Origin of the sequence: Alistipes sp. An54 (assembly GCF_002159375.1) — a bacterium.
GTDB classification, from domain to species: Bacteria; Bacteroidota; Bacteroidia; order Bacteroidales; family Rikenellaceae; genus Alistipes; species Alistipes megaguti.
Window position 1 is genome coordinate 115,344 of record NZ_NFIA01000006.1, and the last position, 57,671, is coordinate 173,014.

The 57,671-nt window shown below is 60.4% G+C and carries 46 protein-coding genes and 1 tRNA gene (2 of these 47 cut by a window edge); 17 read left to right on the plus strand and 30 right to left on the minus strand.

What is annotated here, in order from left to right; translation table 11 throughout:
- From B5G09_RS07510 to B5G09_RS07550, 9 genes are all read right to left on the minus strand, one after another.
- Positions 1–1,516, minus strand: partial view of a S41 family peptidase gene (locus tag B5G09_RS07510; RefSeq protein WP_087404687.1) — the 5' portion only. 89 nt of this gene lie to the left of the window's left edge; the window shows 1,516 of its 1,605 coding nt (coding positions 1–1,516); the start codon lies at positions 1,514–1,516; the stop codon falls past the left edge of the window.
- 60 nt (positions 1,517–1,576) lie between these two features.
- On the minus strand, positions 1,577–2,923 hold the full coding sequence (gene hisS, locus B5G09_RS07515; protein ID WP_087404688.1) for a histidine--tRNA ligase: 1,347 nt from the start codon (positions 2,921–2,923) through the stop codon (positions 1,577–1,579).
- 2 nt (positions 2,924–2,925) lie between these two features.
- Positions 2,926–3,459: a hypothetical protein gene (locus B5G09_RS07520; protein WP_087404689.1), complete on the minus strand. Its 534-nt coding sequence runs from the start codon at positions 3,457–3,459 to the stop codon at positions 2,926–2,928.
- Positions 3,460–3,463: 4 nt separating this feature from the next.
- Entirely contained in the window at positions 3,464–5,137 is a 1,674-nt protein-coding gene (ettA, locus tag B5G09_RS07525; protein ID WP_087404690.1) for an energy-dependent translational throttle protein EttA, read from the minus strand.
- Between the two features lie 349 nt (positions 5,138–5,486).
- Complete coding sequence (gene rbr, locus B5G09_RS07530; protein WP_087404691.1) at positions 5,487–6,065, minus strand: rubrerythrin; 579 nt, start codon at positions 6,063–6,065, stop codon at positions 5,487–5,489.
- A gap of 108 nt (positions 6,066–6,173) precedes the next feature.
- Entirely contained in the window at positions 6,174–7,271 is a 1,098-nt protein-coding gene (locus tag B5G09_RS07535) for a CapA family protein (protein ID WP_206384426.1), read from the minus strand.
- 93 nt (positions 7,272–7,364) lie between these two features.
- Entirely contained in the window at positions 7,365–7,688 is a 324-nt protein-coding gene (locus B5G09_RS07540; RefSeq protein WP_087404692.1) for a DUF4491 family protein, read from the minus strand.
- 22 nt (positions 7,689–7,710) lie between these two features.
- Positions 7,711–8,922 carry a mechanosensitive ion channel domain-containing protein gene (locus B5G09_RS07545; protein ID WP_087404693.1) on the minus strand — a complete coding sequence of 404 codons (1,212 nt, stop codon included), beginning with the start codon at positions 8,920–8,922 and terminating at the stop codon, positions 7,711–7,713.
- Positions 8,923–9,131: 209 nt separating this feature from the next.
- Positions 9,132–10,484: a DcaP family trimeric outer membrane transporter gene (locus tag B5G09_RS07550; protein ID WP_087404694.1), complete on the minus strand. Its 1,353-nt coding sequence runs from the start codon at positions 10,482–10,484 to the stop codon at positions 9,132–9,134.
- A 332-nt stretch (positions 10,485–10,816) separates the two neighbouring features.
- Here B5G09_RS07550 and B5G09_RS07555 point away from each other — a divergent pair, with 332 nt between their 5' ends.
- From B5G09_RS07555 to B5G09_RS07580, 6 genes are all read left to right on the plus strand, one after another.
- Positions 10,817–11,974, plus strand: a complete 1,158-nt coding sequence (locus B5G09_RS07555; RefSeq protein ID WP_087404695.1) for a metallophosphoesterase — start codon at positions 10,817–10,819, stop codon at positions 11,972–11,974.
- Positions 11,965–13,050 carry a dihydrofolate reductase family protein gene (locus B5G09_RS07560; protein WP_087404696.1) on the plus strand — a complete coding sequence of 362 codons (1,086 nt, stop codon included), beginning with the start codon at positions 11,965–11,967 and terminating at the stop codon, positions 13,048–13,050. The genes B5G09_RS07555 and B5G09_RS07560 overlap by 10 nt, the downstream gene beginning before the upstream one ends.
- Before the next feature lie 187 nt (positions 13,051–13,237).
- On the plus strand, positions 13,238–14,614 hold the full coding sequence (locus B5G09_RS07565; RefSeq protein ID WP_241147610.1) for a TolC family protein: 1,377 nt from the start codon (positions 13,238–13,240) through the stop codon (positions 14,612–14,614).
- Positions 14,615–14,626: 12 nt separating this feature from the next.
- Positions 14,627–15,616 (plus strand): efflux RND transporter periplasmic adaptor subunit, encoded by a 990-nt coding sequence (locus tag B5G09_RS07570; RefSeq protein WP_087404698.1) that lies wholly within the window; start codon positions 14,627–14,629, stop codon positions 15,614–15,616.
- A gap of 3 nt (positions 15,617–15,619) precedes the next feature.
- Positions 15,620–16,798 (plus strand): ABC transporter permease, encoded by a 1,179-nt coding sequence (locus tag B5G09_RS07575; protein ID WP_087404699.1) that lies wholly within the window; start codon positions 15,620–15,622, stop codon positions 16,796–16,798.
- 1 nt (position 16,799) lies between these two features.
- Entirely contained in the window at positions 16,800–18,038 is a 1,239-nt protein-coding gene (locus B5G09_RS07580; RefSeq protein ID WP_087404700.1) for an ABC transporter permease, read from the plus strand.
- 252 nt (positions 18,039–18,290) lie between these two features.
- On the opposite strand, the gene B5G09_RS07585 is transcribed toward B5G09_RS07580, so the two are convergent.
- The 7 genes from B5G09_RS07585 to mazG all read right to left on the minus strand — a co-directional run bounded on the left by B5G09_RS07585 (position 18,291) and on the right by mazG (position 26,953).
- Complete coding sequence (locus tag B5G09_RS07585) at positions 18,291–19,349, minus strand: polysaccharide pyruvyl transferase family protein (protein WP_087404701.1); 1,059 nt, start codon at positions 19,347–19,349, stop codon at positions 18,291–18,293.
- A 235-nt stretch (positions 19,350–19,584) separates the two neighbouring features.
- A complete protein-coding gene (locus B5G09_RS07590) occupies positions 19,585–22,575 on the minus strand; it encodes an outer membrane beta-barrel protein (protein ID WP_087404702.1) in 2,991 nt (996 codons plus the stop codon).
- 236 nt (positions 22,576–22,811) lie between these two features.
- Positions 22,812–23,264, minus strand: a complete 453-nt coding sequence (locus B5G09_RS07595) for a DUF4890 domain-containing protein (protein WP_206384427.1) — start codon at positions 23,262–23,264, stop codon at positions 22,812–22,814.
- A gap of 159 nt (positions 23,265–23,423) precedes the next feature.
- Entirely contained in the window at positions 23,424–24,191 is a 768-nt protein-coding gene (locus B5G09_RS07600; RefSeq protein ID WP_087404761.1) for a LytTR family DNA-binding domain-containing protein, read from the minus strand.
- Positions 24,191–25,495 (minus strand): histidine kinase, encoded by a 1,305-nt coding sequence (locus B5G09_RS07605; RefSeq protein WP_087404703.1) that lies wholly within the window; start codon positions 25,493–25,495, stop codon positions 24,191–24,193. Before B5G09_RS07605 ends, B5G09_RS07600 begins: the two co-directional genes overlap by 1 nt.
- 97 nt (positions 25,496–25,592) lie before the next feature.
- Complete coding sequence (locus tag B5G09_RS07610; protein ID WP_087404704.1) at positions 25,593–26,123, minus strand: gamma carbonic anhydrase family protein; 531 nt, start codon at positions 26,121–26,123, stop codon at positions 25,593–25,595.
- A gap of 53 nt (positions 26,124–26,176) precedes the next feature.
- The gene (mazG, locus tag B5G09_RS07615) at positions 26,177–26,953 is read right to left on the minus strand and encodes a nucleoside triphosphate pyrophosphohydrolase (protein ID WP_087404705.1); all 777 of its coding nucleotides are present in this window, start codon (positions 26,951–26,953) and stop codon (positions 26,177–26,179) included.
- A gap of 91 nt (positions 26,954–27,044) precedes the next feature.
- Between mazG and B5G09_RS07620 the strand changes: the two genes are divergently transcribed.
- A complete protein-coding gene (locus B5G09_RS07620; protein ID WP_087404762.1) occupies positions 27,045–29,261 on the plus strand; it encodes a beta-N-acetylhexosaminidase in 2,217 nt (738 codons plus the stop codon).
- 152 nt (positions 29,262–29,413) lie between these two features.
- Here B5G09_RS07620 and dinB read toward each other — a convergent pair whose 3' ends face one another.
- The 4 genes from dinB to pheT all read right to left on the minus strand — a co-directional run bounded on the left by dinB (position 29,414) and on the right by pheT (position 34,639).
- Positions 29,414–30,469 (minus strand): DNA polymerase IV, encoded by a 1,056-nt coding sequence (gene dinB, locus B5G09_RS07625; protein ID WP_087310254.1) that lies wholly within the window; start codon positions 30,467–30,469, stop codon positions 29,414–29,416.
- 109 nt (positions 30,470–30,578) lie between these two features.
- Entirely contained in the window at positions 30,579–31,211 is a 633-nt protein-coding gene (locus tag B5G09_RS07630) for a DUF4186 domain-containing protein (protein WP_087404706.1), read from the minus strand.
- A complete protein-coding gene (locus B5G09_RS07635; RefSeq protein WP_087404707.1) occupies positions 31,211–31,849 on the minus strand; it encodes a nitroreductase in 639 nt (212 codons plus the stop codon). Before B5G09_RS07635 ends, B5G09_RS07630 begins: the two co-directional genes overlap by 1 nt.
- A 324-nt stretch (positions 31,850–32,173) precedes the next feature.
- Positions 32,174–34,639, minus strand: coding sequence for a phenylalanine--tRNA ligase subunit beta (pheT, locus tag B5G09_RS07640; protein ID WP_087404708.1), 2,466 nt, complete (start codon positions 34,637–34,639; stop codon positions 32,174–32,176).
- 376 nt (positions 34,640–35,015) lie between these two features.
- On the opposite strand from pheT, the gene B5G09_RS07650 reads away from it, so the two are divergent.
- Positions 35,016–36,377 carry a TrpB-like pyridoxal phosphate-dependent enzyme gene (locus B5G09_RS07650; RefSeq protein ID WP_087404710.1) on the plus strand — a complete coding sequence of 454 codons (1,362 nt, stop codon included), beginning with the start codon at positions 35,016–35,018 and terminating at the stop codon, positions 36,375–36,377.
- Between the two features lie 75 nt (positions 36,378–36,452).
- On the opposite strand, the gene B5G09_RS07655 is transcribed toward B5G09_RS07650, so the two are convergent.
- Together B5G09_RS07655 and lysA are read right to left on the minus strand one after the other, a co-directional pair.
- On the minus strand, positions 36,453–37,352 hold the full coding sequence (locus tag B5G09_RS07655) for a DMT family transporter (RefSeq protein ID WP_087310242.1): 900 nt from the start codon (positions 37,350–37,352) through the stop codon (positions 36,453–36,455).
- An 84-nt stretch (positions 37,353–37,436) separates the two neighbouring features.
- Positions 37,437–38,600 carry a diaminopimelate decarboxylase gene (gene lysA / locus B5G09_RS07660; protein WP_087404711.1) on the minus strand — a complete coding sequence of 388 codons (1,164 nt, stop codon included), beginning with the start codon at positions 38,598–38,600 and terminating at the stop codon, positions 37,437–37,439.
- A gap of 133 nt (positions 38,601–38,733) precedes the next feature.
- On the opposite strand from lysA, the gene lepA reads away from it, so the two are divergent.
- The 7 genes from lepA (at position 38,734) to B5G09_RS07695 (ending at position 47,168) form a co-directional block, all read left to right on the plus strand.
- Positions 38,734–40,524, plus strand: a complete 1,791-nt coding sequence (gene lepA / locus B5G09_RS07665) for a translation elongation factor 4 (protein ID WP_087404763.1) — start codon at positions 38,734–38,736, stop codon at positions 40,522–40,524.
- Positions 40,525–40,529: 5 nt separating this feature from the next.
- The gene (locus B5G09_RS07670) at positions 40,530–42,437 is read left to right on the plus strand and encodes an AMP-binding protein (protein ID WP_087404712.1); all 1,908 of its coding nucleotides are present in this window, start codon (positions 40,530–40,532) and stop codon (positions 42,435–42,437) included.
- 63 nt (positions 42,438–42,500) lie between these two features.
- Positions 42,501–42,573: transfer RNA gene (locus B5G09_RS07675), tRNA-Gly, on the plus strand.
- A 311-nt stretch (positions 42,574–42,884) separates the two neighbouring features.
- Entirely contained in the window at positions 42,885–44,174 is a 1,290-nt protein-coding gene (locus B5G09_RS07680) for an aldo/keto reductase (RefSeq protein WP_087404713.1), read from the plus strand.
- Between the two features lie 43 nt (positions 44,175–44,217).
- Positions 44,218–45,399, plus strand: coding sequence for an iron-containing alcohol dehydrogenase (locus B5G09_RS07685; RefSeq protein ID WP_206384428.1), 1,182 nt, complete (start codon positions 44,218–44,220; stop codon positions 45,397–45,399).
- A gap of 53 nt (positions 45,400–45,452) precedes the next feature.
- Positions 45,453–46,112, plus strand: coding sequence for a flavodoxin (locus B5G09_RS07690; protein ID WP_087404715.1), 660 nt, complete (start codon positions 45,453–45,455; stop codon positions 46,110–46,112).
- A 12-nt stretch (positions 46,113–46,124) separates the two neighbouring features.
- Positions 46,125–47,168, plus strand: a complete 1,044-nt coding sequence (locus B5G09_RS07695; RefSeq protein ID WP_241147606.1) for an amidohydrolase family protein — start codon at positions 46,125–46,127, stop codon at positions 47,166–47,168.
- Here B5G09_RS07695 and B5G09_RS07700 read toward each other — a convergent pair.
- Positions 47,131–48,030 carry a helix-turn-helix domain-containing protein gene (locus tag B5G09_RS07700; protein ID WP_087404717.1) on the minus strand — a complete coding sequence of 300 codons (900 nt, stop codon included), beginning with the start codon at positions 48,028–48,030 and terminating at the stop codon, positions 47,131–47,133. The genes B5G09_RS07695 and B5G09_RS07700 overlap by 38 nt on opposite strands.
- A 234-nt stretch (positions 48,031–48,264) precedes the next feature.
- Between B5G09_RS07700 and B5G09_RS07705 the strand changes: the two genes are divergently transcribed.
- Entirely contained in the window at positions 48,265–49,212 is a 948-nt protein-coding gene (locus tag B5G09_RS07705) for a flavin reductase (protein ID WP_241147611.1), read from the plus strand.
- Positions 49,213–49,276: 64 nt separating this feature from the next.
- Here the strand turns inward: B5G09_RS07705 and B5G09_RS07710 are convergent, their stop codons facing one another.
- A complete protein-coding gene (locus B5G09_RS07710) occupies positions 49,277–50,161 on the minus strand; it encodes a radical SAM mobile pair protein B (protein ID WP_087404719.1) in 885 nt (294 codons plus the stop codon).
- 128 nt (positions 50,162–50,289) lie between these two features.
- Between B5G09_RS07710 and B5G09_RS07715 the strand changes: the two genes are divergently transcribed.
- A complete protein-coding gene (locus B5G09_RS07715; protein ID WP_087404720.1) occupies positions 50,290–51,189 on the plus strand; it encodes an AraC family transcriptional regulator in 900 nt (299 codons plus the stop codon).
- Between the two features lie 621 nt (positions 51,190–51,810).
- Here B5G09_RS07715 and B5G09_RS07720 read toward each other — a convergent pair.
- The 6 genes from B5G09_RS07720 to glpC form a co-directional block, all read right to left on the minus strand.
- The gene (locus B5G09_RS07720; protein ID WP_087404721.1) at positions 51,811–52,497 is read right to left on the minus strand and encodes an MIP family channel protein; all 687 of its coding nucleotides are present in this window, start codon (positions 52,495–52,497) and stop codon (positions 51,811–51,813) included.
- Between the two features lie 384 nt (positions 52,498–52,881).
- Entirely contained in the window at positions 52,882–53,655 is a 774-nt protein-coding gene (locus B5G09_RS07725) for a DeoR/GlpR family DNA-binding transcription regulator (protein ID WP_087404722.1), read from the minus strand.
- Between the two features lie 38 nt (positions 53,656–53,693).
- Positions 53,694–54,443, minus strand: a complete 750-nt coding sequence (locus tag B5G09_RS07730; RefSeq protein ID WP_087404723.1) for a hypothetical protein — start codon at positions 54,441–54,443, stop codon at positions 53,694–53,696.
- 13 nt (positions 54,444–54,456) lie between these two features.
- On the minus strand, positions 54,457–55,194 hold the full coding sequence (locus B5G09_RS07735; protein WP_206384429.1) for an MIP/aquaporin family protein: 738 nt from the start codon (positions 55,192–55,194) through the stop codon (positions 54,457–54,459).
- Between the two features lie 196 nt (positions 55,195–55,390).
- Complete coding sequence (glpK, locus tag B5G09_RS07740; protein WP_122120814.1) at positions 55,391–56,884, minus strand: glycerol kinase GlpK; 1,494 nt, start codon at positions 56,882–56,884, stop codon at positions 55,391–55,393.
- 111 nt (positions 56,885–56,995) lie between these two features.
- A protein-coding gene (glpC, locus tag B5G09_RS07745; RefSeq protein ID WP_087404725.1) for an anaerobic glycerol-3-phosphate dehydrogenase subunit GlpC crosses the window boundary here: on the minus strand, positions 56,996–57,671 show its 3' portion. Its footprint extends 548 nt past the window's final position; 676 of the gene's 1,224 nt are visible here — the last part of the coding sequence; the start codon falls outside the window, past its right edge — the gene reads right to left on this strand; its stop codon occupies positions 56,996–56,998.

Below are 57,671 nucleotides of genomic sequence, written 5' to 3' on the forward strand. Positions count from 1 at the left end.
GATTGATCACGCGGAAATAGGCCTCCATGCCGAAAAGTCGCTGAGCGGCAAGCGCTTTCAACTGCACTCCCATCAACCGGCTGGAGATTTCGAATCCCTTCTTATCGAAATTTACGCCTCGTTTGGCGCCCAAATCAGCAAGTTTTCCGAGAAGCTCACCGGAGGGTTCAAACCCGGCATCCAGACTTTCGAACGTCGGGAAAGCACGCGAGAGCGAATCGCGCGAACGGTCGAGCCAGTCGTTAACGAATTCGGCCACAACACCCCGGCGAATCAATTCGGCATAATAGTCCGAATAGCCGGTCGTATCGGCCTCGGCGAGGATGTCGGGACGGATTCCGCCACCGCCGTAAACGATGCGGCCGGTGCGGAGCGTACGGAATTCCGGAGCCCGGGCGTCGAGCGAATCCCGCACCGCGTCGTCGTAACGGCGCAGATGGTCGAGGTAATATTCGCGGCGTTTTCCGTTTTCGTAGGGGCGCTGGATGACGCGACCCGAGGGGGTATGGTAACGGGCCACGGTGATGCGCACGGCCGAGCCGTCCGAGAGTCCGATCTGCCGCTGCACGAGCCCCTTTCCGAAGCTCGGGCGACCGATGATGACGCCGCGGTCCCAGTCCTGAATGGCTCCGGAGACAATCTCCGAGGCCGAGGCCGACGATTCGTCGATCAGCACCACCAGACCGCCCGTCAGGTCTTCGCCGTTTGCCTGTGCCCGGAACGACGAAGCGGGAATGGCCCGTCCCTCGGTGGAGACGATCGTGGCGCCGCGCGGCAGGAAGAATCCGGCCATTTCGATGGCCTGTTCGAGCAAACCGCCCCCGTTTCCGCGCAGATCGAGGATCATCTTCTGCGGACGGCCCATCTTCCGGTACCCCTCGCGGAATTCATCCATGGTGGTATGCCCGAAACGGTTGACTTTGATGTATCCGATGTCGTCGCCGACGCGGTAGGCGGCATCGACGGTATTGAGCGGAATCCTGTCGCGTACGATTACAAAGTGGAGCTGCCCGGGCGTACCGTGACGGACGACATCGATTTCGACCTTCGTACCGGTCTTGCCGCGCAGGTGTTTGGGGACCTCCGTGCGGGTCATGCCCACGGCCTGCAACGTGTCGATACGCACGATGCGGTCGTTGGCGCGCACGCCGACCCGCTCGGCCGGACCTCCGGCGATCGTATTGACGACGATGATCGTGTCACGCAGGACGTTGAACTCCACACCGATGCCGCTGAATTCGCCTTCGAAACTCTCCGTGACACCGCGCATCTCCTCCGCATCGAGATAGGCCGAGTGGGGATCCAGCTCCTCGAGCATGCCCCGAATGGCCCCCTCGACCACGGGCTTCATCTCCACGTCATCGACATAGAGCCCCATGAGGTAGCGGTAGACCTGTGCCAGTTTCTGAAACTGCTGCAGATTTTCCTGCCGCAGCTCCTGCTCCGAGAGTGTCTCCTGGGCCGACAGCGTCGACACACCGCAAAGACACAGCAGAATGATCCAAATTTTTCGCATGATTCCGTACTTGCTTATCTAAAAGGAGGGGCCCCGCAAGCGGAGCCCCGAATCAGCCTGTCAGGACAACGCTTGCGCGAGTTCCGCGAAGGACACCTGTCGCTGCTCGCCCGAACGCATATCCTTGACCGTAGCGGCTCCGGCCTCGATCTCCTGTGATCCGACGATCACCACATAGGGGATTGCGCGGCGGTTGGCATACTCCATCTGTTTCTTCATCTTTCCGGCTTCGGGATAGATCTCGGCCGAGATCCCCTCACCGCGCAGCGTGCGCAGCAGCGGCAGCACGGCGGCCTGTTCCGCCGTTCCGAGGTTCGTGAAAAGCACCCGGGTGGTGCAGTTCACCTCTTCGGGGAAGAGTCCGAGCCCGGTCATCACGTCGTAGATGCGGTCGGCGCCGAACGAGATGCCCACGCCCGAGAGATTGGGCAGACCGAAAATACCGGTCAGATCGTCGTAGCGGCCGCCTCCGCAGATCGAACCGATGGCAAAATCCAGCGCCTTGACCTCGAAGATGGCTCCCGTATAGTAGTTCAAACCGCGTGCCAGCGAGAGGTCGAGCTCCACCCGGAGGTCGATCCCCAGCCGCTCGACATGTCCGAAGATGGTCTCCATCTCCTCGATGCCCTTCAGACCGGTCTCCGACGCAGCCAGCACCTCACGCAGCTGACTGAGCTTCTGGTGATTGTCACCGCTCAGTTCGAGAATCGGCTGAAGTCGGTCGACCGCCGTCTGCTCCAGACCGCGTTCGAAGAGTTCGGCCTTGACGTTCTCCAGCCCGATCTTTTCGAGCTTGTCAATGGCTACCGTGATATCCATCATCTTGTCGGCATGGCCGATGGCCTCGGCAATGCCGTAGAGGATCTTGCGGTTGTTCATCTTCAGCGCCACGCGGATGCCCAGCGCCTTGAAGACCCGCTCAACGATCTCCACCAGTTCGACCTCGCACAACAGCGAACGCGTGCCGATCACATCGACGTCGCACTGGTAGAACTCGCGATAGCGGCCCTTCTGGGGACGATCGGCCCGCCATACGGGCTGAATCTGGTAACGCTTGAAGGGGAAGGTCAACTCGCCCTGATGCTGCACGACGTAGCGGGCAAAGGGGACCGTCAGGTCGTAGCGCAATCCCTTCTCGCAGATCTTCGAGGCCTGACGCACCTCGTCGTCCGTCAGTCCCGCGGCGTAGTCGCCCGAATTGAGGATCTTGAAGAGGAGCTTGTCGCCCTCGTCGCCGTATTTGCCCAGCAGCGTCGAGAGGTTCTCCATGGCCGGGGTCTCCAGCGGAGCGAATCCGTAGGTACGGAAGACCCGCTTCACGGTGTCGAAGATATACTGGCGGCGCATCATCTCCGCCGGGGAGAAGTCGCGCGTACCCTTGGGTATGGAAGGTTTCTGTTGTGACATAACTATATGAATTTTTGTTTCATTTTCAGGTATTTTTCCCAATCGGTGTTATCCCGGGCATCCATGTATTTGGGGAACTTCCCGAGCAGGCGCTTCAATGCCACCTCATCGCGTCGGAAGAACAGGACGACCATTTCGCGGATCGCCTCCATTTGTTCCACCTCATACATGCTCACGTAGCGCCGTGCCCGCGTTCTCTCCTCTCCGGGATAGACATATCCGACGAAATAGCCCAACCGGCCCTTGTCGTCAACGGCAGGCGAAATGAAAAACGAACGGTCGGACTTCAAATCCGTCACCGACAGGGTCGGGGAGTTTTTTCTGATCTTCAGCGCCTCGTCCGCCTGATCGTGCCAGGGGAACCGTTCCATTTCGGCGAGGAATCCGTCGACATCACACTTTCCGACCGGTTCCACCTGGTTCGGATCTTCGTGGGCAAGGAGTTGGTCCCAGACAAACACATCGACCGGACGATTGGCCGGCATCCCGCAGGAGAAAAGCCCCAGGCAGAGCAGGAAAAAGGCTGCGATGCGCATTTTATCAGGCCATGAGTTTCTTGTACTTCACGCGGTGGGGCTCCGTATCGCCGCCCTGGGCCCGTTTCCAGGCCTCGTATTCGGAGTAGGTGCCCTGGTAGAAGACCACCTTCGAGTCGCCCTCGAACGAGAGGATGTGCGTGGCGATGCGGTCCAGGAACCAGCGGTCGTGCGAGATGACGACGGCACACCCGGCGAAGTTTTCGAGACCCTCCTCCAGCGCCCGCAGCGTATTGACGTCGATGTCGTTCGTCGGCTCGTCGAGCAGCAGGACATTGCCCTCCTCCTTGAGCGCCAGGGCCAGGTGAAGGCGGTTGCGTTCGCCGCCCGAGAGCATGCCGCACTTCTTCTCCTGATCGGCGCCCGAGAAGTTGAACCGCGCGACATAGGCGCGGGCGTTGACCTGCCGGTTGCCCAGCGTGATGAGGTCCGCACCGCCCGAGATCACCTCGAAGACCGTCTTCTCCGGGTCGATCGACTTGTGCTGCTGGTCGACGTAGGCCAGTTTGACCGTGGGGCCCACGCGGAACGAACCGCTCGTCGGCTGTTCGAGCCCCATGATCATGCGGAAGAGCGTGGTCTTGCCCGTTCCGTTGGGGCCGATGACGCCGACGATGCCGGCGGGCGGCAGCGAGAACTCCAGATGCTCGTACAACACGCGGTCGCCGAAGGCCTTCGAGACGTCGTGCGCCTCGATCACCACGTCGCCCAGACGCGGGCCGTTCGGGATGAAGATCTCGAGCTTCTCCTCCTTCTGCTTCGTATCCTCGTTCATCAGTTTGTCGTAGGCCGACAGACGCGCCTTCGACTTGGCGTGGCGGCCCGACGGCGACATGCGCACCCACTCCAGCTCGCGTTCGAGCGTCTTGCGGCGCTTCGACTCCTGCTTCTCCTCCATGGCCATGCGCTTGGTCTTCTGCTCGAGCCATCCCGAGTAGTTGCCTTTCCAGGGAATGCCCTCGCCGCGGTCCAGTTCGAGGATCCAGCCGGCGACGTTGTCCAGGAAGTAACGGTCGTGCGTCACGGCGATCACCGTACCCTTGTACTGGCGCAGGTGTTGCTCCAGCCAGTCGATCGACTCGGCATCGAGGTGGTTCGTGGGCTCGTCCAGAAGCAGCACGTCGGGCTGCTGCAGCAGCAGGCGGCACAGCGCCACGCGGCGGCGCTCACCGCCCGAGAGCACCTTCACCGACTGATCCGGATCGGGGCAGCGCAGCGCATCCATCGCACGCTCCAGCACGCTGTCCAGCTCCCAGCCGTTGACATGGTCGATCTGCTCGTAGAGTTCGCCCTGACGTTCGATCAGACGGGCCATCGTATCGTCGTCCATCGGCTCGCAGAGCTTCATGTTGATCTCCTCGTACTCCTTCAGCAGGGCGACCGTCGAGGCGCATCCCTCTTCGACCACCTCGCGAACGGTTTTCGAGTCGTCGAGTTTGGGCTCCTGCTCGAGGTAGCCCACCGTGTATCCGGGCGAGAAGACCACTTCGCCCTCGTAGTTCTTGTCGATGCCGGCGATGATCTTCATGAGCGTGGACTTGCCCGCGCCGTTCAGACCGATGATGCCGATCTTGGCCCCGTAGAAGAACGAGAGGTAGATGTTGTTCAGGACTCGTTTCTGATTGGGGAAGGTCTTGCTCACGCCGACCATCGAGAAGATGATTTTTTCGTCTGCCATAGGGTTTTTCGGAAATTTTTCGGTTTTCTGCCAAAGATACGGAGAAATTCCGGATTTTCCCCTTCTGAAGGCTGAATATTTGTGCATGTATCCCGATTCACCCGACGGTGTCGCCTCAAGAAGGGATGCAGCCGAGGCTTCACCGTCGCCGGGCCCGGCGACGCCGCCTTCCGGAGCTCCGCATGCAGCCCTTGATCCGCCCATGCGGCCACAACGCTCCCCTCCGAGGCGACGGTCACCACACGGAGCCTCCAGCCGCCGACACCGTACGCCCCAACAAAAAGTCCCGCTCCTCGGCGAGGAACGGGACCCGATGCCGGAACCGATGCGGAACCGGCCGTGCGATGAATCAATAGTTCTCCTTCTTGGGTTCGAAGTACGACTGCGGGTGCTTGCACGCCGGGCAGAGTTTCGGAGCCTCCTCGGCCTCGATGATGAAACCGCAGTTGCGGCACTGCCACCAGATCTTGCCGTCGCGCTTGAAGAAGTTGCCGTCCGTGAGGCGGCTCAGCAGCTTCAGATAACGGCGCTCGTGCTCGGCCTCGACGATCGAAATCATGCGGAACGCTGCGGCAATCTCGGGGAAACCCTCCTCGTCGGCCACCTGGGCAAATTCGCGGTAGAGCACGTCCCACTCTTCATTCTCACCCTTCGCGGCAGCCAACAGGTTCTCGGCCGTGGTGCCGATCGGACCGGCGGGGTAGCTGGCCGTGATGGTCACTTCACCGCCCTCGAGGAACTTGAAGAAACGCTCGGCGTGCTCCTTCTCCTGCTCGGCCGTCTCGGCGAAGACGCCGGCAATCTGTTCGTAGCCCTCCTTTTTGGCCTTGCTCGAGAAGAAGACGTAACGGCTGCGGGCCTGGCTCTCGCCGGCAAATGCCTTCAACAGATTCTGTTCGGTTCGCGTACCTTTGATGCTCTTTTCCATAACTATAATGTTTAAGTGTGTTAATGTTCGTCTGTTTGGTTCCTTGTGCAAAGATAAGCGATTTTCCGACACTTCGCCAAAAAATTTCGATCGGTAGTTTTTATGCCTCTATTTGCTTCTCTTATATCCGCTTCCGGATGCGGTCAGAGCCTCGACGTCGGCCCGGAACAGTCCGTAGGCCGCCGGCAGCGACATCGTGTCGGCCGCTTCGGGCGGCAGGATGCGGTAGCGGGGCAGGGCCACCCAGACGGGCGTCGTCTCCAGACGGCACGTCATCCGGCCGTCGGGATGGCGCACGGCCTCGACTTCGGCCACCAGACCGCCGTCGGTGTAGCGGCGGCGCTGGTTCGAGACCAGATTTCCCAGCGAGTAGAGCACCACGTGCGAGGAGTCCGCCTCCCAGGGCTGCACCACGTGGGGATGGCTTCCGACCACCACGGCGACCCCCTGGCGGCGCAGGAAGGCGGCCAACTGCCGCTGCGAGGCGTTTGCCTGCCGTTCGTATTCCACGCCCCAGTGGAGGCAGGCGACGATCAGATCGACACCCCGACGCCGTGCCGCCGCCAGATCCCGCGCCATCTGCAGCGTGTCGATCCGGTTGACGATCATCCCCTGCGGAACGGGCATGCCGTTGGTGCCGTACGTGTAGTTGACCAGCGCAATCCGTATGCCGTGGCGCGTGAGGTAAAGCGGGTTGTTCTGCCGATAATCAACACTGTCCACAAAGACTCCCGTATGTCGGATTCCACAACGGTCCAACTCCTCGATGCCGGTTCGGATTCCGTCGGCTCCGCCGTCGCAGCAGTGGTTGTTGGCCATCACGGCCACATCGACCCCCGCCTCGCGCAGGGCGTCGGCCAGCGCTACGGGCGAACGGAAGAGCGGATAGCCCGTATAGCGGGCCGTGCGGGTAAGCGTCGTTTCGAGATTGACAACCGCCAGGTCGGCCGCCTGCATCCGGGGAGCCAGAGCTGCAAAAACGGGGCCATAGTCGAAACCCGTGCCGCTGCGGGCCGCCTCGACCTGCGGCAGATGCTGCATGACATCACCGCCGAACCACAAGCGCACCCGCTGGGGCGGCGGCACGCGTCCCGGTCCGGACCATCCGTCCGGTTGTGCGGCGTGTTCGACGGGACGTCCCGCAGGAGTGCAGCATGTTGCCAGAATCAGCAGGAAAGCGAGCGGTCGGATTCGGCGCAGGGTCATCTTCAGTACAGGGATTTCGAGGTTCGGGGTTCGGGGTTCGGGATTCGGGTTGCGGCAGGATCGAACCGGCAGGGTAGTTCCTGGCCGGGGCGGTTATTGGCGGGATGATTCCGGAGCGTTTCGCCGGGGATTCTTCGGAAACCACCCCTTGGCGACGCGCTGCCGCTGTTCGAAGAGTTCGCCGATCGACCAGAGCGACGAGGCGCCCCAGACGGCCAGCAGCGTCGACCACAGAATGTGCCTTACGGCAATCGAGCCGGCGATGGCCGCCAGCCCCATGACGAGGAAGATCCACCAGATCTTCACCCCGAAGTAGTATTCGCCCTTGATGACCAGCGGATGAAACAGCCCGATGATCAGGAACGTGGCAATGCCGATCACCAGTCCCGTCAGATTGTATTGCGCAAGAAAGTCCATGATTTCTGACTGACAGTTATTTTCAGTGGTTTATCTCCATCTTTTCGCGAAGTGCACGCAGGTCCTCGCCCGAGGGGCGTTGATAGAGTCGCAGCCCGAACTCCGGAAGCACGGCCAGCAGGTGATCGAAAATCTCCGACTGCAGCGCCTCGTAGGCGGTCCACTCCGTCGTACGCGTGAAGCAGTAGACCTCGAGCGGAAGTCCCTCGGACGTAGGCTGCAACATTCGGACCATCTGCATCAGATCGGGATGGATGCCCGGATTGCGCTTCATGCAGCGACGGATATAATTCCGGAAAACCGACAGATTGACAACCGGTTGCCCGTCCGTTGCGGGTTCGGTCTCCAGAAGCCCTTTCCGCCGCAATGACTCCAGTTCGTCGGCCGTGCAGAAGCGTACCGTCGAGGCATCGATGAACAGCGAACGCTTGATGCGCCGTCCTCCGGCCTCACGCATTCCGCGCCAGTTCTGAAACGAATCACTCACCAGCGCATAGGGCGGAATCGTCGTGATCGTCTTGTCGAAGTTCTGGATCTTGACCGTCGTGAGGGTCACCTCCGTAACGAAGCCGTCGGCGCCGTACTTCTGCATCGTGATCCAGTCGCCCGGACGCAGCATGTCGTTGGCCGACAGCTGCACGCCGGCCACCAGTCCCAGGATGCTGTCGCGGAAGATCAGCATCAGGACGGCGGCCGACGCCCCGAGTCCGGCCAGGATCGTCGTGGCGTCGCGGCCGATCAAAATGCTCACGATGAGAATCGCCCCGACACAGAAGGCCAGCAGCTTGATCATCTGATAGATTCCCTTCAGCGGGCGGTTGCGCAGCGACTCGTGCTGGGTCGAGATCTCATGCAGCGTGTCCAGAAAGGCGCTCAGCAGCATCAGCACCGCCACGATCAGATAGATCAGGCACACCTTGCGTGCGAGATCCAATGCCACGGGCATATCGTAGAGCACCGCTCCGAGCAGCATGTACCAGATGATCGGCGGGATCAGCCGGGCCATCGACCGCATCATCCGGTCGTTGAACAGATAGTTGTCCCACATGGCTTTGGTGCGTTGGCTGAGGCGCTGCAGCGCCGGGGCGATCAGGCATCGAAAGAGTTTGGCCGCCAGCCACGAAAGAAGCACCACACCGGCCAGCAGCAGCGTGCGGGTGGTCCATTCGATCTGTACCGGGCTCCAGCCCAGGCCGGAGAGCCAGTCGGCAATCGGCGTATTGAGTTCTTCCATCGTTCGGGTCGGGTTGGGCCGCGTCGGGCTCCCGGACAGGGGCCTTCGGCGGAGGTTCGGGAGCAAAGATACGAAAAGACCGGCGCCGAGACAAATGAAAACCCGTTTTTCGGGGTCGAACCCGTCGGGAAAACGCTCCGTCGGGTGCTGCCGACAAAAAACGGCCCCGCACAAGTGGGGGCCGTCTCCAAGAGAATCCGTTCGGGAGTTTAGAAATTATACTGCAGCATCACCTGAGCCCGGTTGGCATGACCTTCGTTGTCGTTCATGTCCGTGCGCGTACCGTAGAGATACTCGGCGGCAATGCGGCAACGCGAATTGAGCGCATAGAAGATGTTGCCGAACATGTATTGTCCCTGTTTGTATTCATCGGCGGCATAGTAGCCGTTCTTCTTCTCGACGTTCACCACCGAACTGCCGCACGAAAGGAAGAGACGCGGCGTGAGGTTGAACTGGGCCGAAAGCTGCCAGCCCCACATCGGCATGGTCTGAATCTGTTCAGCATTTTCGGGATTGGGCGTAAAGTCGAGTCCCGAGCCGGTGAGATCCTGGATATAGGGGGTGATACCCTCGCCGTAGACGCCGTTCATGAAGAGGCGCAGCCATCGGCAGGTCTTGATCGTACCGCTGAACTGAACGCCCCAGCCCAGCAGCGAGGTGTTGTTGCCCGTGCGCAGGTTGTGCAGATACATGTTGCGCAGGACGCCCGATGCCCGGATATGGCTGTCGCGGTCGGCTCCCCAGGCATACTGCAGGTAGAGCGGCACGTCGGGAACCCGCTGGCGCAGCGAGGCGAAATTGTCGTTGTAGGTACCGCTGACGTTGGGCATCTCGGCCGCAATACCGAAGGTCATGTGGTCGCGGGCGAACGTCTTCTCGTAACGGATCATCGTTGCGAAGTTGAAGTTGTAGGCGTTCGGACCCTGGAAATCAATGGTCATAGGGGCGGCCGTCAGATCGCAGAAGGTCGTTACGTCGCGGCCCAGCGTGAAGCCCAGCATCGAGACGTAGGCCGAACGCACTCGCGGCGTATAGCTGCCCGGAGCCCCGCCGCGGAAGTCGGCATCCATGAAGATCACCACACGTCCCAGCGTTGCGGTATTCGTCACGGCCTTCATGTAGAGCCGCGAAGTCGAGGCATCCATGATCAGTTTCTGGCGCGTATCATAGCTGCTCGTGGTCGAGATGTCGTAGGGAATGAAGTCGAGGTTGTTCGAGATACCCTCGAAGTCGTAGCCGGCGCGCAACTGCACGAAACCGCCCAATGCAAACGAGAAGTGGTTGTTCTTCGTGGCGAAGATGAACTGGGGCTTCTCAGCCTGCTGGAAACCGGGTCGATGCGTATCAAGATAATCCTGTGTGGCCTGGTTCATCGCCTGGTTGTTCATCGCCACGGCACGCTGAACCGCCGAGGGCGAATAGTAGATCGTATCGGTCTGATGCAGCGAGATGAGATAGACCGTCGGAGAATAGTCTCCGCGCATGGCCCGGCGTTCGTGACGCTGGGCCGAGGCCGTGCCCGCAAGCAGCAGGGCGACAAGAAGAAGTCGGAATGTTTTCATAAGCCTGTAAAAATGGTTTCGTTAATGTTCTTTCCCGTTCTCAAGGAGTTGATGTTCACCGGCAATTTCGCAAGTTATATGCCAAAGAAATTTCGGAGCTCTGCAAATTTTTCTATCTTTGTTTCCCGGGGCTCAGGATGAGGCGTTCCGATGCCACGTTTCGGAGGGGGCCGAGTCGGTTCACAAGGGGTCAAGAGACCGCTTCACGGCAAAAAGGCCGCTGAATCCCGGCCGACGGATACCCCTTTGCCGAAAGGCTCGGCAGCAATACGATTTTCCGGGCTACACCGTTATAGTTATATATAATACATACAAACAAACTGGATGGAAAGATGCTTCTGACACTGACTTTGATACTTACCCTGGCTGCTTTTGCGGCCGACTGGATCCATTTCCGCCGTCAGCGCCGCCGCGGAACCCCCGCACGTCGGGTTCTGATCGGCTGGGCTCTGGCAACCGATGCGCTGCCGCTGGTCTCGGCGCTTGTCGGAGCCGTGAGCCGCGATAACTCTCCGGCTCTGATGACCCTCTACATGTGGCTCATCTGGGCATGGATCGTCACGGTCATCCCGCGGCTGCTCTACTATGTGTTCCACTTCCTGAAACTGCGCCGCACGGGAGTGGCGCTGGCCGCCCTGCTGACACTCTTTCTGGTGTGGGGCACCACCCTTGGACGCACGCGAATCCGTGTGAACCGGGTCGAGATCTGCTCCGACCGCATCCCCGCAGTCTTCGACGGATTCCGTTTCGTGCAGTTCTCCGACGCCCACGTCGGGGCACTCGTGCGGCCCGAACGCGAACTCACCCGGCTCGCCGATACGATCAATGCGCTGCATCCCGATGCCGTCTTCTTCACGGGCGATCTGGTCAACATCCGTTCGGCGGAGCTCGACGCTCAGACAATGGCCCTGCTGCAGCGCATCGAGGGCCCGGTTTGGTCGGTGACGGGCAACCACGACGTCGGCACCTACATCCACGATTCGATCCGCTTCCCAGCCGATGTCGAAGCCCGTACGGTCGTCGAACGGCAGCGGGCGATGGGGTGGTGCGTGCTGGAGGATACGACCGTCTATCTGCGGCGCGGCGGCGACAGCATCTCGCTCACGGGCATCTCGTTCGACCCGGCCCTGCGCAAGCGCCGTCACGACCGCCATCTGCCGGCCGACAACCTGCCCGAAATCTATGCGGGCGTACCCGAATCGTCGTACAACATCACGCTGGTCCATCTGCCGCAGCTCTGGGAACTGGTCACGGCGGCCGGACGCGGCGACCTGACCCTCTCGGGACATGTTCATTCGATGCAGTTCAAGATCCGCCCCTGGGGGCGCGGCTGGTCGCCCGCCCGGTGGATCTACGACCGCTGGAGCGGCCGTTACGACGAGGGGCGGCACACCCTTTATATCAACGACGGCACGGGATACGTCGCCTATCCGATGCGTCTCGGCGCCTGGCCCGAAGTCACACTCTTTACCCTGAAGCGATGCGAATAACCCTCTCCTTTGCCACGACGGCCGACGGATACCTCGATGACCGGAGCGACCGGCGGCTGATGATCTCCACGCCCGAAGACTGGGCGGAGGTTCTGCGCCTGCGGGCCCGGCAGGACGCCATTCTGGTCGGCGCCGAAACGCTGCGCCGCGACAATCCGGCCCTGCTGCTGCACAATCCCGACGCACGGCTCCGGCGCATGACCGACGGCCTGCGCCCCGATCTGACCAAAGTGACCGTAACACGTTCGGGAAGACTCGATCCGGCGATGAAGTTCTTCACCGAGGGCGATGCCGACCGGTACGTATTCTCGGAGCGGGAACTCCCTGCGATCGAGCCTTTTGCAACGGTCATCTCAAGCCATGGTCCGCTGACGGCCGCCTTCGTGGTCACCGAACTCGAACGGCGCGGCATCGGAAGCCTGCTGGTCGAGGGCGGCGCCGAGGTCCTGCGCATGTTTCTCGACGCGGGGCTGGCCGATGTCGTGCGGCAGGCGGTCAATCCGGCCCTGTATCTCGGCGAAGCGCAGGGCGGCGCGCGATTCCTCTTCGAACCGCCCAAGGAGGCCTGGTGCACGACGGAGAACCTCGGAGGCATGGAGGTGCTGACGGCCGTTCTGCACCCCGACACCCGAAAGGAGGATCTGGTATGGCTGACGCGTGCCACGCAGGAGGCTTTCCGCTGCACGCCCTGCGATTCGTGCTACTGCGTGGGGGCGGTGATCGTCCTGCGCGACGGCCGTACCTTCACGGGCTACACCCACGAAACCTCACCCACGCATCACGCCGAACAGGAGGCCCTGGCCAAGGCCCTGGCAGCCGGTGCCGGAGCCGATCTGCACGGTGCGGCGATCTACTCCTCGATGGAGCCCTGCTCGAAGCGCAGCAGCGAACCCGAAAGCTGTACGCAGCTGATCCTCCGCTACGGATTCGCGCGCGTGGTCTTTGCGGCCTACGAACCCGACTGTTTCGTGCAATGTCAGGGCGCTCAGCAACTTCGAGAAGCCGGTGTCGACGTGAGGGTCTACCCCGAGCTGGCGCAGGCCGTACGCAAGGCCAATGCCCATCTGGAACGTTGATTCGGTACGATTTGTGTTCGTTATGGACTAAAAATGTTCTAAAGTGCCGGTCAGGCGCAATTCTTGCCGCCGGATTGCCTATATTTGCGGAATCAAAGATTTTCAACCTATGAAAAAAGCTTTTACGATCCTCCTTGCGGCTTCGGTGGCGGGCCCGGCGCCCCTCTTCGCCCAGTCCTCGGGACAGATGATCTCCCTCGAGGAGGCGATCACCGTGACCCTGACCGAGAATCCCGCTCTGAAGGCCGCCGCCTACGAGGAGCGGGCCGCACAGCAGGAACGTCGCGCCGCAATCGGTCTGCGCATGCCGCAGATCAACCTCACGGGCGCTTACGCCTACATGCAGAAGGACATCGGACTCGACTTCAACGACATGAAGGGGCCCGTCAAGGATTTTACGGGCAAGGTGCTCGGCAGCGGAATCATCACCGACCCGGCGCTGTTGCAGGGAATTCAGGGGCTGCTCAACCCGATGATGAATGCCGACTGGTTCCTCTCGCTGCAGGACCAGAGCCTCGGATTCGTCGGCGGCGAGGTGACCCTCCCGATCTGGATGGGCGGCAAGATCAACGCCGCCAACCGCGCCGCGAAGATCAATGAAAAGACGGCCGTCGAACAAGGCAACCAGACCCGCAACGCGCTGATCTCGGAGCTCGTCGAACGTTACTTCGGACTGGCGCTGGCACGTCAGGTCGTCCTCGTGCGGCAGCAGGTCGTCGACGGCGTGCGCCGCCACCTGGAGGATGCCCGGGCGCTGGCCCGAAACGGCATGATCGCCCAGAGCGAACTCCTCTACGTGGAGTTCAAGATGGCCGAGGCCGAACGCGAACTGGCCAATGCCCGCCTGCAGGCCGAGACCATCGCCAGCGCCCTGTCGAACACCCTCGGCAAGGAGAACGACTGGCAGCCCGTCACGGCCATGTTCATGCTCTCCGAAGTCGAGGAGCTGGCCTATTACCAGGATCTGGCACAGGCCCGCAACCCGCTACTCACGCAGGTCTCGCTCAAACGCCAGCTGGCCGAGGAGGGGATGCGCGCCCAGCGGGCCGGATTCCTGCCGCAGGTGGTGGCCATGGGCGGCGGATCGTTCTATAATTATCAGGTGGCAGGGTTCATCCCCCGGTGGGCCGTGGGAGTCGGCGTGAACATCAAGCTCTTCGACGGTCTGAACCGTGAATACAAGTACTCGGCCGCCCGGCAGACCGTGCGCCGCGTCGGCGAACTGCAGAACAAGGCCGGACAGGATGTCTCGGTACTGGTCGAGAAACTCTACAACCAGATGATGAACTACCGCAACCAGATGACCTCGATCGACGCTTCGCTGGCCTTCGCCGAGGAGTATCTGCGCATGAAGAATGCGGCGTTCCTCGAGGGGATGAGTTCGTCGTCGGATCTGATCGACGCCGAGCTGAATCTGGCCGCCGTTCGCACCGAACGCCTGCAGGCCGCCTACAACTACGACCTGCTGCTGGCCCAGCTGCTCGAGGCTTCGGGCATCAGCGAGGAGTTCGCCGCCTATGCCCGCCGCAGCGATGCCCGTCCCATTCTTTTCGACAAAAAATAATACAGACTCGATATGAAACGAAACAACGTTATCGGAATTCTCGTGACCGCACTGGTCATCATTCTGGCGGTCGTACTGGTCAGCTGGTATCTCGACAGGCGGACCCCGATGCTGATTCAGGGTACGGTCGAATGCACTACCTACAAGGCTTCGTCGAAGGTCCCCGGACGTATCGACGACATGAAGGTCGAAGAGGGCGAGCGGGTCGAAAAGGGACAGCTGCTCTACACGCTCTCGACCCCCGAACTGGATGCCAAACTCCAGCAGGCGCAGGCCGTGAAGAGCGCCGCGTCGGCCCTGGATCAGGCAGCGCTGGCCGGAGCCCGCGTGCAGCAGATCGAGGCCGCCATGAACATGTGGCAGAAGGCGCAGGCCGGGCTCGAACTGGCCCGCAAGACGCTCGACCGGGTGCAGAACCTCTACAATCAGGGGGTCATCCCTGCGCAGAAACTCGATGAGGCCACGGCCAACTACCAGGCCATGGAGGCCACGGCCCAGGCCGCCAAGGCACAATACAATCTGGCCATGGACGGCGCCCGCAAGGAGGACAAGGAGGCCGCCGCAGCCCGCGTCCGCCAAGCCGAAGGGGCCGTCAGCGAGGTCGAATCCTACATCCGCGACGCCATGGTCTATTCGCCCGTCACGGGCGAGGTGTCGACGATCATCGCCGAACAGGGCGAACTGGTCGGCAGCGGCTATCCCGTGGTGGCGATCCTCGACATGAGCGACTTGTGGGTCACCTTCAACGTCAAGGAGACGATGCTGCCCGGCATCAAGACGGGCATGCACTTCACGGGACACGTCCCGGCGCTGGATGCCGACGTGGAGCTCGAGGTGACCTACATCGCCCCGCAGGCCGACTTCGCCACCTGGGCCGCAACCCGGACGCAGGGCGGGTTTGACATCCGCACCTTCGCCATCAAGGCCAAGCCCGTCTCCGAGGTCGAAAACATGCGTCCCGGCATGAGCGTACTCGTCAACTGGGACCAAATCGGCAAATAGGCAATGCCCGGATTCTTCCAGAACCTCTGTGCCGTCGCCCGGCGCGAAACCCGGCGGTTGATCCATCAGCCGATGTATCTCGTACTGATGGTCATCCTCCCGGTGGTGTCGTTCTCGTTCTTCGCCATTCTGTTCGGGCAGGGAGCCATCCGCAACGTTCCGATCGCCGTGCTCGACGAGGACAACACGACGCTTTCGCGCAAGGTCGTGCAGATGATCGACGAAACCCCTACGGCCATGGTCTCCTACGGCATTCAGGACATGGCCGAGGGCGAACGCCTCATGCGCGAAGGCAAGGTCGTGGCCATTGTCCAGATCCCGGACTCGTTCGAGAAGTCGATCCTGAGCAACTCGCAGACCCACCTCGAAAACTACGTTTCGGGAACCAACATCACGGTCAACGGTCTCCTCTCGAAAGATATCCAGACGGCCGTGACCACCTTCGCGGCCGGCATTCAGCTGCAGCTGCTCATGAAGCAGGGGCTGACCGAGGCGCAGGCCATGGCTCAGCTGATGCCCGTGCGCTTCGACAAGCACGTGTTGTTCAATCCGTACATCAACTACGGATACTATCTGGCCCCGAGCTTCATGCCCATGATGCTGATGATCTTCGTCGTCATGGTGACCATCTTCTCCATCGGCACCGAACTCAAGAACGCCACTTCGCGCGACTGGATCCAGACGGGCGGCGGTTCCATCTGGGCGGCTCTCGTCGGCAAACTGGCCCCGATCACCGCGGTGATGTTCCTCATCTCGCTGGTGATGCTGATCATCAACTTCAAGGTGGTCGGTACGCCGCTGAACGGCAGTCTCGCGGTGATTCTCCTCGGCACGCTGCTCTTCATCCTCGGCTACCAGTCGATCTCGGTGCTGATCGTCTCGCTGCTGGCCAACCTGCGTCTGTCGCTCTCGATCGGCGGCGGATACTCCGTGCTGGCCTTCACCTTCTCGGGACTCACGTTCCCGATCATGGCCATGTGGGAACCCATGCAGTGGGTGAGCCGGATCTTCCCGTTCACCTACTACACGGACATCTTCGTCGATCAGATGCTGCGCGGCACGCCGTGGGTCTATTCGCTGCCCGATTTGGGATGGATGCTGTTGTTCATTGTCTTACCGCTGCTCTGTCTGCCGCGTCTGAAACGCGTCGTCACGGAGGAAAAATTCTGGGGGAGGTTGTGATATGAGTCGCTTTTCGAAACAGATGGCCTCCTACTGGCAGCAGACCGGGGCCGTCATTCGCAACGAATTCCGCACGGTATTCACCGACAAGGGGGTCGTGCTGATTCTGGTCTTTGCACTGCTGATCTATGCCACGGCCTACTCGCTGGCCTACGGATCGCAGGTGCTGCGCAACGTCCCGATCGGCGTGGTCGACGAGAGCCGCACGCCGACAAGCCGCGCCCTGATCGATGCCTTCAATGCCGGACCGAATACCTACGTCGCCTATACCCCCGCATCGATGGAGGAGGCCCGCGAATTGTTCAACGCCCGCAAGATCTACGGCGTGGTCTACATTCCGGCCGACTACGAACGATGCCTCTACGGCGGGCAGCAGGCCAACGTGGCCATCTACTGCGACGCCAGCTACTTCCTGATGTACCGGCAGGTCTTCCAGGAGGTCGTCACCTCGATCGGTCAGACCGGCGCCATGGTCGAATTCCAGCGCCTGGTGGCCAAGGGGGCCAACATCCCGCAGGCACAGGCTACGACGCAACCCGTCATCTACCAGTCGCACAACCTCTTCAACCCCTATCTCGGCTACGGAACCTTCGTCATGCCGGCCATCATCATGGTCATCATCCAGCAGACGATGCTCATCGGCATCGGCATGATCGGCGGCACGTGGCGCGAATTCGGGCTCTACCACAAACTCTGCCCCGCAGGGCGGCGGCGCATGTCGACCCTTCCGATCGTTGCGGGACGAGCACTGGTCTACGCACTGATCTACGCCGTGACGTGCTCGCTCGTACTGGGGCTGCTCTACCGGCTGTTCCACTTCCCGATGAACGGCGATCCGTGGACCGTCGGGATCTTCCTGACAGCCTACGTCGCAGCCTGCATCGCCATGGGCATTGCCGCCTCGACGCTCTTCCGCTACCGCGAGAATTCGCTGCTGCTGATGTTGTGGACTTCGATCCCCGTGCTGATGGTCAGCGGCGTCTCGTTCCCGCGCGAGGGCATTCCCGAGTGGCTCTACAACCTGGGGCAGCTGCTGCCCAGCAGCCACGGCGTCGACGGCTTCATCCGCATCCAGACCATGGGCGCCTCGATTTCGGAGGTCTTCCCCGAAATCAAGTGGCTCATCATCCTCACGATCGTCTACGGCGGTCTGGCCTGCATCGGCATCCATCAGGTCATCCGGCGCGAGCTGCGCCAACGGCAGCAGGAACAAATCCCCGAAAGCTGCGATAAGGAGTAGGGGCGCCCGGGAACACCCTCACGGCCGTCATAGCTCCGCCTCGACATCCGAAGGGGCGCCGGCAAAGGATTTTCGGATCTTCCGAACCGGCCAAAACGTTTCGAGTCAGACTCGCCGCAGCGGGTCTGACTCGTTTTTATTCCGGCGTGCAGCCTCCGGTTGGATTTTTCATTCTCGGGCCGCCGTCCCGCTGGCAGGAACGCCAACGAACAGGCCCTAAGTCTGTTCCGCTACCTCCTTTCCGCAGGCATTTCAGGCCCTCCGGTCCGCTTTCACAAACTCCTCGCAGCGACGCTTCAACGCCTCGGCGTAAGGCCGCCACGAATCCTTGTTGACCGGAATATTCCGCATGGTTATGGGGAATGGCAGATCAAAATCGGGAATCAGCCTCCCGTTCTCCATTTTCATCCGGTTGAAGAAATCGCGCAGGCCTCCCAGGCGGCAGGAACTAACCTCGGCATCCCGCGCTTTTTCGATGTATACGACCGGAGTCTCGAGCCCCAGACACGGCAGGGCACAATGGATCCGCGACGTGATGACCAGTCTGGCCCTTGCATAGAGCCGGATCAGACGCTCCGCCTCCTCCAAACGGGCCCGGTCCGAATCAAACCGGCTCTTGTAACCGGCATCTTCATGCCCTATGTAGGTCGATCCCACGATGATCTCCCGACTGAAGAACCTGGTATATTCCCGATAATAAAGGGCTGTCTCCAATACCTTGCTTATCCATCCCCGATCGGGACGGGCAAATGTCCGATACTTGGGATACAGGGTAAGAATATCTCGCGGATGTCGGAAGATTTCAACCACGGCCTTCAGAATGTTGCTTTTCCCCCCCAGGTGTACCTCATACACCGGATTCACAATATACGTCCTCTCGTCTTTCGACTCCGAGCGATATTTTTCACCGAGAGTCAAGGTCAGACACCCCGAAAAATAGGCTTCCACGCCGTTGTTACGCAGCAACTCCAGGGTGTTCAGATCCCGGCAGCCGATCGGAGCATGCTGCCTCAGATAGGAAAGGCTCGGCGGTGAGAGCAAAACCTCTTTGGCCAGGACGTTCAGATGGAATGCCACAAACAGGGGAGTGATCCTTTCTGAAGGGGGCCAGTTCTTCGGATCATGCATATACCATCCGTTCATAATCACCTTGCATGGTTCGCCGTCGTAATCCTTCAGCTCCATGTCCCGGTCGATGAATCCGTCGACATGCGGGTAATATTGGGCGGCAGCCAATGACTGAATGTAATCGCCAATATTTATGTCCGCCAATCCAGGCCATTTTGAAACCGATAGCAATTTATATTGCATCTTCCCGTATCGTTAAATTGGTATACGCACCGGGGCCCCGCCCCCGCGTTGAAGCGAGCGCCTTGTCGATCCCTGTTGTTGTCTTCTGTCCCTGCAAAGATACGAAAAAACCGGGGCAAAAACAGAAACGCATCTTTGAGCGATTCAAACAAACCCGGGAGGGTAGCGGGTTATTGGCATCCATACGAAAACAGCCGGGGATTGCCCCGGCTGTTTTCGTATCCGCAGAGACGGATCAATGGAAACGCCCCATGGGTGGAGGCCCGCCCGGACCCCGACGTCGCGGGGCATCGCCCATACCCTCGTAATCGCGGATGTCGTGCGACCCCTTCTTGCCGAAACGGCGCAGGTTGTAGGTGAACTGAACCATGTAGTAGCGCCCGATGACGCTGTTCGTGGCATTCTGCGTCCAGCCCGAGCCCGTCGTGCGGACAAAAGACTGGTTCTGGTTCAGCAGATCGTTCACGCCGATCATGATCTCGCCGCGCTGATTGCGGAAGACCTTCTTGCCCAACCACGCATTGCAGAGCAGGTAACTCTCCCGGTAGTCGTTCGTAAAACCGATGTACTGCGTATAGGAGGCACTCGCCGTCAGCGTGAAGCCCAGCGGGAAGATCAGTTTCAGGTTGCCCTGGGCCGTATGGTTGAAGTAGCGGTTCTTGGCCCGGGAGGCATCCATCGAGTTGGTCGCCTCGTTGTAGGTTCCGTTCCACGAGAGGGTGAAGTCGACGTTCTCCGAGATGTTGCTGCCCAGCACGGCCCGGAAATCATACCCCATATTCCGGGCATCGTTGCGCTCTCCGCCCGAAATCAGACCCGTCTCGGGATCAATCTCTCCACCCAGCATGCTCGGCGTCTTGGTGTAGATGACACCCGCTTCAACGTTGAAGTTCGACTTGAGGAAACCGATCGGAAATCCGTAATTCATATGGGTTCGCAACTGCCAGTAGCCGTCGAGATTCGTCGTCGACGAGTAGTAGAGCGGGTTGTAGGTGTTGTTCTCGATCTGCAGCGTTCCCGGATTCTGAATCAACTGGGTGGCCGTGTAGTTCTGCGTGGTGTTCATCGAGAACATCCACATGAAGGTGCGCCCCTTCTCGACGTTCGAATTCACGTAGTGGAAATTCACCCGATGGGTGTACGAAGGCTTCAGGTATTTGTTGCCGTGGGAGATGTTCTGCGCATCCGAGACGTCATAGACGCTCTGCAGTTCGGTGACCGTCGGGCTGTCCGTATACGAGGAGATGAATAACCGCAGCATGTTCTCGCGGTTGATGTTCAGCTCGCCCATCATGAAGTAGGTCACGTTGTCGTACGAATGGGAGATCTTCTCCGAGCCGTTGCGCGTAATCTCGCCGTCGAGCGTCGATCGCTGGTAATAGACGTTGGCGATGAAGCGGCTGCGATCCTTCGCATAGCGGAAGCCCGGACCGACACTCTGCGTCAGATAGCCACTGCGGTAGGAGTTCGACAGCAGCGGATCGGGATTCAGACCGGCAATCGAGAAGGTGTCGTCCGCCGTGATGTAGGAGCGCGTGTCTCGCTCCTGCGAGTTGTAGGTCATCCGGTACTGCAGACTCACCTGTGCATATTTGGCTACGGGTTCCGTGTAGGTGAAGTTCCCGCGGACGTTGTACGACGTCGACGGAGCCAGAGTGCGCAGGTAACGCGGGTCGAAATAGGGGGTCTGATTACCTGTTTCGGGATCCTCGAAAGTTGCATTGGAATCCCAGACGAACGGGTCGTTTCCGGCACCTGGTCGCACTGATGAGACGCTTTGTACGTTCGACCAGGAATTGGAGTTGTTCTGGTTGTCGGAGTAGTTGAACGAACCGTCGAGGGTGATCGTACGTCCCGCCTTGCCCAGTTTGGCCCGGTAGACGGCACTCGTCCCGACGTTATAGCCGTGGCGCAGGGCATCGCTGAAGTTGTCCGTATAGCTGTAGCCGCTGCCGCCGGCCGACGGGGCGCCGAACTGCCAGCCGGTCGTCTGGCTCCACGGATCGTTCGACTGGTAGCTGAAGCGCGGGCGGAGCATCAGGTTCTGGTTCTCCGAAATCTTCCACTCCAGACGGGCATTGAAGCGGTGGTTGAAGCCCCGCGTATCGGAATAACCGCGCGTCATCAACGTGTCGGGGATCATCGGCGCTTCGTACCACTTGTCCGTGGTCGAGTGGTTCACCGTATTGGTGTTGTTGAAAAAATAGCTGCCCTGGAACGTCACCTGGTCGCGTTTGCCCCACGTGTCGGAGTAGTTGACACCGATGGCATTGACCCGCGCCACGCCGCTCTGCGGGCGCGTCATGTACTGACCCACACCGCCGCGACGACCTCCTTTGCCACCCGTCACACCCAGAATATCCTCGAACGAGAAGTTCTGCTGGTTGACGTTGTTGAACAGTCCGAGGAGCGACAGACGGCTGTCACCCGAAAAGATGTTGGCATTTCCGCCGGCCAGATACTTGAAACGCTCTTCGCTGCCCTGTTCGGCATCGTAGCCGAAGCCGGCATAGAGTTTGCCGAACTGACCCTGCCGCATGCCGGGTTTGGTGACGATATTGATCGCCTTGTAGCCTTCGCCGTCGTCCATGCCGGAGAACTCCGCGGCATCGGAGAGCTTGTTGAAGACCTCGACCCGATCCACGGTCTCGGCCGGCAGCGACTTGATGGCCGTCGTGACATCCTCGCCGAAGAACTCCTTGCCGTCGACAAAGATCTTCTTGATCTCCTCGCCCTGGGTTTCAACCACACCGTCCGTCACCGTAATGCCGGGCATCTTCTTCAGCAGGCCCTCGACGTCGGCGTCATTGGTCACCTTGAAGGCCCCGGCATTGTAACTCACCGTGTCGCCCTTCTGCGACGTACGCAGCGCCTTGGCCTCCTTGACCACCGTTTCGATCTGCACGCCCGGCTTCAGACGCAGCGTCCCGAGATTCAGACGCGGGGTCGAGAGGCGGAACGTCGTATCGAGGTTGTTGTAGCCGATGAACGACACCGACAGGGCATACTCTCCGTAAGCCAGGGCCGGAGACGACGCCGCGCCCTTGTAACCCGATGCAAAGCCCTGTTTCTTGTCCGGAGACTTCGTCGGAGAGACGCTCAGCACCGCGCCTACCACGCTGTTTCCGGTATCCGCATCGACAATCGTGGCCGTCACGGTACCCTTTTGGGCGAATACCGCAGCGGAGACAACCGTCAGCAGGGTAGTCATTAGTAAACGTTTCATGCTTATCTGTTTGGTAAATACCTGAATGACAGTTCCTTATCTTTCCATGCGGGAATCCGGCCGCGGCCGATCGCGGAATTAACATGCCATCGGCTTTGCCGTGAGGCCGTTCCATCATGCGAATTTACGTTTTTTTCACCATTTTTTGTCTCTTCGGCCGGTGAATCGACCAAAAAAAGGTGTCAATCGACCAGATTGACACCTCTTCCGCCAGTTGCGTGGCTCGCAGCGGGTTGCTACTTCTTATCGGCAGCCTGCGCCTTGCACGGGCAATTCTTCTTGCCGGCCATCGGGCAGTCACCATGATGCGGTCCCTTCTTGCCGTGCTTCATCTGCGGACCGTTGCCCGGCTGGCCCGGACACGGACCCTGCATCTGCGACCACTGCATGAACTGCTCGGTCGAAAGAATCGACTTCATCTTGTCGGCCTGAGCCATACGGGCCTGACGCATCTTCTCGCGCATGGCCTGCATCTGCTTGATCTGGTCGAGATTGAGCTGATAGACCTGTTTGGCCTGGGCGTCGGTCAGGTTCAGACGCTGCGTCATACGCTCGGTCTGGCGTTCGGCCAGCTGTTCGGCCGTAGGCGGCGTCTTGGGCTCCACTTTCGGCTTGGCCTCCTGGGCGAAAAGGGTCGTCGTTGCCATCAGGCAAAGTGCCGTTACGGCTGCAAAAATCTGCTTTTTCATTGCTTTGCGTTTTTACGGTTGGACTTCAGTTTCCGGTCGGATCCTCCGGATTCGCTCTTTCGGATCCGACTTCCGTGGTTCCTGATGCAAAGGTAGGGCCAAATCCGGGGTTCGCACCCGGCTTCGCGGTGAAACGGCCAAAATCAACCGGTCAACCGCCTATTCAGTCGGGTGAACCGCCCGCAGCCAGGCCTTGAATTCCGGGACCCGGGCCTTCGAAATGATGATCCGCTCGGGGGTTTCGAGGGTCAGATGCAACGCCAGCCGGCTCCCGAACCAGACGACGATCTCCTTCACGGCGCGGCGCGCCACGATGAACTGACGGTTGGCCCGGAAGAAATCCTGCTCGGGCAAGAGCGACTGCAGGGTCTCCAGTGTACGGTCCAGCGGATAGGCCGCACCGTCATAGCCGTAGGCCGTCACGCGTTCGTTCGACGTATAGCAGTAGGCGATCTGCTCGCGATGGAGCGGGATGATCCGGTCGCGGATATGAACCAGAAAGACCTCCTCGCTGCCACGTCGTTCGGCGGCCATCGTGCGGATGCGCGATCCGTAGCTGCGACGTTCGGACGAGGTGAGCCGTTCGAGTTTGGTCAGCGCCCGCCGCACGTCGGCCTCGTTGAGCGGTTTGAGCAGGTAGTCGATGCTGTTGACCTTGAAGGCCTCCAGCGCATACTGGTCGTAGGCCGTCGTGAAGATGACCGGCGCGGTGATCTCCACCGCATCGAAGATCCGGAACGAATCGCCGTCGGCCAGATGGATGTCCATGAACAGTAGGTCGGGTTCGGGATTCGCACGCAGCCACCCGATGCTCTCGGCCACGCTTTCGAGCGTCGCCACGATCTCCACATCGGGAGCCACCGTGCGCAGAATGGCCACCAGATTGCGGGCCGCAGCCGTTTCGTCTTCGATAATGAGCGCCTTCATCATGCCTCGGGATTTTGGAGCGGCATCCGCACGCGGAACGTCTCACCGTCGTCGATGACCACGATCCGCCGTCCGGTGATCAGTTGCCAGCGGTTGCGCAGGTTCTCCAGACCGATGCCCGTCGAGGGCTCCGGCTCCAGTTTCGGAATCTTCGGATTCGCCACCTCGAGCCATTCGTCGTCGGTCCGGATGGTGATATGGAACGGTTTGCTGCGCGTAATTGCGTTGTGCTTGACGGCATTGCCGATGAGCGGCTGCAGCGACAGCGCCGGAAGCCGCCACGATCGGTATTTCGGATCGATCTCGATGTCGAAAAAGAGCTTGTCGGCATAGCGGATCTTGAAGAGGTAGCTGTAGGCATCGACGAACTTCAGCTCCTCGTCGAGGGTGATCAGCGTCGACTGGCCGTTCTGGATGATATAGCGGAACGTGTAGGAGAGTTGGTCGATGTAGGTGAGGGCCTTCGCGTCCTGTCCCTCGCGCACGAGCATGGCCAGCGAATTGAGCGAATTGAAGAAGAAGTGGGGGTTGATCTGTCCGACAAGCAGGTTGTAACGCGTGGTGAGGTTTTCGTTCTTGAGGCGTTCGTTCTCCACCACGACGGCCTGACGCTGCGAGATAAGCACGTAGATCCGTCCGTAAAGGACCGACACCGCAACGGCAAACGAACTCTTCAGCAGCAGCATGCTGTCGAACGGATGTCCGCTCATGAAGTTGGGCAGAATGCGCCCCGAGTGCCACCCCGTGACGGGAGCCACGCAATAGAGCCCGACGGCCGCCACGCAGCACCACAGACAGCGCCGCAAGTAACGTTTCATCGAGTAGTTGCGCCGCACGGAGGTCAGAATCGACAGCATGACGAACGAAACCACCAGATAGTACAACAGTTGCAGCGCAAGTTCCGTTCCCCGCGACGGACGGTTGAAGAGCAGACTGTAATCGAACGCCTGACCGTTTCGGCAGCGGATCTTCTGCATCATGGGGTGCCCTCCCGAACGCCGCGGCGGAGTTACCTCGGCCTCGATCCGGTCGCCGGCCTTCAACCGCAGGCGGTTGATCCGCTGGTTGGGGACGTAGACGCTGTCGCCGGTCTCACAGACGAGGTATCCGTAACCGTCGGGATGGACACACAGAACCCCCTTTTCCGTACGGATACGGGCTCTTTGGGGCGAGGAGGGCTGTGAACTCTCGCTGTTCAGGTCCACAAGCAGAAGCAGCACGTAGGAGAAATTGACCACCAGGCTGATCGCTACGGCGACCAGCAGGTTCAACACTACATCAGCATATTTCGGCTGCAGTTTCATCGGCGGAGTTTTTTGACAAGAAGGCCTCATCCGGCGGAGCGGGCGGCAAGGCCCTCCGCGCGGGGAGGAGGCCGTCCGGAGAGGTGCTCCCGGGGGATTACTCCTCCTTATACCACGAAGCGTAGAGCATGTAGTCGTGGGCCGTACGGCGCACAATCTCGTCGCGCTGTTCGGGCGTCACCTCCTTGACCTTGCGGGCCGGGACTCCGGCATAGACCGAATTGGGCTCCAGCCGGGCGTTGGAGAGAACCAGGGCGTTGGCGGCGATGATGCAGCCCGACGGAACGTGGGCATTGTCGAGGATCGTGGCACCCATGCCGATCAGGCAGTTGTCCTCGATGACGGCCCCATGGATGGTGGCGTTGTGGCCCACCGAGACATCGTTGCCGATGATCGTCTGCGAGGGGTGTTTCGCCTGGTCGTAGATGGTGTGGAGCACGACGCCGTCCTGAATGTTCGTGCGGTCGCCGATGACGATGCGGTTGACGTCGCCGCGCAGCACGGCGTTGTACCAGATCGAGCAGTCGCGACCGATGGTCACGTCGCCCAGAATAACGGCCGTTTCGGCCAGGAACGTATTGTCGCCGATTACGGGTTCGTAACCGCGGACTTTGCGGATCAATGCCATATTCTTCTTGATTTTTTACGTTTACACAATACGGTTTGTTGCCAATGGAGAGGTTACTCCTCGCTTTTGGCCTGCCGCCAGAGTGCCTCCATCTGGTCGAGGGTCAGATCGTGCAGGGCATGTCCCTGGGCCGCAGCCTGTTCCTCCATGTAGTTGAAGCGGCGCATGAACTTGTTGTTCGTGCGTGAGAGGGCCGATTCGGGATCCACGCCGTAGAGCCGCGCCGTATTGACCAGCGCGAAGAACAGATCGCCGAATTCCGCTTCGAGATCGCTCTTGCCGCCCGATTTCATTTCGCTCTCGACCTCCGCGATCTCCTCCTTGACCTTGGCCCAGACATCCTCCTTGTGCTCCCAGTCGAAACCCGTTCCGGCGGCCTTTTCGCCCATGCGGTAGGCCTTGACCAGCGCCGGCAGCGAACGCGGAACTCCGCCCAGCGTACCGCTCTTGCGGTTCTTCTTGCGCAGTTTCAGGGCCTCCCAGTTGGCCATCACCTCGGCCGGCGTATTGGCATGAATATCGCCGTAGACGTGCGGATGGCGGTAGATCAGTTTGTCGCACAGGGCATTGGCCACATCGCCGAAGTCGAAGGCGCCCTCCTCTTCCCCCAGTTTCGAGTAGAAGACCACGTGCAGCAGCAGGTCGCCCAGCTCCTCCTTGATCCCCTCCAGATTATGGTCGGTGATGGCATCGGCCAGTTCGTAGGTCTCCTCGATGGTGTTGCTCCGCAGCGACTCGAAGGTCTGCTCACGGTCCCACGGACACTCGCGGCGCAGGGTGTTCATCACCTCCAGCAGCCGGGCCGTAGCCTCCAGACGTTTGTCTTCCATAGTTGTTTGATTGTATTTCCGTTCCTGCAAAGGTAGTGTTTTCGGCGAAAAAATCGTAATTTTGTTTTCGACAAATTTTCTTCGCTTCAGCATGAAACAAACCCTTCTACTCCTTGGTGCCGTGCTTCTCGGCGGTCTCTTTTCACTCGACGCCCAACCTGCGCAGGGCAACCGGACTCCGCTCCCGGGCAGTTTCACCTTCGACGCCTCGACGACCATTGCCGCCGACGAGGAGCTGCAACCCCTGGCCGAATACCTGGCCCGATACCTCGGATGCACGATCCGCAACGACGTAACCGGCGACGGAGCCATCACGCTGACACTCGATGCCGCGGCAACGCCCGCTGCCACGGCCGAGGATCCCCAAACGGCGGCAACTGCCGCGGAGGCCTATCGGCTGGAGATCTTGCCCGGGCACATCCGCATCGGAGGCGAGCGTTACGGCGGCGTCTTCAACGGCATACAGGCGCTGTTCCGGCTGCTGCCGCCCGAAGTCTACGCCCGGCAGGGGATCACGCCCGGGACGGAACTCCGGTGTGCCGTCATCGAGGATCGTCCGCAATACGCCTATCGCGGCATGATGCTCGATGTGGCGCGCACGTGGATCGGCATGGATGCCGTAAAGCGTTACATAGATCTGCTTTCCTATCACAATATCAACAAGCTGCATCTTCACCTGACGGACGACGAGGGGTGGCGCATCGAGATCCGTTCGCACCCCGAACTGACCGAGGTGGGGGCCTATCGCGGCGGCGATTCGCCCGTGAGACCCGTATATGGCAAATGGTCAGAGAAATACGGCGGTTACTTCACACAGGAGGAGATGCGCGAACTGATCCGCTATGCCGCCCTGCGCAACGTGGAGATCATCCCCGAGATCGATCTCCCGGGCCACAGCCGAAACATCGCCTCGGTTCACCCCGAAATCCGCTGCAACTATCCCCCCGACACCGTCTCGACCCACGGATACGACTATCGCTCGGCCTGGTGCGTGGCGCGCGAGGAGAACTATCGTCTGCTGGAGGATATTCTGGGTGAAATCTGCGAGCTCTTCCCTTCGGAGTACGTCCATGTGGGCGGCGATGAGGTCGACATGTCGCAATGGAAACAGTGCCCCGACTGTCAGGCGCTGATGCGCCGGGAGGGGATGACCGATCCCCACCAGCTGGAGGATCTCTTCATGGAGCGCATGGCGGAGATTCTCCGCCGGTACGGCAAGCGTCCGGCCGTCTGGAACGAAGCGGTCCGGACCGGAGAGCTCTCCCGCGAGAGCCGGGTTCACGGATGGAAGGATGTCAAGGCCGATCTCGACGCTACGGCCAAGGGATACCACACCGTCATCATGCCCGCCGCCGCCTTCTATTTCGACATGCGGCAGTCTCCACTCGAAGACGGGCACAACTGGGCCGGCATTTTCGATGCCCGGAAAACCTACGGATTCACGCTCGCTGGCGAAGGATTCTCCGATGAGCAGATGAGCCGTGTCGTCGGGCTCTCCGGCGCCTTCTGGAGCGAAGCCTACGTCTCGCACGAACCCGAAAAGCCCGACTACCTCGACTACATGACCTTCCCGCGCATCTGCGCTCTTTCGCGCATCGCCTGGAGCGGCAACGAGGAGGGGTGGGATGCCTACTACAAGGAGCTCAGAACGATGCACTACGACCGGATGGCGGCCATGGGGATCCGCTTCCGGCTCTTCCCGCCGAAGCTCTCCTTCTCGGGGGCAAAGGGCGGCGAGGGGCTGCTTAAAGTCACGGTCGACGACGATTCGGAGATCTTCTATGTGGTGGACGGCTCGGACGAGGAGCTCCGCTACGAGGAGCCGATCCGCACGTCGGAGCCCTGGCGCTACCGCTTCTTCAGCCGTTACGGCACGGCCCGAAGCCCCTATGTGGCCGACGATTCGCGCTGGAAGACCATCCGGCCGGCCCTGCGGATCGAATCCTCGATGGAGGAAAACAGCCGCTTCCCCTATACGAACGCCTCGACCTACCGCGGAATGTCCTACACGGCTCGTACCTGCGGTCAGCAGGATTGGATCCGCTACACGTTCGAAAAACCGGTCGTTTGCCGCCAGATGATGCTGCAGACCGGCTATCGGCAACTGCCCAGGGCCATTATTCTGACCGGTTATGCTGAAGTGTCGTACGACGGGGAACATTTCGAACGGCTCGGAGAGCTGGTGATGGGCCGGATCACCTTCCAGCCGAAGCGGGCGGTCAAGGCCGTCAGGATCGTCTCGACATGCAACGGCAACAGCTCTCCCTATGTGGTCATCCTGTCGCCGCAGGTATATCCAAAGCTGTAAACATTCGGAGCATCAGGCAAAAGGCGAATAACGGCAGGCTGTCGTTATTCGCCTTTTTTGTGTCGGGGTCATGGGTGGAGGCCGCTGCGAGGCTGTGGCCCCGGACGAAGCCGTCGGATAGTTCGGAAAATCCGGGATGCGACCGGCATGGGTCAGAAGTCGAAGCGCAGCTGGATGCAGTCGGCGTCGGCGTCGGGCGTATTGCCCACCGTCAGACCGATGAGCCGGACCTTGCGGCCGTGAAAATCGACACCGGCCAGCAGCTCCTCCGCAATCCGGGCCAGCTGCGGTTCGGATTCAACGGCCGAAAGGAGCGTCCGCGAACGGGTGATCTGCTGAAAATTATCGTATTTGAGTTTCAGCACCACGGTCTTACCCCGGAATTCGTGGCGCTCCAGACGGGTCCAGACCTCCTCGCGGACCCCGGCGAGCTCATCCTGCAGGCGCAGCCGGTCGTCGGTATCCTCGGCAAAGGTGGTCTCGGCTCCCAGCGACTTGCGAATGCGGTTCGGCGTCACGGGCCGGTCGTCGATTCCCCGCGCATAGCCGTAGTACAGGTGGCCTGCCTTGCCGAAGTGGTGGACCAGCGCCGACTCCTCCCACCGGCGCAGGTCGGCTCCCGTGCGGATCCCCAGGTTGTGCATCTTCTCGGCCGTGACGGCCCCGATTCCGAAAAAGCGTTCGACCGGAAGGCCCGCCACAAAGTCGTCGATCTGCGCCGGGGCGATGGTGAACAATCCGTCGGGTTTGCGGTAGTCGGAGGCGATCTTGGCCAGCATCTTGTTCACCGAAACCCCGGCCGAAGCCGTGAGGTGCGTCTCGGCGAGGATCCGCGACTTGATTTCGCGCGCCACAAGGGTGGCCGAGCGGAGATGCGTAACGTCGAGGAAGGCCTCGTCCAGCGAGAGCGGTTCGACCAGGTCGGTATAGTCGCGGAAGATGGCCCGGATCTGCTGCGAGACGGCCTTGTAGACCTCGAAGCGGGCCGGAATGAAGATCAGCTCGGGGCAGAGGCGACGGGCCACGGTCGACGAGAGGGCCGAATGTACGCCGTAGGGGCGCGCCTCGTAGCTGGCCGTAGCCACCACACCACGCGGTCCGTCGTAGCCCACGGCGATCGGACGCCCCCGCAGGGCGGGGTTGTCGCGCTGTTCGACCGAGGCGAAGAAGGCATCCATGTCGACGTGTATGATCTTGCGGACGGGCATTTCGTGATGGGTAGAGATTGGTTCAATCGGACGGGGGAGGGGAGAAAGCGGGGGAAGTCGGGCGAATGGTGTCGGCGGTCCGTATGCGGATCGGGGCCCGAAGCAGGGATCAGCGGCCGAGTTGGCGCAAGATCCACGTCAGCAGCACGCGGACGATATAGCGTTGTTCGGCTTCGGTCAGCGGTCGCCCCGCCGGAATGCCGTGCCATTTGGACAGGCAGCCCCGGCAGCAGCAACCCGTGGCGTGCTGGGCGATGAAGACCGGATGGCCGCGCATCGGGGTCTGACGGCCGTCGTTGGGCGGCAGGGCCGGAGCCAGCCGCATGCGGACGAACTCTTCGGCGTGGCGGCGGAGTGTTGGGAAGCCGATGCGTTCAATATAGGTACGTTCCGTCGTGCGCAGGCGGAAGCGGCTTCGGAATGCCGATCGGGCCAGCCGGGCAAAGAGCGGCGCAAAATCGTCGGCCGGCAACGACTCGTCCGTCGGCACCGGATCGGTCGGCGGCGTGTGGCTCTCCGTCTGCGCGGTCTCCAGGCCATCGTCCGAAGAGATCGACTCGTCGGGGATTGCATTCCGGTCGGGCGGCAGCGGCACCTCGGCGTTTGGCGGTCCATCGGGCCCGGCCGAAGACGAAAGCGGCGACGAGAAGTTCGTCGCCGGGATTTCGTCTGCGGGGAAGAGCTCGGGTTCGCGGATCGGATCCGGCCGCGTCGAGCGGTTATGTCGTGTCCCGCGAAGCATCAGTCAATGAAGCGGACCTTTGACTCGTCACGTGGTTTGGCGGCCGGAGATTCGTCCGGATAACCCACACCAATGGCGTAGAGCAGCGTATAATCCTCCGAGAAACCCAGTTTCTCAAGGTAGGGCGCCGCCTCGGAAGCCTCCTTCATGAAGCGGGTCGGACCGCCCAGGCAGCAGGTGCCCAAGCCGAGCGATTGCGCCGCAAGGACCATGTTCTCTCCCAGCAGTCCGCAATCCAACTGTCCGCTGCCGTTCGACGGCGAGGCAATGAAGATCACGGCCGGAGCATTGCGGAACATGTTGCGGAAGGTCGTATCCTCGGCCACCTTCGGGTTGGCCTTCACGTAGAGGGCCGTCAACGAGTCGATATAGGCCGCATTGTCCACCACGCGGACCTCCCACGGCTGTTTGTTCAGACCGCTCGGGGCGTTGATGCCGCATTTGACGATCAGTTCGAGTTTCTCGCGTTCGACGGGTTGTGTTGTGTAGCGGCGGATGCTGCGGCGCGCAAGGATCGTCTCGATCACCGCATTCTCCGACGTCGGAGCCGTCGTTTCGGGTTGCGCAGCGCCCTGTGGAGCGCAGCTGCTCAGGGCAAGCAGACCGGCACACAGCCAGGTCAGATTTCGTGATTTCATTGTTTTGCGTTTTTGGATCGCCTAAAATTACGCATAAATTCCGGTTTCAAGAAGTGCTTCGGCGCTCTTTTTCACCTTTTCGGACAAAAAAATGAGGAACCGCCACGTCGGCAGTTCCTCCATACTGTTATTAGGGCAGGTTCGAAGATCTGGAATCCGGTTCGTATCACCGGCTTTCTTTCTTCACCACCTCTCACTACACTGACCCTTGCTTCTCCGGCCCTTCACTTCTCCGGTCCTTCGCTTCTCCGGTCCTTCACTTCTCCGGTCCTTTGCTTCTCCAGCCTCCTCGCCTCTTTTGCCCCCTCTCTCTCGGCCCCCGGGTCAGGCGCGAACCGTAGCGCCGCAGCGCTGTTCGAACTGGCGGACCAGATTTGCCATCACCCGCTCGATGGTCTTGTCGTCCAGTGTGCGGCTCTTGTCCTCGAGCACGAAGCTCAGGGCGTAGGATTTCTTCCCCTCCGGAAGTTTGTCGCCTTCGTAGACGTCGAAGAGCGAGACACTCTTGAGCAGTTTGCGCTCCGTGGAGAAGGCCACCTCGCGCAGGGCGGCGAAGGTCATCTGACGGTCGACCAGCAGGGCCAGATCGCGTTTTACCTCGGGGTATTTCGACAGCTCCTCGGCCGTGATCTTCAGTTTTTTGGTCGACTTGCAGAGCAGATCGAAGTTCAACTCCAGGTAGTAGACCTCCTGCTTGACATCGGTCATTCGGCGGATCTTCGACGCCACGGTGCCGATCTCGAGCAGCCGTTTGCCGTTGAGCTCCATCACGAGCCCCTCGCTGAAGAGGTCGCTCTCGATCGGGGAGGTCTTCAGTGCGTAGATGTCCAGTCCGAAGCGGCGCAGCAGTTTCTCGGCCACGGCCCGCAGCGTGAAGAACGAGGCCTTCACGGGTTTCGTGTTCCACGACTGGGGCTCGGTCGTCCCGGTGACGGCCACCGCCAGCCGGTACTCCTCGGAGTAGGCGGCCAGGTGGTTCTCCTCCGTGCGTTTGGCGGCGTCGTAGAAGTAGCAGTTGCCGAACTCGTAGAGTTCCAGATCACCGTTCTTGTGGTTGATGTTCAGCGCAATGGCCTCCATCATGTTGAAGAGCAGCGTCTGACGCAGCACGTTCAGATCGGCGCTCAGCGGATTCATGATCCGCACGCAGCGGTCGGCCGGGCACGCAGTCAGACCCTCGTAATAGGCCGCCCGAGTCAGCGAGTTGGACATGATCTCCGTGAAGCCGTTGTCGGTCAGGAAATCACCCGCCAGGTTCATCAGCTTCATGCGGTCGGGTTTCGGCGCATAGGAGAGCGTCGAGCGGACCCGCGAGGGGATCTCGACGTTGTTGTAGCCGTAGATGCGCAGGATATCCTCCACCAGATCGGCTTCGCGTTGCACGTCGACGCGGTAGGGTGGTACGGCCACCGTCAGCACGTCGCCCTTCTCGGCGAGAATCTTCACCTCGAGGGCCGCCAGAATCGTGCGGATCGTCTCCTCGGGGATCTCCTTGCCAATCAGCGCCCGGGCCCGCGAAATCGAGAAGTCGAAGACGAAATCCCGGATCGGATGCGGGTAGATATCCGTAATGTCGCTCGAAATCCGGCCGCCGGCCAACTCCTTCATCAGCAGCGCGGCCCGCTTGGCGGCGTAGATCTGCAGATTGGGGTCGACGCCCCGCTCGAAGCGGAACGACGAGTCGGTATTGAGTCCGAAACGCTTGGCCGTCTTGCGCACCCACACCGGATTGAAGTAGGCGCTCTCGATGAAGACGTTGGTCGTCGTGTCGCTGATGCCCGAATCCAGTCCGCCGAAGACGCCCGCCAGGCACATCGGCCGCTCTGCCGAGCAGATCATCAGATCCTTGTCCGTCAGTTTGCGCTCAACGCCGTCCAGCGTCACGAACGGCGTTCCGGCCTCGCACGTGCGGACCACTACCTCGTGTCCCTCGATCTTGTCGGCGTCGAAGGCGTGCAGCGGCTGCCCCAGTTCGAAGAGGACGAAGTTCGTGATGTCGACCAGATTGTTCTTCGGGTTGATGCCGGCGGCCCGCAGGCAGTTCTGCATCCACTCGGGCGAGGGGCCGATCTTGCAGCCCGTAACCGTCACGCCCGTATAGCGCGGGGCGGCCTCCTCGTTCTCGACGCGGATCTTCACCTCCAGATCGTGGTTGTCCACGGCAAAGGCCGAGACGTCGGGCCACTTCACCTCGGCCTGCTCGCCGCGGCTGCGAAGCCACGCCGCCAGATCGCGCGCCACGCCGATGTGCGAGGCGGCATCCACCCGGTTGGGGGTCAGGCCGATCTGGATCAGATAGTCGTCCTCGATGTGCAAGAACTCCCTGGCGCTCATGCCCACGGGGGCGTCGGCCGGAAGTTCGATGATGCCCTCGTGCGAAGAGCCGATGCCCAGCTCGTCCTCGGCACACAACATGCCGAGCGACTCCACGCCGCGGATCTTCGAGCGTTTGATCTTGAACTCCTCGTCGCCGCCGTTGGGGTAGAGCACCGCGCCGATCTTGGCGCAGAGCGTCTTAAGCCCGGTGCGGCAGTTGGCGGCGCCGCAGACGATCCGCAGCGGTTCGCCCTCGCCGACGTCGACCGTCGTTACGTGCAGGTGGTCCGAATCGGGGTGCATCTCGCACGTCAGCACCTGGCCGACAACAACTCCCGCAAGGCCGCCCTTGACGGTTTCGATCTTCTCGAAGCCCTCGACCTCCAGGCCGATCTCCGTAAGCACCTCGGCAATCTTCTCGGCCGAAAGGTCCGTCGCGAGGTAGCGTTTGAGCCAGTTGTACGAAATATTCATATCGTCGTGTTTTGATTTTGCAGATTATCATGCAAAAATAGTAATTTTTCCCGAAAGTACGCCGCTTTTACGACGCGATTTCATTTTGAAGCCCCTTATATATGAGGTATCAAAAATAATTCGTAAAAAATTTGCTTTTCTCTTTCCGATCCCTTATATTTGTGGAAAGCAAGTTCGATAAAAAAGATGCTTCTTAACTTCAACATACAGGCTTGGTGGTGGCACCCGTTGACGCTCGTGAACAATGAGTGCGCCTCGTCGCGTGTATGGTGATCACCCGATAGCAGAGACCGAAGCCCGTTGTTTACGAAGGTAAGCAACGGGCTTTTTTCATTCACTCCTTCCGACAAACCCTTTAAATTAAATCACATTTGTTATGAAAACCAAGAAATTCTGTCTCTCCGAGAGCCAAATGCCCACGCAATGGTACAACATCGTGGCCGATATGCCGACGAAACCCCTGCCGCCACTCAACCCCGCCACCAAACAACCCGTCACCAAGGAGCAGATGTCGGCTATCTTCGCCGAAGAGCTCATCGACCAGGAGATGTCCACCGAACGCTTCATCGACATCCCCGAAGAGGTGCAGGAGATCTACCGCATCTGGAGACCTACGCCCCTCGTGCGGGCCTACGCCCTCGAAAAGGCCCTCGACACCCCGGCAAAAATCTTCTTCAAGAACGAAAGCGTCTCGCCCGCCGGTTCGCACAAACCCAACACCGCCGTGCCGCAGGCCTACTACAACTACAAACAGGGAATCAAACATCTGACCACCGAGACGGGCGCCGGGCAGTGGGGCGCCTCGATCGCCTTCGCCGCCAAGCACTTCGGCATCGATCTGAAGGTCTTCATGGTCAAGGTCAGCTACAACCAGAAACCCTACCGGCGGCTGATGATGAACACCTGGGGCGCCGAGTGTCTGGCCTCCCCGTCGACCATCACCGAGTCGGGCCGAGCCGCCCTCAAACGGGATCCCGACGGTTCGGGAAGCCTCGGGCTGGCAATCTCCGAGGCCGTCGAGATGGCACTGCGCAGCCCCGAGGATACGCGCTACTGTCTGGGCAGCGTCCTGAACCACGTGCTGCTGCACCAGACCGTCATCGGGCAGGAGGCCGTCACGCAGATGGAGATGGCCGACGCCGAACCCGACATGGTGATCGGTTGCTTCGGCGGCGGCAGCAACTTCGCCGGAATCAGTTTCCCGTTCCTGCGCAAGAACTTCGCCGAAGGCAAAAAGATCCGCATGATTGCCGTAGAGCCGGAAAGCTGTCCGAAACTCACCCGCGGGCAGTTCCAGTACGACTTCGGCGATGTGGCCGGCTACACGCCCCTGCTGCCGATGTATACGCTGGGCCACAACTTCCAGCCCTCGGACATCCACGCCGGCGGGTTGCGCTACCACGGCGCCGGGTCGATCGTCAGCCAGCTGCTCAAGGACGGACTGATCGAGGCGCAGTCCATTCCGCAGAACGAGACGCTGGCAGCCGGAGTCCTCTTCGCCCGCACCGAGGGGATCATCCCCGCACCCGAGTCGACCCACGCCATCGCCGCAACGATCCGCGAGGCCCTGAAGGCCAAAGAGGAGGGGCGCGAGAAGACGATCCTCTTCAACCTCTCGGGCAACGGCGTCATCGACCTCTATGCCTATGAGCAGTATCTGGCCGGAGCTCTGAAAGACTACACGCCGTCGGATGCCGAGATCGCCAAGACGGTCAATCAGTTGGAGAAGCTCATCTGAAGCGGCTCTCGAAGATGAAAAGAGCGGACTGCAAACCGGGCAGTCCGCTCTTTTTTTTATCCACCCCGATCGGATCTACCGCGAGCCCAGCCACAGGAAGATCATACCCACCAGAATGAAGGCCAGGTCAACGGCCTTCGAACGCAGGTTGCGTTCGTGGAACAACACCGCACCGCACAGGAACGAGACCACCACCGAGCCCCGGCGGATCATCGAGACGATCGAGATCATCGCGTCGGGGTCCTGCAGCGCGTAAAGGTAGGCAAAGTCGGCCAGCGTCAGAAAAACCGAGATCAGCGGAATGGCCCAGCTCCATCGGAAAGGTGTCGTGTGGCCCCGTCGCGGCAGCCACAGGATACAGACCACGACGGCCATCATCACAAACTGGTAGAGGTTGTACCAGCTCTGCACGAAGACCGGATCGAGGCGCGACATGATATATTTGTCGTAAAGGCCGCTCACGGCACCCGTGACGGCCGACAGGGCGATGAAGAGAATCCAGAGGTTATGGGTGAAGTCGACCCCCTCGCGGCGGCTCGAGCGGCTCAGCAGGAACAACGATACCAGGGCCAGCGCCACGCCGATCCACTGGTAGGCGTTCAGCCGTTCGCCGAAGATCAGAAAGGCCCCAACGAGCACCATCACGGGCCGCGTGGCGTTGATCGGCCCCACGATCGTGATCGGCAGGTGTTTCATGCCGAAATAGCCGAAGATCCACGACGTGAGGACGATCACCGACTTGAGGATCACCAGTCCGTGGGCCGTGGCCGTTCCCCGGGAGGCCTCGAGCAGCGTGCCGTCGAACCACCCCAGGCCGAACTCCGCGGAGAGGATGGCCGGAACGAAAAACAGCGTGGAAAACAGCGTATTGAGCAGCAGTACCGGAAGTACGGCGTTATTGGTCAATGCCTGCTTCTTGGCGGCATCGTAGAGGCCGAGCAACGCGGCCGAGGTAAAGGCAAGGGTCAACCACATGGTATGCGTATTGCGTTCGTCGTTTCAAAACAGCAGGAAGGCGGCCGTCGGGCCGCCTTCGGTCGGGGAGGGTAGTACACTCCGTTATTCGATCTCGTCGCTGTAAACTGCGCCCGGGAGGTCATGCAGGTTGTAGCGCGAGGCCATCGACATGCCGTAGGCCCCGGCCGACTTGATCGCCAGCAGGTCGCCCCGCTGCGAGCGGCGCAGCGTCACGTTCTCGTCAAAGACGTCGGTCGACTCGCACGCCGTCCCGACGACCGTATATTTATCGGTCGGGGCGTCGTCCGGTGCCGTGATGTTCTCGATGTTGTGGTAGGCGCCGTACAGCGCCGGGCGGATCAGTTCGGTCATCGAGGCGTCGACGATCAGCAGCTTGCGTCCCGTGGCCGTCGTCTTGTTGAATAGGACCGTCGTGATCAGCTCGCCGCACTCGGCCACGATCGAACGGCCGAATTCGAAGTGAACCTCCCGGTCGCCCACACGCAGGTGGTTGTGGACAATCGAGAAGAGCGAGGCGAAGTTCGGGATCGGCTCGTTCTCCGGTACGTCGTAGTTCACGCCCAGACCGCCGCCCACGTCGACGAAGCGCAGCTCGAAACCCAATCGCTCGAGGTTCTCGACGATGACGTTCACCTTGTTGCACATGTGCTCGAAGACGTGCAGTTCGCGGATCTGCGAACCGATGTGCAGGTGGAGACCCACGACGCGCAGGTGGGTGAACGAACGGATCTCTTCGGCATGTTCAAGCACCTCTTCATAGGAAATGCCGAACTTGCTGTCGGCCTGGCCCGTATCAATGCAGTGATTGGTCTTCGGGTCGATATCCGGATTGATGCGCAGGGCCACCTCCGTCACCTTTCCGGCCTCGGCCGAAAAACGGTCCACAAGCTCCAGCTCCTGGATCGACTCGCAGTTGATCGCCAGGATGCCCTGTTCGATCGCATAGCGCAGCTCCTTGTCGCGTTTGCCAACGCCCGCATAGACGATCCCTTTCGGGGCGAAGCCCGCCTCGATCGCCTTGCGAAGCTCGTTGCCGCTCGCGCAGTCGATGCCGAGCCCGTATTCGCGGATGATCGAGAGCAGGTGATCGTCGTAGTTCGCCTTGATGGCGTAATGCACCTTGTAGCCGTACTTGTTCGACTCCGATACGACGCTCTCCAGCGTCTGGCGAAGCAGGGCCGTATCGTAAAGGTAAAACGGGGTTTCGTAACCCCGGAGCTTGGTCGCGATCTGTCTGCTTAACATATGAACCTGAACTTAACCTGTTTGCAGTTCGCAAATATAAACGTTTTTAATTATTTTTACAAATCCATTTCGCCCTCAATTCCTTTATAATTCAAAATATTTAGTATCTTTGCGTGAGATTTCACACGCTTTTATGAAAAATATCCGCAACTTTTGCATCATAGCCCATATCGACCACGGCAAATCCACGCTCGCCGACCGCCTGCTGGAGAAAACCAACACCCTGAACCAGCGCGAAATGCAGGCCCAGGTGCTTGACGACATGGACCTCGAACGCGAAAAGGGGATCACCATCAAGAGCCACGCCATTCAAATGGAGTACACGGCCCGCGACGGACAGCACTATACGCTCAATCTGATCGACACGCCGGGACACGTCGACTTTTCGTACGAAGTCTCGCGCGCAATCGCCTCGTGTGAAGGCGCCCTGCTCGTCGTCGACGCCACGCAGGGAATTCAGGCCCAGACCATCTCGAACCTCTATCTGGCCGTTGCCCACGATCTGGAGATCGTCCCCGTGCTGAACAAGATCGACATGGAGTCGGCCATGATCGACGAGGTGAAGGATCAGGTCATCGACCTGATCGGCTGCAAGGAAGAGGATATTCTACTCGCCTCGGGCAAAACGGGGCTGGGCGTCGAGGAGATTCTCGAGGCCATCGTCCAGCGCATCCCCGCTCCGAAGGGTGACGACAACGCCCCGTTGCAGGCCCTGATCTTCGACTCGGTGTTCAACCCCTTCCGCGGTATCATCGCCTATTTCCGCGTCTTCAACGGCACGATCCGGAAGGGCGAGCACGTCAAGTTCTTCAACACGGGCAGCGAGTACGATGCCGACGAGGTCGGCGTCCTGAAGCTCAAGATGCAGCCCCGCGACGAAATCCGCGCCGGAGACGTCGGCTACATCTGCTCGGGAATCAAAACATCGGCCGATGTCAAGGTCGGCGATACGATCACCTCGGTGGCCAATCCCGCACACGAGGCTATTGCCGGTTTCGAGGATGTCAAGCCGATGGTCTTTGCCGGCGTCTATCCCGTCGAGGCCGACCAGTACGAGGATCTGCGCGCTTCGCTCGAAAAACTCCAGCTCAACGACGCCTCGCTGACGTTCGACCCCGAAAGCTCACTCGCCCTCGGATTCGGATTCCGCTGCGGTTTCCTCGGACTGCTCCACATGGAGATCATTCAGGAACGCCTCTACCGCGAATTCGACATGGACGTCATCACCACCGTCCCGAACGTCTCCTACCGCGTGACCACCACCCAGGGCGAGGTCGTCGAGGTACACAACCCCTCCGGTCTGCCCGAAATCACGAAAATCGCCAAAATCGAGGAACCCTATATTCTGGCCCAGATCATTACGAAGTCGGAGTTCCTCGGAAACGTCATCAAACTGTGCATCGACAAGCGCGGCGTGATGAAAAACCAGACCTTCATCACCCAGGACCGCGTCGAGGTCAACTTCGACATGCCCCTCTCGGAGATCGTCTTCGACTTCTACGACAAGCTCAAGAGCATCTCAAAGGGGTACGCCTCGTTCGACTATCACCGGACGGGGTTCCAGCTCTCGAAACTCGTCAAGCTGGACATCCTCCTGAACGGAGAACCCGTCGACGCCCTCTCATCGCTCACATACACCGACCATGCCTACGACTTCGGCCGCAAGATGTGCGAGAAACTCAAGGAGCTCATCCCGCGCCAACAGTTCGATATCGCCATCCAGGCCGCCATCGGTGCCAAGATCATTGCCCGCGAAACCGTCAAGGCCGTCCGCAAGGATGTCACCGCCAAGTGTTACGGCGGCGATATCTCCCGAAAACGCAAACTCCTCGAAAAACAGAAGAAGGGCAAAAAACGCATGCGGCAGATCGGCAACGTCGAAGTCCCCCAATCGGCATTCCTCGCCGTGTTGAAAATGGATTGAAAACCATGAAGAAAACCATCATCGACCTCTTCGAGGCCTCCGTCGAAAAGTATGGCGGGAAGACCTTCCTGCTCGAAAAACGTCACCACAAGTTCGAGCCTACAACCTATGCCGAAACCAAAGAGCTTGCTCTGGAGGTCGGAGCCGGTCTCGCATCCATCGGGATCCGTCCCAAGGACAAGGTCGCCATTCTGGCCGAAGGTTCCAATGCCTGGATCATCTCCGAACTGGGGCTCTTCTACGCCGGGGCGATCAGCGTGCCGCTCTCGGTCAAGCTCGAAGAGTCGAACGATCTGCTCTTCCGCCTGCGCCATGCCGAGGTCAAGGCCCTCTTCGTCTCGAAGTATCAGCTGCCCAAAATCCGCCGTATCCGCGCCGAACTGCCCCAGGTCGAGCACATCATCGTCTTCGGACACATTCCGCTCGAAACGGGCGAAACCGCCTACGGAACCCTCCGCCGGCTGGGCCGCGACTACCTCTCGAAGCACAAGGAGGAGTTCCTGAAGATCGGGCAGGCCATCGAGAACGACGACTACGCCACGATCACCTATACCTCCGGCACGACGGCCGACCCCAAGGGCGTTGTCCTCACACACCGCAACTACACGGCCAATGTCGAGCAGTCGCTCTCGCGAATCGACATTCCGTCGCACTACCGTACGCTCATCATCCTGCCGCTCGACCACTGTTTCGCCCACGTCGTGGGGTTCTACATCATGATCGCCTGCGGTGCCTCGGTCGCTACGGTCCAGATCGGCAAAACCCCGATGGAAACCCTCAAGAACATCCCGCTCAACATCCACGAGGTACAGCCCCATTTCCTGCTCTCGGTGCCAGCCCTGGCCAAGAATTTCCGCAAAAACATCGAAAGCTCGATCCGCGCGAAGGGTCCCTTTGTCGAGCGGCTCTTCCGAATGGCCCTGAAGGTCGACTACGCCTACAACTGCGACGGGTACAGCAAGGGGCACGGCTGGCGTTTCCTGCTCAAACCGCTGGTCGCACTCTTCGACATCGTGCTGTTCCGCAAGGTCCGCGAGGCCTTCGGCGGCTGCATGAAGTTCTTCATCGGCGGCGGCGCACTGCTCGATGCCGAGCTGCAGCGTTTCTTCTACGCCATCGGCATCCCGATGTTCCAGGGCTACGGCCTCTCGGAGGCTACGCCCGTCATCTCGACCAACTCGCCCAAGTATCACTGGCACCGCTTCGGGTCGTCGGGCAAGATCCTCATTCCGCTCGAGCTGAAGATCGTCGACGAGCAGGGGCGTGAACTCCCGCGCGGCGAGAAAGGGGAGATCATCATTCGCGGCGAAAACGTCATGGCCGGTTACTGGAAAAACCCCGAGGCTACGGCCGAGGTCATTCGCGACGGGTGGCTCCATACGGGCGACATGGGGTATGTCTCGCAGGACGAGTTCCTCTACGTTCTGGGCCGTTTCAAGAGCCTGCTGATCGCCTCGGACGGCGAAAAGTACAGCCCCGAAGGGATGGAAGAGGCCATTGTCGACAATTCACCCTACATCGATCAGATCATCATCTACAACAATCAGAGTCCCTTCACGGGGGCCATCGTCGTACCGAATGCCGAAGCGTTGCGGCACGAATTGGATCAACGCAAGGTGGCTGAAGAGGCTCGTCCGGCCGAAGCGGCAAAGATACTGGCTGCCGAAATCGACAAATATCGCGCAGGAGGTGCTCATGCCGGTGAGTTCCCGGAACGCTGGCTCCCGGCAGGTCTGGCCATTGTCGACGAACCGTTCACCGAGCAGAACGGACTGGTGAACAGCACGATGAAGATCATTCGGTCGAAAGTCGAAGAACATTTCCGCAACCGGCTCGACTATCTCTACTCGCCCGAAGGCAAGAGTGTGGCGAATGCCGAAAACTGCAAGGCGTTGAAAAATTTACTCCGATAGGGGATTTTCATCGTCCGAAAACTTGACTTTTCAAAAATTCGGAGTATCTTTGTACTCCGTAATGCGGAAATAGCTCAGTCGGTAGAGCATCAGCTTCCCAAGCTGAGGGTCGCGGGTTCGAATCCCGTTTTCCGCTCTAGAGGGGGCCAGAGGGGCCAGAAAAAGGGAGAGCCGTAAGGTTCTCCCTTTTGTTGTGCAAGTTGTCCGCGGACGGAAAAAGGTGAGCAGAAATCCGACCGCCCTGTATTCTTACTCTCCTGTTAAAACAAAAGGCAGCAATTGTCTCACACCTTAATTGGATCCATATTCAACCAAAATCCGTAAAAGCCGCACATTCTTCCATGAAATCGTTACGTCGGTTTGCACCCCGTCGGATTACCTTTGCAGCAGACACAACGGCCACAATTCTGTCTGACCGGGGGTCGGAACAGATAAACGGAAAGCGATATGGATAGACGCGATTTTCTTAAAAGCGGACTTTTTGCCGCAGCTGCCAGTGCGATAATCGGTCCGAAAGCCCTGGCGCAGGAGGTTGAAAAACAAACCGTACGGGAGCGGTTGTCGAGAGAGATTCTCAATTACAGTCCGCAGATGCAGTACCGCCCGATGGGGCGGACCGGCGTGAAGGTCTCGGCGCTGGGTTTCGGCATGCTGCGGCTGCCGATGAAGAACGGTCACGTGGATTTCGACCAGACTACGCCCATGGTACGCCGTGCCATCGAGGGCGGTGTGAACTACATTGACACGGGGCGTGTTTACCTGGGCGGAGAGAGCGAACAGGCGGTGGGCCGTGCTTTGGCCGGAGGCTGGCGCGACCGGGTGTATGTCACCTCCAAGATGCCGTGGTGGGAGATGCGATCGGCGGACGATTTCGAAAAGTTCTTCGACCAGTCGCGCCGCACCATCGGCACGGACGTGATCGATTTCTACCATATCCACATGATCATGCACCGCGCGTGGAAGGATTATGTGCTGCCCTACCGGCTCATCGAAAAGATGGAGCGGCTGAAGGCCCAGGGCAAGATCCGCTTCATGGGCTTCTCGTTCCACGACAGCCTGCAGCTGTTCAAAAAGGTGGTGGAATACACCCCGGCCTGGGATTTCTGCCTGATTCAGCACAACTACCTGGATTACGAATACGAGGCAGGGGTGCTCGGCCCGAAGTATGCCGCAGCCAACGGAATGGGGCTGGCGGTGATGAAGCCCGTCCGCACGGGATTTCTGGCCCGTCTGCCGCAGACGATGCACGATGCACTGGCCTCGACGGGGATCCGCAAGCCCGATGCGGAGTGGGCGTTGGACTATCTGTGGGATATCCCCGAGGTGAGCGTGGCGGTCAGCGGCATGGGTTCCATGGCGGATGTGGAGGAGAATCTGAGGTATGCCGCCAAGGCCCGGCCGAACATGCTCTCGCCGGCCGAGCGCGAGGCGTTGGGAGCTACCATCCAGGCCTACCGCCAAGCGCCGGGTCATATCGACTGCACGGGCTGCTACCAGTGTATTCCCTGCCCGCACAACGTGGCCATCGGCTACATCTTCGCCTATGTGTACAACAACTACCTGCTGCACGGCAACCTGCAGCGGGCGCTGGCCGACTATACCGTGTCGATGTCGCCCGTTCAGCGCGGCGACCCGGCCTCCTCGTGTGTCGCGTGTGGCGAATGCCTGGCCAAGTGCCCGCAACATCTCGATATCCCGAACCTGCTGGCCCGGGTCCGGGAGACGATGGGTAAATAAAGACAGACAAACAAGATATTCTCACATAAAACAATTCTAAAAGATGGAAACCAATCTTATGTACGACATGTATGTTCCGACCCGGGTGATGTTCGGGGCCGGGATGCTGGACAAACTGAGTGAACAGCCGATGCCGGGACGCCGCGCCCTGATCGTGATCTCCAGCGGAAAATCGACCCGGGCCAACGGCTACCTCTCGCGCACGGAGGAGCAACTGCACAAGGCCGGTGTGGAGACGGTGTTCTTCGACGGCGTGATGCCGAACCCGACGGTCGGCAATGTCGATGCCGGGGCAAAGGTTGCCCGCGAGCACGGCTGCGACTTCCTCGTGGCGCTGGGCGGCGGCAGCGTGATGGACTGCACCAAGGCGATTGCCGTGATGGCGACCAACGACGGAGCGCTTTGGGACTATGTGCCCATCGGTTCGGGCAAGGGAAATCCGATTGCCGTCCGTCCGCTGCCCGTCATTGCCATTACCACCACGGCCGGAACGGGTTCGGAGACGGACAATTCGGGCGTCATCACCAAGGAGGATACCTTCGAGAAGGCGTTCGTGGGCGATGCTTCACTCTTTCCCGTCCTCTCGATCGTCGATCCGGAACTGATGGCCAGCGTGCCGCCCGCCTTCACGGCCTACCAGGGCTTCGATGCCCTGTTCCACAGCACCGAAGGCTACATTGCCCGGGGTGCGAACCTGATGAGCGACATGTATGCCCTGACGGCCATCGAGAATCTGGCAAAATACCTGCCCCGCGCCGTGAAGGACGGCAGGGACATGGAGGCCCGCACCCACGTGGCTTTCGGCAATACGCTGTCGGGCGTGGTGATGTGCCTCACGCTGATCACGAGCGAACATGCACTGGAGCATGCCCTTTCGGCCTACCATCCGGCACTGCCCCACGGTGCAGGACTGATCATGATCAGCCGGGCCTACTACAAATACTTCATCGAGCACCACGCCTGCGACGAGCGTTTCATCCGCATGGCGCAGGCCATGGGAATGCCCGAAGCCTCGAAGCCCGAAGACTTTCTCACGGCTCTCACCCGGCTGCAGGAGGCCTGCGGCGTGGCCGACCTGAAGATGTCCGACTACGGCATCACACCCGACGAATTCGAGACGCTGATGCGCAACACGCGCGAGGTGATGGGCGTCATGTTCACCAGCGACTGGGTGCAGATGAGCGACGAGGAGATCGTGCGCATCTACCGGGAGTCGTACAGATAGACGATTCCCGATCCGGACCTGGGAAAAGCGTCAAACCATTCAAAGAGAAGCGTATGAAAAAGCTGTTTTTGATCCCCTGGCTGCTGCTGGCGACACTTGCCGTGACAACGGCCTGCGGCGAAACCCATCCGTCATCGAACGAGCCGGAACAAACCCGGCCCGAGGACAACGGGAACGACGGGGAAGGCGGCAACGTGAACGGAGCCGACGGGCGTTACCTTGTCCTCTACTGCTCCCGCACGGGCAATACGGAGCGGATGGCACGGGCCCTTCAGTCCACATTGGATTGCGAGATGGCGGAGGTGGAGCCGGCTGTGCCCTACGATGCGGACTACAACGCAATGTTCGACCGCGCACAGGCGGAACTGGAGGCCATTGCACAGGGCAATTTCCCGGCAATCTCCACCTCGGTCGAAAGTTTCGACGATTATGAGATCATCTTCGTCGGCTATCCGATCTGGTTCGGACACATGGCCTCGCCGATGCAGACCTTTCTGCACGATCATGCCGCGTTGCTGGCCGGGAAGCGGATCGCTCTCTTTGCCAGCAGCGGGAGCAGCGGCATCGGAACCTCCGAACGGGATGCCGCTGCACTGGTTCCCGATGCCACGTTCGAAGAGTCGCTGCTGCTCACCTCCGGTTCGTTGGGCAGCATGGCAACCCGCATCCCGGCCTGGCTGGAGGAGCTCGGAGCAGACCGGGAGGAGCATTAAAAAACACGCGACATGAGAAAGCGAATGTTCACTTTGCTGCTTGCGGGCATGCCTTTCGGGACGGCGCCCCTTTACGGGCAGACGGTCGATCTCCACGCCCACATCATCCTTCCGGAGTATCTCGAGGTGCTGAAGGCGCACGGTGCGGAGCTCGAAGAGGGTTTCCCGCTGCCTGCGTGGGATGCCGCGCGGCACATCGACTTCATGGACCGGGCGGGCATCCGAACGGCCGTGCTGACGATGCCGGCTCCGCAGCCCTACTATGGCGACACGGAGGAGTCGGTCCGCTGCATCCGCCGTGTGAATGAGGCCTCGGCCGAACTGAAACAGCGATACCCCGGCCGGTTCCGGTTTTGTGCCGCGCTGCCGCTGCCCGACGTGGAGGCCGCCATCCGCGAAGCAGTCTATGCGCTCGATACGCTGGGGGCCGACGGGGTGAAACTGGCGACCAACAGCCGGGGACAGTATGTGGGTGACGAGGCGCTGGATCCGCTGATGGAGGTGCTCAACGAGCGACATGCCGTCGTCATCCTCCATCCGCACCGCCCGACGCCCTGTCCCGAGGAGATTATCGCCACCACACCGCTGGCCATGTACGAATATCCGGCCGAATCAACCCGGGCCGTGGTCAACATGTTGGCGCGGAACGTGCTGGTCCGTTACCCGAATCTGAAGGTGGTCGTCCCCCATTGCGGTTCGTTCCTTCCGCTGGCATTGCCGAGAATGAAATCCATCCTCCCGGCGATGGTGTCGCAGGGCTGCATGCAACCGATTGAGTGGGAAGCAAACCTGTCGCGCCTCTATTTCGACCTGGCGGGGAATCCCACGGCAGAGGTTCTGCATGCACTGCTCACCATCACCACGCCCGACCATATCCTCTACGGTTCGGACTATCCCTATCTGCCCGATGCCGTGTTGCAGGCCAATCTGGAACGATTGAAACAGACGCTCGCTGCCGACGGGGAGCTGGCCGGGTATGCCGACCGGATTCTGGGGCGGAATGCCGAACAGCTGTTTGTCAGGAGCGCCGCCTGCGGCTGTACTCCGAGGGAGTGATTCCCTCCTGTCGCCGGAACATGCGGCTGAAGTGCTGCGAATACTCGAATCCGAGGCGGTCGGCCACCTGCGCGACACTCTCGCCGGCGGAGAGGCCGTCCTTGGCAAGCTGGATCACGAACCGGCGGATGTGTTTGCTGGCCGTCTCGCCGGTCGTCTTCCGGATGACGTCGCCGAAGTAGTTGGGCGAGAGGCACAATCGGTCGGCGCAGTACTGCACGGTGGGCAGTCCGAGGGTCAGTTGGAGCCGCTGCTCGTAATAGTCGGCAAGCAGCTGGTTGAAGCGGACCAGAATGTCGGAGTTCTCCGTCTTGCGAGTCTGGAACTGGCGGTTGTAGAAGCGCTGGCAGAAGTTCAGCACCAGCCCGATGTAGCCGACCAGAATGGCATCCTGCTGCGCGTCGCGGTCGTTGTCGAGCTCTTCGCGCATCCGGCGCATCAGCGAAACCAGGATGTCATGCTCCCGGTCGGTCATGTGCAGCGCCTCGTTGACGCGATAGTCGAAAAAGGAGTAGTCGCGGATCCGTTTTTCGAGCGGCGTGCCGCGCAGCAGATCGGGATGGAAGAGCAGCGCCCAGCCCGTAATCGAAACCCGCTCGCCGTTGTCCTCCTTGCCGCCCACCTGTCCCGGGGCCACGCACAGCAGCGTTCCCTGGTTGTAGTCGTAGCGGCCGCAGCCGTAGTCGAGCTCCACGCTGGCGTCGTCGCGCAGGAAGAGTGCGTAGACGCCGTAGTTGTTCAGACTGTGGCGGATGGGCGAAACCTCGGCATAGTCGATAACGCTCACCAGCGGATGACGGTCGGTATGTCCGACCCAGCGGCTGTAATCGCTCACGCTGTTTATCTTCAGAATCCGGCTCATCGGGAAAAGGCTTGAGGGGTTGTCTCCACAAAATTAACAAATCCCGGTCAAAATCCCAATCGGGCGGCGGGCGATTCGGTAAAACGGGTATGAACTTCCGGAGTATCGGTATCTGCGTGAGCGGGTGAACCGCTACTTTTGCGATGTACAAACGTCAAAAAACGGCTATCCATGACAAACCGCATGATCTCTTTCGCGTGCCTGCTGCTGGGCCTGACGCTCTCGGGCGGCAGCATGGCGCAGACTCAACCGTCGAATCCTTCAAATACAATCACCATGGAAAAGAAACTCATTGGAAATACGCTGGCACTCTATCCCATGCCGCTGACGGTCGTCGGGGCCGAGGTGGAGGGCCGCGTCAACTGGCTCGTCGTGGCGCACGTCGGGATTATCGGGCACGACCGGATTCTGGTCAGCATGAGCCAGAGCCACTACACCAACCGGGGAATCCGCGCCTCGCGCAAACTCTCGGTCAATCTCGTCAGCCATGAGATGCTCCCCGAAGCCGACTATGTGGGGAGTGTGAGCGGTGCCCGCACGGACAAGTCGCAGGCGTTCGCCTGGCATCGGGGCGCGAACGGCGCGCCGGTGATCGACCGCTCGCCGCTGGCGATGGCGTGCGACGTCGTGGATATTTACGAGACGGAGGGCTTCGACAACTTCATCTGTTCGATTGCGGCGACCTACGCCTCGCCGGAGGTGTTAGACGACCGTGGCCGGATCGACTACGCGCGGCTGAAGCCCGTGCTGTTCGAGTTCCCGACCTACTCCTACCTCTCCACGGGCGAGGTGATCGGCCGCTGTCTGCGGCTCGACAGCGAGCCGTCGATGTGCGCCAAGGAGCCAATGGCGGAGGACGGCATCGTACGCCTTTCGAAGATCGAGGTCCGGCCGGAGTATCTCGACGAGTATATGGCGTTTGCCGCCGAAGTGGGCGAGGTCTCGCTGCGTACCGAGCCGGGCGTGCTGACGATGTATGCCGTGGCCGAGCGGGAGAATCCGTGCCGGATCACCATCCTCGAAACCTACGCGAGCCGCGCAGCTTACGAGAAGCATATCGCCTCGGCGCATTTTCAGAAGTACAAGCAGGGAACGCTCCACATGGTCCGGTCGCTCGAACTGACCGACCAGACGCCGCTCAACCCGGCCAACTGCCTCCGCAACTTTATCCGACTCCAATAGGCGGTCGGCAGGCGCCCGTCCGTCACACGGTTCCGGACTGCGGCTCCGGTGCGAAAAGGGCCCGTCAACGGTTGCCGAGCCGGATCTTTTCGTGGTAGAAGTAGTTGACCACAACCGGATGCCCCTTTTCGGAGCGGCCGTACGGCAAATCGTTCACGCGATACGGCAGGCCGTTTGCGGCGGCATAGGCGGCCATCTCCCGCTCGAGCGCCTGCCAGTAATCCGTCCGGCGGCGGTTGTAGATCTCCTCGTATAAAGGCATCAGTTCGGGGCGTTTTTCGCGGATGTAGGCCAGGATCGCCGCTTTGAACGACCCGCGCAGGTTGAGATTTTCGAGCCAGACGAGGTCGGTGAACTCCCGGACCCGCTCGATGATGGCCTTCGGATCGGTGATGCCCGGAAAGATCGGCGAGACGAAGCAGACGGTGCGGATGCCCGCCTCGTAGACCTGCCGCATGGCCTCGAGACGCCGCCCGATGCTCACCGCACGATCCATGTCGGCGCGGAAGGCCTCGTCCAGCGTGTTGATCGACCACGAAACCGTCACGCGCGGGAACTCCCGCAGCAGATCCAGATCGCGCAGCACAAGGTCCGACTTGGTACAGATCATAATCTCGGCCGTTGTGCCGCGCAGCTCCTCAAGCAGATGGCGTGTGCGCTGGAAATGCTCCTCGAAGGGGTTGTAGCCGTCGGTTACCGAGCCGATGACGATGCGCTGGCCGTCGAAGCGGTGCGGATCGCCGACGGGTTTCCAGTGCTTGACGTCGAGAAACGATCCCCAGGGCTCGGTGTGGCCCGTGAAACGCTTCATGAACGAAGCGTAGCAATACTTGCAGGCGTGAGGACACCCCACGTAGGGGTTGACCGAATAGCCGCCCACGGGCAGCGACGAACGGGTCATGACGCTCTGCACGTCGATGTCGCGGATGATCTCCTCTTGCTGGTTCATATTCCGGATGTTTTGTGAGGTAAAGGTCCGAAGATTTTTTGTGCAAAACCATGCCCGAAAGGGGGTAATGTATGCCATTTTGATAAATGATGTCGTATCTTTGCCTTCGGACAAACCGGATGCGAGCGATGATGACAACGACAAATCCCCGACGGCTGGTCACCGTGCCGTTCAGCAAGACGCAGTGCGGCGTCGACTTCTACATCAATACGGGCCGCAGCGAAGAGATCCGCGGCGTGCTGACCGAGCATCCGCTCTTCCGGACCGACTTCTTCGAGTTCTTCTTCCTCAGACGGGCCCGGGGCGTGCTGCTGCTCGGCGGACGCCGCGTCGAGCTGCACGACGACATGGTGCTGCTCCTCTCGCCCCACCAGCAGCAGCGCTGGCTGGCGGACGAGGCGGAGCTCGACTACACGTTTCTGATCTTCCGCGAGGATTTCATGCGCACGTTCCTCGCGGACAAGTTCTTCGTCTACCGCCTGCTCTACTGCTACCAGACCGACACGCCGCCGTGGTTCGATGCCGGGCCGGAGGCCTTTGCGGAGTATCTCCGGCTGCTCGGAAAGATCAAGGCGGAGCTGCGCGCCCCGACTTCGGACAGCTACAACCTGATCGTTTCGGTGCTTTACTACCTGCTGGTGACGCTCAACCGCGACTATGCCGCCGCCTACGGACTGCCCGTGACGTTGCCGCGCAACAACTGTGCGTTCCGCTTCAAGGCGCTGCTCGAAGAGCATATCCGTGAGGTACAGCGCGTCGAGGAGTATGCCTCGATGCTGCGCGTGAGCCGCGTGACCTTGAACCGGGCTGTCATGGATCAGTTCGGCGTCACGGCCGTGCACCTGCTGAAACAGCGGCTGCTGGAGGCCGTGAAGAACGACCTGCTGTTCGAGGGGCGCAGCGTCAGCCAGCTGGCCGATGCGTACGGTTTCTCGGACCCGAGCCACCTGATGCGTTTCTTCAAGCAGCAGACCGGACGTACCTGCTCGGCCTTCCTCGAGGATTATCGGCGCGGCGCGGGTGAATAGAAGGGGATTCGGACTCCCGGCACAGGCCGCCGGGACTGTTCTCCGAAAAGAAAAATGGCATGTCGTTTCATGATTTAATCAATCATTTTGAGTCCGAATCGAATTGCACTGTACGGCGTCGTTGGGGAAGGAAAAAACGCAGCGGAGAGTCGGGTGCAAGCGTGAAGACCGAGAGCATGCAGAATGCCATTTTTCAGGCCTGCAACCGACATGAAGCGTTTCGTTCGCCGTTGCAATGGAAGGAGTTCATCTATACCTGTATCCGGAACGGAGCCTTCAGTCGTCTGTGTAAAAGCCGGGGGGGGGCAGCTCAACTTCAGGTCCCAATCGACATGTTGAGCAGGGTTTGCACAATACCGAGATTGCCCGAAAGCTGGAGATTGCCGAGATCACGGTCAAAAAACAGAAGCCCCGTCTGATCGACCTGCTGAGACGCCGGTTGAAGCGAAACCCGGATGATCAGACTCTGAAACTCCTGTTGCTGTTGCTCTGCATGCAGGAACAGAAAAGACAGAGACTCCGTCTATCACCGTCCCGGAGAGGCGCAAGAACTCCGAATCCGAAAACAACCCCGCTTCCGAAACCGAAAGCGGGGTTGTGTGTTTTGCAAAACGGCTGCTGTCAGGCCGTCCTGCCGTTCGAGATAAGTTTCCACACCCCGGCACTCAGAGCCGCACCGACAAACGGGGCCACGATGAAGAGCCACAACTGCGAAAGCGCCGCTCCTCCCTCGAAGAGAGCCGGGCCGATCGAACGTGCCGGGTTGACCGATGTCCCGGTGATCGGAATGCAGACGATATGGACCAGCACCAGCGTCAGACCGATGGCCAGTCCGGCAAAGTTGCCCGCTCCGTGTTTGGCATCCGTGGCGCCGAGAACCACCAGCACGAAGATAAACGTGAAGATCATCTCCGCCAGGAAGGCCTGCAGCATCATTCCTTCGCCGTAGCTGTTCGCGCCGGTTGTGGTCGGACCTCCGTTCGCTCCGCTCGAAACAAGCACATAGAGTACCGCCGAGCCGAGGATAGCCCCGATGACCTGGAAGATCATGTACCATGCAGCATCCTTGCCGCTCATGCGTCCCGAAAGAAAGACACCCAGCGTAATGGCCGGATTGATATGGCAGCCCGACAGGTTGCCGATCGTATAGGCCATGGCTACCACCGAGAGGCCAAAGGCCAGCGCCACTCCGATCGTGCCCACTCCGGCACCTACGGTCCCGGCCACGCTCCCGGCAAACGCCGCGCTGCCGCAACCCATCAGAACGAGAACCATCGTTCCGATCATTTCCGCAATGTACTTTTTCATCTTTTTGAGGTTTTATGGTTGTTCGGTTGTTGGTAAAGTTAATCAAATTCTACCGAAAAGACAAGTATTTGTCGATCATTCGGACCTCCGGAACTCCCGTTCCGGACGTTTTACGCCGAAGTGAACAACCTTTCACCCAAAACCGTTCGCTTTGTACAAAGCGTAATGCCATGATCTTTATGCAAAGATTTCTGCTTCTTGCGGCCGTCTTGTCGACAGCCGCAGTGTCGGCGGCACGGGCCGTGCGGAATCCGGATACCGCAACCGCCGCCACGGCCCCGGAACGGCCGGTCATTCTGACGGGGCCGGATCGAATTGCAGAAGGACGAGCAGGGTCGTTATTACCGGCTGGCCCGCACGGCTCTTGCCCGGCGCCGCATAAGGTTACTCCTCGGGGTAGGGGACCACCGCCACCTTGACCCCCTGCTCGTTCATCGCCTCGAGCATCTTCGGCGAGACCCGCGAATCGGTAATCACCAGATCGATGTCACCCATGTCGCAGATCTTGCTGAAACCCCGACGACCGAATTTCGACGAATCGGCCAGTACGACGGTCTTCGTCGCAGCCTGGATCATCGCCCGGTTCAGACACGCCTCCTGCAGATGGGTCGTGCTCAGACCGTAGGTCGGATCAATGCCGTCGACTCCCAGAAACAGTTTGCTGCACGTGAAGTTTTCGAGCATCCGCACGGCATATTCGCTGACGACCGAAGCCGATGAATGGCGAATGATGCCCCCGAGCTGGATGATCTCGATATCGTGTTTGTCCAACAACTCCATGGCCACGTTCATCGCCGAGGTGATCACCGTCATCTTCATGTTCGGGATGCAGCGCGCAAAGGCCTGCACGGTCGTCCCCGAGGCGATGATCAGCGCATCCTGCGCGGCGAGCAGTTCGACGGCCCGCTGGCCGATGCGGCGCTTGACCTCGGGGTGGAGTTTCTCCTTCTCCGAGACCTTGCGCGTGGCAATGTACGGATCGGCCAGAATGGCCCCGCCGTGGGTGCGGTAGAGGAGCTTCTTCTCCTCGAGCTGATCCAGATCCTTGCGGATCGTCACGGCCGATACCTTCAGCCGCTGGCTCAACGACCCGACATCCACACTGCCCGAGTCCCGAAGCAGGTCCAGAATGGTTTTATGTCTCTCCCGAAGTGTCATTTTCCGTAGTTGGATGGGTTATGCGTCTGCAAAGATAATCAAAATGCGAAGAGATTGACTCCCACCTGCAGATATCCGGCCCGCTGATCGGGATTCCACATCGCATGAGCGAAGACCGGCATGTCGAAGCGTCCCAGCTTCAGCTTGTAGGTCGCCCGCAGCGAAATCTGGTCGATGCCGTCGTAGCCGTAGAAATTCGCGCCGCCGTCGGCTCCGTCCCGGTTGAAGGCAAACGTGCCGCCCAGCCCGACATCCACGATCCAGTGCTCGTCGCGGAAGAGGCTGTACTCCGCATTGACGTAGGTCGAATAGCGGTTCCGGCCGGCCTGGTTCAGATCGCGCCCGGCGAAGATCGTCGCCCAGTAGAGTCGCAGCGGCACTTCGAACTTCGTGTCGAAGTCGTAGGCCACGCTCAGATCGAGGAAGTGTCCCGTCGAGTGTTTGTTGTAGTTGAAGATGTCCTTGCTGAAGGGCAGGGCAGGCGAGTAGTTGAAGATGTCCCACACGGCCACCGTAAAGCCCGCTACCGAATAGGAGACATAGTAGTCGAACTCCTTGTAGTCGCCCGTAAAGTCGGTGCCGCCCCACAGGCCCACCTTCAGTTTGTCGTCCAGCAGTCCGACGTTCAGGTCGGCAGCCAGAACGCCTCCGTCGGCCACCTGCTGGCCGCGCCACAAGTGCATGTTCTGGAGGGTCCCGTTCAGGTGCATGCGGGCGGTCTGTCCGAAGGCCGCAGTCGTCAGGAACAGCGCTGCACAAAGCGCTGCGAGATGTTTCAGGGTCTTCATGGCAATTCGGGTTTTAGTAGCAATAGATCAGGCAATAGAGGGCAGCAGCAAGGAATCCGCCGATGATCGGACCGATGACCGGCACCCACGAATAACCCCAGTCGCTCGTGCCCTTGCCCTTGATCGGCAGGATGGCGTGGGCCAGACGCGGCGCCAGGTCGCGGGCCGGATTGATGGCGTAACCCGTCGTTCCGCCGAGCGACATGCCCAGCGCCACGATCAGCATCGCAACGGGGAAGGCTCCCAGTGCTCCCATGCCCACTTCGGAGGTGTTGCCGTCGATCGAAAGGGCCAGGATGACGAAGACCAGCACGAACGTGCCGATGATTTCGCTGATGAGGTTGCGGCCGTAGTTGCGGATAGCCGGAATCGTGCAGAAGGTACCCAGTTTGGTCGCCGGGTCCGACGTGGCATCGTAGTGGTCCTTATAGAAAATGTAGACCAGCACGGCACCCACGAAGCCGCCCAGCATCTGAGCCACGATATAGGGGACGACCAGCGCCCAGCTGAAGGTCCCGGCAGCGGCCAGACCCAGCGTCACGGCCGGATTGAGATGCGCCCCCGAGTAGGGGCCCGAAATGAAGACACCCAGCATGACGGCCAGGCCCCACGCCAGCGTGATGACCACCCAGCCGGCATTCTCACCCTTGGATTTCTTCAGCGTCGTGCAGGCGACAACACCGTCACCGAACAGTACCAGAATAGCCGTACCGATAAACTCGAACAGGCATTTCAACATGACGTCGTTCATAAGTCAGCAGGTTTTAGGTTTTCTTGGATTTTTGGGAATAAAGAGCCCGGAAACCGGATTTCGGGGTTCGGGATGGAGAAGCCCCCGGAAAATCCGGATGAACCGGCAAGCGGTTCCGATCCATGCCGCGCCGGGCCGCCGAAAGAGGCAAAAGGGTTGGGCTCCCGACCGCTTCCGGATCGGGAGCTCAACGCCATCATTTGGTATAGTCGCTCAGTGTGCGTTTGACGGCATCCTCCCAGCCGGCCTTTGCCGCCGTGACCTTCTCCTCCTCCATCGCCGGCTCGAAGACACGGTCGATCTGCCACTGCTTGCGGATCTCGTCGATGCTCGACCAGTAGCCCACGGCCAGTCCGGCCAGGTAGGCGGCGCCCATGGCCGTCGTCTCGACGATCTGCGGACGGATGACCTTCGTACCGAGAATGTCGGCCTGGAACTGCATGAGCAGGTTGTTGCGCGAGGCGCCGCCGTCGACCTTCAACTCCTTGAGCGGAATGCCCGCATCGCGCGACATGGCCGCCGTGATGTCCATCGTCTGGAAGGCGATACCCTCGAGTGCCGCACGGGCGATGTGGGCCGTCGTCGTGCCGCGGCTGATGCCGATGATCGTTCCGCGGGCGTACTGGTCCCACCACGGGGCGCCGAGGCCCGTCAGTGCCGGAACGAAATAGACTCCGTTCGTGTCGGGCACGCGCGAAGCCAGCTCCTCGACCTCCGACGAGGAGTGGATCACGCCCAGTCCGTCGCGCAGCCACTGCACGACCGATCCGCCGACGAAGATACTTCCCTCGAGGGCGTAGTTTACCTTGTCGCCGATCTTCCACGCCACGGTCGTCAACAGGTTGTTCTGCGACAGAATCGGCTTCTCGCCGCTGTTCATCAGCAGGAAGCAGCCCGTGCCGTAGGTATTCTTCACCATGCCCGGCTCGGTGCACATCTGTCCGAAGAGGGCCGCCTGCTGGTCGCCGGCAATGCCCGAAATGGGCACCTTGTGGGCGAAGATCGTCGTTTTGGTATGGCCGTATACCTCGCTCGAGGACTTCACCTCGGGCATCATCGAACGCGGAATCTTGAACAGATCGAGCAGCTCCTGGTCCCAATCCAGCGTGTGGATGTTGAAGAGCATCGTACGCGAGGCGTTGCTCACGTCCGTCACGTGCACCTCGCCGCGCGTCAGGCGCCAGATCAGCCACGTATCCACCGTACCGAACATCAGTTTGCCCATCTCGGCGCGTTTGCGGGCCCCCGGAACGTTATCGAGAATCCACTTGATCTTCGTGGCGCTGAAGTAGGCGTCGATGATCAGACCGGTCTTCTGCCGGATCATATCCGTAAGGCCCTGGTTCTTCAGTTCGTCGCAGTAATCCGACGTACGGCGGTCCTGCCACACGATGGCATTGTAGACCGGTTCTTCGGTGTCCGAATCCCACACGATGGTTGTCTCGCGCTGGTTCGTGATGCCGATACCGGCAAGGTTCAGACCGTTGATGTCCATCATCGTAATGGCCTCGGCGATCACCGACGCCTGCGAAGACCAGATCTCGTGCGGATCGTGCTCGACCCAGCCCGATTTGGGGAAGATCTGACGGAATTCGCGCTGAGCAACAGCGCAAGTCGTACCTCGCTCGTCGAAAACAATGGCGCGGGAACTGCTCGTCCCCTGATCAAGTGCAAGAATGTACTGTTTCATAATAGTTTGTGGTTGGTTTTGGTAAATTGGTCAATTTGACAGGCGGTCCTCCGCAAGCCCCCTCCGACAGGGCGGAATCCGCTCCCCGGGCCGCAAGCCGGATCCCTCGTGTCAGACCAGCCGCGAGGCAAGGATATGCAGCGGATGCTCGCAGGGCTTCGAGGTCGACATTTCGATCTGCCACTTGCACGTCTCGCAGTCCGTGGCGACGATGTCGGCCCCCGAGGCCTCGATCTGCCGGAACAGCGGAGCTCCGATGGCCTGCGAGGCCTCGTAGTTCTCCTTCTTGAAGCCGTACGTGCCGCCGATGCCGCAGCACTGCGAGTCGAGCACCGTCACCTCGACGCCGGGAATCATCCGCAGCAGTTCGATCGAATAGTAGCTCCAGCCCATCTTCTCCATGTGGCACGGCGTGTGGTAGGCCACCCGCAGCGGCGTCGTATCCTTGAACTTCAGCTGCATGTCGCCCCGCTGGAGCAGACGGTAGATGTAGCGTGTGGCCAGCTCGATGTGGTCGCGCACGTCGGCATTCTCCAGTTCGAGCAGGTGGGGATACTCGTCGCGCAGCGTGAAGGTACAGGTCGACGAGGTGGTGATGACGTCCATGTTGCGCCCCTTGACGGACGTGCGGATCGACCGCAGGTTGGTCTCGGCCTGGCGCCGCGCCTGCTTGTAGAGGCCGTTCGAGATCAGCGCCACGCCGCAGCACTGCTCGCGGTCGAGCAGCTGCACGCCGTAGCCCAGCGCATTCATGATCCGCAGCAGGTCCTTGCCCAGTTGCGGATTG

What these genes read in the sequence shown, in the direction of transcription:
- hisS (WP_087404688.1), bottom strand. Translation starts at nt 2,923, where the DNA reads ATGTCACAACAGAAACCTTCCATACCCAAGGGTACGCGCGACTTCTCC.
- B5G09_RS07520 (WP_087404689.1), bottom strand. Translation starts at nt 3,459, where the DNA reads ATGCGCATCGCAGCCTTTTTCCTGCTCTGCCTGGGGCTTTTCTCCTGC.
- ettA (WP_087404690.1), bottom strand. Translation starts at nt 5,137, where the DNA reads ATGGCAGACGAAAAAATCATCTTCTCGATGGTCGGCGTGAGCAAGACC.
- rbr (WP_087404691.1), bottom strand. Translation starts at nt 6,065, where the DNA reads ATGGAAAAGAGCATCAAAGGTACGCGAACCGAACAGAATCTGTTGAAG.
- B5G09_RS07535 (WP_206384426.1), bottom strand. Translation starts at nt 7,271, where the DNA reads ATGACCCTGCGCCGAATCCGACCGCTCGCTTTCCTGCTGATTCTGGCA.
- B5G09_RS07540 (WP_087404692.1), bottom strand. Translation starts at nt 7,688, where the DNA reads ATGGACTTTCTTGCGCAATACAATCTGACGGGACTGGTGATCGGCATT.
- B5G09_RS07545 (WP_087404693.1), bottom strand. Translation starts at nt 8,922, where the DNA reads ATGGAAGAACTCAATACGCCGATTGCCGACTGGCTCTCCGGCCTGGGC.
- B5G09_RS07550 (WP_087404694.1), bottom strand. Translation starts at nt 10,484, where the DNA reads ATGAAAACATTCCGACTTCTTCTTGTCGCCCTGCTGCTTGCGGGCACG.
- B5G09_RS07555 (WP_087404695.1), top strand. Translation starts at nt 10,817, where the DNA reads ATGCTTCTGACACTGACTTTGATACTTACCCTGGCTGCTTTTGCGGCC.
- B5G09_RS07560 (WP_087404696.1), top strand. Translation starts at nt 11,965, where the DNA reads ATGCGAATAACCCTCTCCTTTGCCACGACGGCCGACGGATACCTCGAT.
- B5G09_RS07565 (WP_241147610.1), top strand. Translation starts at nt 13,238, where the DNA reads ATGATCTCCCTCGAGGAGGCGATCACCGTGACCCTGACCGAGAATCCC.
- B5G09_RS07570 (WP_087404698.1), top strand. Translation starts at nt 14,627, where the DNA reads ATGAAACGAAACAACGTTATCGGAATTCTCGTGACCGCACTGGTCATC.
- B5G09_RS07575 (WP_087404699.1), top strand. Translation starts at nt 15,620, where the DNA reads ATGCCCGGATTCTTCCAGAACCTCTGTGCCGTCGCCCGGCGCGAAACC.
- B5G09_RS07580 (WP_087404700.1), top strand. Translation starts at nt 16,800, where the DNA reads ATGAGTCGCTTTTCGAAACAGATGGCCTCCTACTGGCAGCAGACCGGG.
- B5G09_RS07585 (WP_087404701.1), bottom strand. Translation starts at nt 19,349, where the DNA reads ATGCAATATAAATTGCTATCGGTTTCAAAATGGCCTGGATTGGCGGAC.
- B5G09_RS07590 (WP_087404702.1), bottom strand. Translation starts at nt 22,575, where the DNA reads ATGAAACGTTTACTAATGACTACCCTGCTGACGGTTGTCTCCGCTGCG.
- B5G09_RS07595 (WP_206384427.1), bottom strand. Translation starts at nt 23,264, where the DNA reads ATGAAAAAGCAGATTTTTGCAGCCGTAACGGCACTTTGCCTGATGGCA.
- B5G09_RS07600 (WP_087404761.1), bottom strand. Translation starts at nt 24,191, where the DNA reads ATGAAGGCGCTCATTATCGAAGACGAAACGGCTGCGGCCCGCAATCTG.
- B5G09_RS07605 (WP_087404703.1), bottom strand. Translation starts at nt 25,495, where the DNA reads ATGAAACTGCAGCCGAAATATGCTGATGTAGTGTTGAACCTGCTGGTC.
- B5G09_RS07610 (WP_087404704.1), bottom strand. Translation starts at nt 26,123, where the DNA reads ATGGCATTGATCCGCAAAGTCCGCGGTTACGAACCCGTAATCGGCGAC.
- mazG (WP_087404705.1), bottom strand. Translation starts at nt 26,953, where the DNA reads ATGGAAGACAAACGTCTGGAGGCTACGGCCCGGCTGCTGGAGGTGATG.
- B5G09_RS07620 (WP_087404762.1), top strand. Translation starts at nt 27,045, where the DNA reads ATGAAACAAACCCTTCTACTCCTTGGTGCCGTGCTTCTCGGCGGTCTC.
- dinB (WP_087310254.1), bottom strand. Translation starts at nt 30,469, where the DNA reads ATGCCCGTCCGCAAGATCATACACGTCGACATGGATGCCTTCTTCGCC.
- B5G09_RS07630 (WP_087404706.1), bottom strand. Translation starts at nt 31,211, where the DNA reads ATGCTTCGCGGGACACGACATAACCGCTCGACGCGGCCGGATCCGATC.
- B5G09_RS07635 (WP_087404707.1), bottom strand. Translation starts at nt 31,849, where the DNA reads ATGAAATCACGAAATCTGACCTGGCTGTGTGCCGGTCTGCTTGCCCTG.
- pheT (WP_087404708.1), bottom strand. Translation starts at nt 34,639, where the DNA reads ATGAATATTTCGTACAACTGGCTCAAACGCTACCTCGCGACGGACCTT.
- B5G09_RS07650 (WP_087404710.1), top strand. Translation starts at nt 35,016, where the DNA reads ATGAAAACCAAGAAATTCTGTCTCTCCGAGAGCCAAATGCCCACGCAA.
- B5G09_RS07655 (WP_087310242.1), bottom strand. Translation starts at nt 37,352, where the DNA reads ATGTGGTTGACCCTTGCCTTTACCTCGGCCGCGTTGCTCGGCCTCTAC.
- lysA (WP_087404711.1), bottom strand. Translation starts at nt 38,600, where the DNA reads ATGTTAAGCAGACAGATCGCGACCAAGCTCCGGGGTTACGAAACCCCG.
- lepA (WP_087404763.1), top strand. Translation starts at nt 38,734, where the DNA reads ATGAAAAATATCCGCAACTTTTGCATCATAGCCCATATCGACCACGGC.
- B5G09_RS07670 (WP_087404712.1), top strand. Translation starts at nt 40,530, where the DNA reads ATGAAGAAAACCATCATCGACCTCTTCGAGGCCTCCGTCGAAAAGTAT.
- B5G09_RS07680 (WP_087404713.1), top strand. Translation starts at nt 42,885, where the DNA reads ATGGATAGACGCGATTTTCTTAAAAGCGGACTTTTTGCCGCAGCTGCC.
- B5G09_RS07685 (WP_206384428.1), top strand. Translation starts at nt 44,218, where the DNA reads ATGGAAACCAATCTTATGTACGACATGTATGTTCCGACCCGGGTGATG.
- B5G09_RS07690 (WP_087404715.1), top strand. Translation starts at nt 45,453, where the DNA reads ATGAAAAAGCTGTTTTTGATCCCCTGGCTGCTGCTGGCGACACTTGCC.
- B5G09_RS07695 (WP_241147606.1), top strand. Translation starts at nt 46,125, where the DNA reads ATGAGAAAGCGAATGTTCACTTTGCTGCTTGCGGGCATGCCTTTCGGG.
- B5G09_RS07700 (WP_087404717.1), bottom strand. Translation starts at nt 48,030, where the DNA reads ATGAGCCGGATTCTGAAGATAAACAGCGTGAGCGATTACAGCCGCTGG.
- B5G09_RS07705 (WP_241147611.1), top strand. Translation starts at nt 48,265, where the DNA reads ATGGCGCAGACTCAACCGTCGAATCCTTCAAATACAATCACCATGGAA.
- B5G09_RS07710 (WP_087404719.1), bottom strand. Translation starts at nt 50,161, where the DNA reads ATGAACCAGCAAGAGGAGATCATCCGCGACATCGACGTGCAGAGCGTC.
- B5G09_RS07715 (WP_087404720.1), top strand. Translation starts at nt 50,290, where the DNA reads ATGATGACAACGACAAATCCCCGACGGCTGGTCACCGTGCCGTTCAGC.
- B5G09_RS07720 (WP_087404721.1), bottom strand. Translation starts at nt 52,497, where the DNA reads ATGAAAAAGTACATTGCGGAAATGATCGGAACGATGGTTCTCGTTCTG.
- B5G09_RS07725 (WP_087404722.1), bottom strand. Translation starts at nt 53,655, where the DNA reads ATGACACTTCGGGAGAGACATAAAACCATTCTGGACCTGCTTCGGGAC.
- B5G09_RS07730 (WP_087404723.1), bottom strand. Translation starts at nt 54,443, where the DNA reads ATGAAGACCCTGAAACATCTCGCAGCGCTTTGTGCAGCGCTGTTCCTG.
- B5G09_RS07735 (WP_206384429.1), bottom strand. Translation starts at nt 55,194, where the DNA reads ATGAACGACGTCATGTTGAAATGCCTGTTCGAGTTTATCGGTACGGCT.
- glpK (WP_122120814.1), bottom strand. Translation starts at nt 56,884, where the DNA reads ATGAAACAGTACATTCTTGCACTTGATCAGGGGACGAGCAGTTCCCGC.